This is a genomic window from Paracoccus gahaiensis (assembly GCF_005048225.1).
GTDB classification, from domain to species: Bacteria; Pseudomonadota; Alphaproteobacteria; order Rhodobacterales; family Rhodobacteraceae; genus Paracoccus; species Paracoccus gahaiensis.
Window position 1 is genome coordinate 1 of record NZ_SUNI01000016.1, and the last position, 56,196, is coordinate 56,196.

At 68.3% G+C, this 56,196-nt stretch carries 56 protein-coding genes and 3 tRNA genes (1 of these 59 only partly in view); 27 read left to right on the plus strand and 32 right to left on the minus strand.

Annotated features, from left to right (window positions below; genetic code table 11):
• The 19 genes from FA743_RS14775 to rlmB all read right to left on the minus strand — a co-directional run.
• Positions 1-126 (minus strand): GTP-binding protein (locus tag FA743_RS14775; protein ID WP_246054983.1); only part of this gene is annotated, 126 nt, incomplete at its 3' end.
• 60 nt (positions 127-186) lie between these two features.
• Positions 187-2,310 carry an elongation factor G gene (gene fusA / locus FA743_RS14780; protein WP_136886875.1) on the minus strand — a complete coding sequence of 708 codons (2,124 nt, stop codon included), beginning with the start codon at positions 2,308-2,310 and terminating at the stop codon, positions 187-189.
• An 18-nt stretch (positions 2,311-2,328) separates the two neighbouring features.
• Positions 2,329-2,799: a 30S ribosomal protein S7 gene (rpsG, locus tag FA743_RS14785; protein WP_131574581.1), complete on the minus strand. Its 471-nt coding sequence runs from the start codon at positions 2,797-2,799 to the stop codon at positions 2,329-2,331.
• Between the two features lie 12 nt (positions 2,800-2,811).
• Positions 2,812-3,183, minus strand: coding sequence for a 30S ribosomal protein S12 (gene rpsL / locus FA743_RS14790; protein ID WP_042252808.1), 372 nt, complete (start codon positions 3,181-3,183; stop codon positions 2,812-2,814).
• A gap of 229 nt (positions 3,184-3,412) precedes the next feature.
• Positions 3,413-4,276, minus strand: a complete 864-nt coding sequence (locus FA743_RS14795) for a glycosyltransferase (RefSeq protein ID WP_136886876.1) — start codon at positions 4,274-4,276, stop codon at positions 3,413-3,415.
• A complete protein-coding gene (locus FA743_RS14800; protein ID WP_136886877.1) occupies positions 4,276-5,214 on the minus strand; it encodes a DMT family transporter in 939 nt (312 codons plus the stop codon). The genes FA743_RS14795 and FA743_RS14800 overlap by 1 nt, the downstream gene beginning before the upstream one ends.
• 41 nt (positions 5,215-5,255) lie before the next feature.
• Positions 5,256-6,113 (minus strand): glycosyltransferase, encoded by an 858-nt coding sequence (locus tag FA743_RS14805; RefSeq protein ID WP_136886878.1) that lies wholly within the window; start codon positions 6,111-6,113, stop codon positions 5,256-5,258.
• Positions 6,114-6,225: 112 nt separating this feature from the next.
• Positions 6,226-10,482, minus strand: coding sequence for a DNA-directed RNA polymerase subunit beta' (gene rpoC, locus FA743_RS14810; RefSeq protein WP_136886879.1), 4,257 nt, complete (start codon positions 10,480-10,482; stop codon positions 6,226-6,228).
• A 52-nt stretch (positions 10,483-10,534) separates the two neighbouring features.
• On the minus strand, positions 10,535-14,680 hold the full coding sequence (rpoB, locus tag FA743_RS14815; protein WP_136886880.1) for a DNA-directed RNA polymerase subunit beta: 4,146 nt from the start codon (positions 14,678-14,680) through the stop codon (positions 10,535-10,537).
• A 228-nt stretch (positions 14,681-14,908) separates the two neighbouring features.
• Positions 14,909-15,280: a 50S ribosomal protein L7/L12 gene (gene rplL, locus FA743_RS14820; RefSeq protein ID WP_136886881.1), complete on the minus strand. Its 372-nt coding sequence runs from the start codon at positions 15,278-15,280 to the stop codon at positions 14,909-14,911.
• A gap of 65 nt (positions 15,281-15,345) precedes the next feature.
• The gene (gene rplJ, locus FA743_RS14825) at positions 15,346-15,861 is read right to left on the minus strand and encodes a 50S ribosomal protein L10 (RefSeq protein ID WP_135312065.1); all 516 of its coding nucleotides are present in this window, start codon (positions 15,859-15,861) and stop codon (positions 15,346-15,348) included.
• 256 nt (positions 15,862-16,117) lie between these two features.
• Positions 16,118-16,816 (minus strand): 50S ribosomal protein L1, encoded by a 699-nt coding sequence (gene rplA, locus FA743_RS14830; protein ID WP_136886882.1) that lies wholly within the window; start codon positions 16,814-16,816, stop codon positions 16,118-16,120.
• Between the two features lie 3 nt (positions 16,817-16,819).
• Entirely contained in the window at positions 16,820-17,272 is a 453-nt protein-coding gene (gene rplK / locus FA743_RS14835; protein WP_136886883.1) for a 50S ribosomal protein L11, read from the minus strand.
• A 76-nt stretch (positions 17,273-17,348) separates the two neighbouring features.
• Positions 17,349-17,885, minus strand: coding sequence for a transcription termination/antitermination protein NusG (gene nusG, locus FA743_RS14840; RefSeq protein WP_136886884.1), 537 nt, complete (start codon positions 17,883-17,885; stop codon positions 17,349-17,351).
• 172 nt (positions 17,886-18,057) lie between these two features.
• Positions 18,058-18,252: a preprotein translocase subunit SecE gene (secE, locus tag FA743_RS14845; RefSeq protein WP_136886885.1), complete on the minus strand. Its 195-nt coding sequence runs from the start codon at positions 18,250-18,252 to the stop codon at positions 18,058-18,060.
• A gap of 118 nt (positions 18,253-18,370) precedes the next feature.
• Positions 18,371-18,446, minus strand: a tRNA-Trp gene (locus FA743_RS14850).
• Between the two features lie 62 nt (positions 18,447-18,508).
• Entirely contained in the window at positions 18,509-18,940 is a 432-nt protein-coding gene (locus tag FA743_RS14855; protein ID WP_136886886.1) for a CoA-binding protein, read from the minus strand.
• A gap of 199 nt (positions 18,941-19,139) precedes the next feature.
• Positions 19,140-19,541 (minus strand): YHS domain-containing (seleno)protein, encoded by a 402-nt coding sequence (locus tag FA743_RS14860; protein WP_136886887.1) that lies wholly within the window; start codon positions 19,539-19,541, stop codon positions 19,140-19,142.
• An 89-nt stretch (positions 19,542-19,630) separates the two neighbouring features.
• On the minus strand, positions 19,631-20,428 hold the full coding sequence (gene rlmB / locus FA743_RS14865; RefSeq protein WP_136886888.1) for a 23S rRNA (guanosine(2251)-2'-O)-methyltransferase RlmB: 798 nt from the start codon (positions 20,426-20,428) through the stop codon (positions 19,631-19,633).
• A gap of 124 nt (positions 20,429-20,552) precedes the next feature.
• On the opposite strand from rlmB, the gene FA743_RS14870 reads away from it, so the two are divergent.
• Together FA743_RS14870 and FA743_RS14875 are read left to right on the plus strand one after the other, a co-directional pair.
• Positions 20,553-20,636: transfer RNA gene (locus FA743_RS14870), tRNA-Tyr, on the plus strand.
• Between the two features lie 161 nt (positions 20,637-20,797).
• Positions 20,798-21,799: a hypothetical protein gene (locus FA743_RS14875; RefSeq protein WP_136886889.1), complete on the plus strand. Its 1,002-nt coding sequence runs from the start codon at positions 20,798-20,800 to the stop codon at positions 21,797-21,799.
• A 45-nt stretch (positions 21,800-21,844) separates the two neighbouring features.
• On the opposite strand, the gene FA743_RS14880 is transcribed toward FA743_RS14875, so the two are convergent.
• On the minus strand, positions 21,845-22,108 hold the full coding sequence (locus FA743_RS14880) for a DUF3253 domain-containing protein (RefSeq protein ID WP_136886890.1): 264 nt from the start codon (positions 22,106-22,108) through the stop codon (positions 21,845-21,847).
• A complete protein-coding gene (gene ileS / locus FA743_RS14885) occupies positions 22,105-25,035 on the minus strand; it encodes an isoleucine--tRNA ligase (RefSeq protein ID WP_136886891.1) in 2,931 nt (976 codons plus the stop codon). The genes FA743_RS14880 and ileS overlap by 4 nt, the downstream gene beginning before the upstream one ends.
• Before the next feature lie 205 nt (positions 25,036-25,240).
• On the opposite strand from ileS, the gene FA743_RS14890 reads away from it, so the two are divergent.
• Positions 25,241-26,068 (plus strand): DUF6635 family protein, encoded by an 828-nt coding sequence (locus FA743_RS14890; RefSeq protein ID WP_136886892.1) that lies wholly within the window; start codon positions 25,241-25,243, stop codon positions 26,066-26,068.
• Here FA743_RS14890 and queF read toward each other — a convergent pair.
• Positions 26,065-26,526, minus strand: coding sequence for a preQ(1) synthase (gene queF / locus FA743_RS14895; RefSeq protein ID WP_136886893.1), 462 nt, complete (start codon positions 26,524-26,526; stop codon positions 26,065-26,067). The genes FA743_RS14890 and queF overlap by 4 nt on opposite strands.
• Before the next feature lie 103 nt (positions 26,527-26,629).
• Between queF and FA743_RS14900 the strand changes: the two genes are divergently transcribed.
• Positions 26,630-27,025 (plus strand): group III truncated hemoglobin, encoded by a 396-nt coding sequence (locus FA743_RS14900; protein ID WP_136886894.1) that lies wholly within the window; start codon positions 26,630-26,632, stop codon positions 27,023-27,025.
• Positions 27,026-27,054: 29 nt separating this feature from the next.
• Here FA743_RS14900 and FA743_RS14905 read toward each other — a convergent pair whose 3' ends face one another.
• From FA743_RS14905 to FA743_RS14925, 5 genes are all read right to left on the minus strand, one after another.
• Positions 27,055-27,693, minus strand: a complete 639-nt coding sequence (locus tag FA743_RS14905; protein ID WP_136886895.1) for a trimeric intracellular cation channel family protein — start codon at positions 27,691-27,693, stop codon at positions 27,055-27,057.
• Positions 27,690-28,139, minus strand: a complete 450-nt coding sequence (gene rnhA / locus FA743_RS14910; protein ID WP_136886896.1) for a ribonuclease HI — start codon at positions 28,137-28,139, stop codon at positions 27,690-27,692. Before rnhA ends, FA743_RS14905 begins: the two co-directional genes overlap by 4 nt.
• Positions 28,132-28,737: a glutathione S-transferase family protein gene (locus FA743_RS14915; RefSeq protein ID WP_136886897.1), complete on the minus strand. Its 606-nt coding sequence runs from the start codon at positions 28,735-28,737 to the stop codon at positions 28,132-28,134. Before FA743_RS14915 ends, rnhA begins: the two co-directional genes overlap by 8 nt.
• Positions 28,738-28,835: 98 nt before the next feature.
• Complete coding sequence (gene ispH / locus FA743_RS14920; protein ID WP_136886898.1) at positions 28,836-29,792, minus strand: 4-hydroxy-3-methylbut-2-enyl diphosphate reductase; 957 nt, start codon at positions 29,790-29,792, stop codon at positions 28,836-28,838.
• 105 nt (positions 29,793-29,897) lie between these two features.
• Complete coding sequence (locus tag FA743_RS14925) at positions 29,898-31,328, minus strand: cobyric acid synthase (RefSeq protein ID WP_136886899.1); 1,431 nt, start codon at positions 31,326-31,328, stop codon at positions 29,898-29,900.
• Between the two features lie 72 nt (positions 31,329-31,400).
• Here FA743_RS14925 and secG point away from each other — a divergent pair, with 72 nt between their 5' ends.
• The 6 genes from secG to arsH all read left to right on the plus strand — a co-directional run bounded on the left by secG (position 31,401) and on the right by arsH (position 36,621).
• Positions 31,401-32,021 carry a preprotein translocase subunit SecG gene (gene secG / locus FA743_RS14930; protein ID WP_136886900.1) on the plus strand — a complete coding sequence of 207 codons (621 nt, stop codon included), beginning with the start codon at positions 31,401-31,403 and terminating at the stop codon, positions 32,019-32,021.
• Positions 32,022-32,209: 188 nt separating this feature from the next.
• Positions 32,210-33,853, plus strand: a complete 1,644-nt coding sequence (locus FA743_RS14935; protein ID WP_136886901.1) for a CTP synthase — start codon at positions 32,210-32,212, stop codon at positions 33,851-33,853.
• Positions 33,742-34,449, plus strand: coding sequence for an MrcB family domain-containing protein (locus FA743_RS14940; RefSeq protein ID WP_136886902.1), 708 nt, complete (start codon positions 33,742-33,744; stop codon positions 34,447-34,449). Before FA743_RS14935 ends, FA743_RS14940 begins: the two co-directional genes overlap by 112 nt.
• A gap of 42 nt (positions 34,450-34,491) precedes the next feature.
• The gene (locus FA743_RS14945) at positions 34,492-34,872 is read left to right on the plus strand and encodes an ArsR/SmtB family transcription factor (RefSeq protein WP_136886903.1); all 381 of its coding nucleotides are present in this window, start codon (positions 34,492-34,494) and stop codon (positions 34,870-34,872) included.
• Positions 34,856-35,911 (plus strand): ACR3 family arsenite efflux transporter, encoded by a 1,056-nt coding sequence (arsB, locus tag FA743_RS14950; protein ID WP_136886904.1) that lies wholly within the window; start codon positions 34,856-34,858, stop codon positions 35,909-35,911. The genes FA743_RS14945 and arsB overlap by 17 nt, the downstream gene beginning before the upstream one ends.
• Positions 35,908-36,621, plus strand: coding sequence for an arsenical resistance protein ArsH (arsH, locus tag FA743_RS14955; RefSeq protein WP_136886905.1), 714 nt, complete (start codon positions 35,908-35,910; stop codon positions 36,619-36,621). The genes arsB and arsH overlap by 4 nt, the downstream gene beginning before the upstream one ends.
• A 58-nt stretch (positions 36,622-36,679) precedes the next feature.
• Here arsH and FA743_RS14960 read toward each other — a convergent pair.
• The 4 genes from FA743_RS14960 to FA743_RS14975 all read right to left on the minus strand — a co-directional run bounded on the left by FA743_RS14960 (position 36,680) and on the right by FA743_RS14975 (position 41,277).
• Positions 36,680-36,755: transfer RNA gene (locus FA743_RS14960), tRNA-Thr, on the minus strand.
• Between the two features lie 93 nt (positions 36,756-36,848).
• Entirely contained in the window at positions 36,849-38,702 is a 1,854-nt protein-coding gene (locus tag FA743_RS14965; RefSeq protein WP_136886906.1) for a heme biosynthesis protein HemY, read from the minus strand.
• A 10-nt stretch (positions 38,703-38,712) separates the two neighbouring features.
• A complete protein-coding gene (locus FA743_RS14970) occupies positions 38,713-40,449 on the minus strand; it encodes a COG4223 family protein (protein WP_136886907.1) in 1,737 nt (578 codons plus the stop codon).
• A gap of 135 nt (positions 40,450-40,584) precedes the next feature.
• Positions 40,585-41,277 (minus strand): uroporphyrinogen-III synthase, encoded by a 693-nt coding sequence (locus tag FA743_RS14975; RefSeq protein ID WP_136886908.1) that lies wholly within the window; start codon positions 41,275-41,277, stop codon positions 40,585-40,587.
• A gap of 67 nt (positions 41,278-41,344) precedes the next feature.
• Here FA743_RS14975 and tsaD point away from each other — a divergent pair, with 67 nt between their 5' ends.
• The 9 genes from tsaD (at position 41,345) to truA (ending at position 48,627) form a co-directional block, all read left to right on the plus strand.
• On the plus strand, positions 41,345-42,412 hold the full coding sequence (gene tsaD / locus FA743_RS14980; protein WP_136886909.1) for a tRNA (adenosine(37)-N6)-threonylcarbamoyltransferase complex transferase subunit TsaD: 1,068 nt from the start codon (positions 41,345-41,347) through the stop codon (positions 42,410-42,412).
• Positions 42,409-43,347: an NAD(P)H-dependent glycerol-3-phosphate dehydrogenase gene (locus FA743_RS14985; RefSeq protein ID WP_136886910.1), complete on the plus strand. Its 939-nt coding sequence runs from the start codon at positions 42,409-42,411 to the stop codon at positions 43,345-43,347. The genes tsaD and FA743_RS14985 overlap by 4 nt, the downstream gene beginning before the upstream one ends.
• A complete protein-coding gene (locus FA743_RS14990) occupies positions 43,347-43,619 on the plus strand; it encodes a YciI family protein (RefSeq protein ID WP_136886911.1) in 273 nt (90 codons plus the stop codon). Before FA743_RS14985 ends, FA743_RS14990 begins: the two co-directional genes overlap by 1 nt.
• Positions 43,619-44,038 (plus strand): EVE domain-containing protein, encoded by a 420-nt coding sequence (locus FA743_RS14995; RefSeq protein ID WP_136886912.1) that lies wholly within the window; start codon positions 43,619-43,621, stop codon positions 44,036-44,038. The genes FA743_RS14990 and FA743_RS14995 overlap by 1 nt, the downstream gene beginning before the upstream one ends.
• 178 nt (positions 44,039-44,216) lie before the next feature.
• A complete protein-coding gene (locus FA743_RS15000; protein WP_136886913.1) occupies positions 44,217-44,462 on the plus strand; it encodes a DUF4170 domain-containing protein in 246 nt (81 codons plus the stop codon).
• Positions 44,462-45,691 carry a 3-deoxy-D-manno-octulosonic acid transferase gene (locus FA743_RS15005; protein WP_136886914.1) on the plus strand — a complete coding sequence of 410 codons (1,230 nt, stop codon included), beginning with the start codon at positions 44,462-44,464 and terminating at the stop codon, positions 45,689-45,691. The genes FA743_RS15000 and FA743_RS15005 overlap by 1 nt, the downstream gene beginning before the upstream one ends.
• Positions 45,688-46,677, plus strand: coding sequence for a tetraacyldisaccharide 4'-kinase (lpxK, locus tag FA743_RS15010; protein ID WP_136886915.1), 990 nt, complete (start codon positions 45,688-45,690; stop codon positions 46,675-46,677). Before FA743_RS15005 ends, lpxK begins: the two co-directional genes overlap by 4 nt.
• Before the next feature lie 145 nt (positions 46,678-46,822).
• Complete coding sequence (locus FA743_RS15015; RefSeq protein WP_246054980.1) at positions 46,823-47,821, plus strand: 5-bromo-4-chloroindolyl phosphate hydrolysis family protein; 999 nt, start codon at positions 46,823-46,825, stop codon at positions 47,819-47,821.
• Positions 47,821-48,627 carry a tRNA pseudouridine(38-40) synthase TruA gene (truA, locus tag FA743_RS15020; RefSeq protein WP_136886916.1) on the plus strand — a complete coding sequence of 269 codons (807 nt, stop codon included), beginning with the start codon at positions 47,821-47,823 and terminating at the stop codon, positions 48,625-48,627. The genes FA743_RS15015 and truA overlap by 1 nt, the downstream gene beginning before the upstream one ends.
• Here the strand turns inward: truA and FA743_RS15025 are convergent.
• The gene (locus FA743_RS15025; protein WP_136886917.1) at positions 48,570-49,382 is read right to left on the minus strand and encodes a sugar transferase; all 813 of its coding nucleotides are present in this window, start codon (positions 49,380-49,382) and stop codon (positions 48,570-48,572) included. The two genes, truA and FA743_RS15025, sit on opposite strands and share 58 nt — an antisense overlap.
• A gap of 167 nt (positions 49,383-49,549) precedes the next feature.
• Here FA743_RS15025 and FA743_RS15030 point away from each other — a divergent pair, with 167 nt between their 5' ends.
• From FA743_RS15030 to FA743_RS15065, 8 genes are all read left to right on the plus strand, one after another.
• Positions 49,550-50,005, plus strand: a complete 456-nt coding sequence (locus FA743_RS15030; protein WP_136886918.1) for a universal stress protein — start codon at positions 49,550-49,552, stop codon at positions 50,003-50,005.
• A 63-nt stretch (positions 50,006-50,068) separates the two neighbouring features.
• Positions 50,069-50,632, plus strand: a complete 564-nt coding sequence (locus FA743_RS15035) for a NifU family protein (protein ID WP_136886919.1) — start codon at positions 50,069-50,071, stop codon at positions 50,630-50,632.
• The gene (gene tsaB / locus FA743_RS15040; protein WP_136886920.1) at positions 50,625-51,227 is read left to right on the plus strand and encodes a tRNA (adenosine(37)-N6)-threonylcarbamoyltransferase complex dimerization subunit type 1 TsaB; all 603 of its coding nucleotides are present in this window, start codon (positions 50,625-50,627) and stop codon (positions 51,225-51,227) included. Before FA743_RS15035 ends, tsaB begins: the two co-directional genes overlap by 8 nt.
• 11 nt (positions 51,228-51,238) lie before the next feature.
• Positions 51,239-51,730, plus strand: coding sequence for a GNAT family N-acetyltransferase (locus FA743_RS15045; protein WP_136886921.1), 492 nt, complete (start codon positions 51,239-51,241; stop codon positions 51,728-51,730).
• Positions 51,731-51,811: 81 nt separating this feature from the next.
• Positions 51,812-52,801, plus strand: coding sequence for a BMP family lipoprotein (locus FA743_RS15050; RefSeq protein WP_136886922.1), 990 nt, complete (start codon positions 51,812-51,814; stop codon positions 52,799-52,801).
• Entirely contained in the window at positions 52,801-54,444 is a 1,644-nt protein-coding gene (locus FA743_RS15055) for an ABC transporter ATP-binding protein (RefSeq protein WP_246054981.1), read from the plus strand. Before FA743_RS15050 ends, FA743_RS15055 begins: the two co-directional genes overlap by 1 nt.
• A complete protein-coding gene (locus tag FA743_RS15060) occupies positions 54,444-55,550 on the plus strand; it encodes an ABC transporter permease (protein ID WP_136886923.1) in 1,107 nt (368 codons plus the stop codon). Before FA743_RS15055 ends, FA743_RS15060 begins: the two co-directional genes overlap by 1 nt.
• Positions 55,547-56,196, plus strand: partial view of an ABC transporter permease gene (locus FA743_RS15065; protein WP_136886924.1) — the 5' portion only. It continues 379 nt past the right edge of the window; only the first 650 of its 1,029 coding nucleotides appear in the window; the start codon lies at positions 55,547-55,549; its stop codon lies beyond the right edge, outside the window. Before FA743_RS15060 ends, FA743_RS15065 begins: the two co-directional genes overlap by 4 nt.

The following is a 56,196-nucleotide window of genomic DNA, read 5'->3' on the forward strand; positions in this document are numbered from 1 at the left end:
ATAGGCGCGGAATTCGCCGAAATACTTGGTGATCGCCGCGGTCAGTGTCGTCTTGCCGTGGTCGACATGGCCGATCGTGCCGATGTTGACGTGCGGTTTGTTCCGTTCAAACTTTGCCTTGCCCATGGGATGGCTCCTTGTTCTTCGATGCGTGGTGTGTGGCGGGGCTGGTGCCCCGCCGCAGGATCAGGCGTATTTCTTCTGGATCTCGTCCGAGATGTTCTGCGGCACGGCCTCGTAGTGGTCGAACTGCATCGAGAACACCGCACGACCCGACGACATGGAGCGCAGGTTGTTGATGTAGCCGAACATGTTGGCCAGCGGCACGAAGCAGTCGATGACGTTCGCGTTGCCGCGGCTGTCCTGCCCCCGGACCATGCCACGACGGCTGGTCAGGTCGCCGATGATCGAACCGGTATATTCCTCCGGCGTGACGACCTCGACCTTCATGATCGGTTCCAGCAGCTTCGCACCGGCCTTGCGCAGACCCTCGCGCATCGCGGCGCGGGCCGCGATCTCGAAGGCCAGGACCGACGAGTCGACGTCGTGGAAGGCGCCGTCCGTCAGCGCGACCTTGAAGTCGATCACCGGGAAGCCGGCCAACGGGCCCGAATCCATCACCGACTTGATGCCCTTTTCGACACCGGGGATGTATTCCTTGGGCACCGCGCCGCCCACGATCTTGGATTCGAACGAGTAGCCCTCGCCCGGCTCGGTCGGCGTGATCGTCAGCTTGATGCGGGCGAACTGGCCCGTACCACCGGTCTGCTTCTTGTGCGTGTAGTCGATGTCGGCCTGCTGGCTGATCGTCTCGCGATAGGCAACCTGCGGAGCACCGATATTCGCCTCGACCTTGAACTCGCGCTTCATGCGGTCGACCAGGATGTCGAGGTGAAGTTCGCCCATGCCCTTCATGATCGTCTGGCCCGATTCAAGATCGGTTTCCACACGGAAGGACGGGTCCTCGGCCGACAGGCGCTGAAGGGCCAGGCCCATCTTTTCCTGGTCCGCCTTGGACTTCGGCTCGACGGCGATCTCGATCACCGGCTCGGGGAAGGTCATGGTCTCCAGGACCACCGGCTTGGCCGGGTCGCACAGGGTGTCGCCCGTGGTCGTGTCCTTCAGACCGGCCAGCGCGATGATGTCGCCGGCAAAGGCTTCCTCGATTTCCTCGCGGTTGATCGAGTGCATCATCATCATCCGGCCGACGCGCTCGCGCTTGCCCTTGGTAGCGTTCAGCAGCTGATCGCCCTTCTTCATCGTGCCCGAATAGATGCGCGTGAAGGTCAGCGAGCCGACGAAGGGGTCGTTCATGATCTTGAACGCCAGGCCCGAGAAGGGCATGGAATCGTCCGCACGGCGTTCGATGTCGCGCGTCTCGGTCTCGTCGCCCGGCGTGAAGCCCATATAGGCGGGCACGTCCAGCGGGTTCGGCAGGAAGTCGATGACCGAGTTCAGCAAGGGCTGCACGCCCTTGTTCTTGAACGCGGACCCGGCGGTGACCGGGAAGAAGGACAGCGACAGCGTGCCCTTGCGGATCAGCGCGCGCAGGGTCGCCTCGTCGGGCTCGGTGCCCTCCAGATAGGCTTCCATGGCAGCGTCGTCCATGTCGACGGCCAGCTCGATCAGGTTCTTGCGCCATTCCAGCGCCAGGTCCTGCAGCTCGGCCCGGATCGGACGGCGGAACCAGGATGCGCCAAGGTCTTCACCTTCCCACACCCATTCCTCCATCTTGATCAGGTCGATGATGCCTTCCAGCTTGTCCTCGGCGCCGATCGGCAGGGCGATCGGGCAGGGGGTGCCGCCGGTGCGGTCCTTGATCATCTTCACGCAGTTGAAGAAGTCGGCGCCGATCTTGTCCATCTTGTTGACGAACACGATCCGCGGGACCTTGTAGCGGTCGGCCTGACGCCAGACGGTCTCGGTCTGCGGCTCGACGCCGGCATTGGCGTCCAGCAGGCAGATCGCACCATCCAGCACCGCCAGCGAGCGTTCGACTTCGATGGTGAAGTCGACGTGGCCGGGGGTGTCGATGATGTTGAAACGGTACTTCGTGTCGGACGTCCCCTCGGTGGTGGGGTCCTCCTGACGCTGCCAGAACGTGGTGGTCGCGGCAGACGTGATCGTGATGCCGCGCTCCTGCTCTTGCTCCATCCAGTCCATGGTCGCGGCGCCGTCATGCACTTCGCCGATCTTGTGCGACTTGCCGGTGTAGTAAAGGATGCGTTCCGTCGTCGTCGTCTTGCCGGCATCGATGTGAGCCATGATGCCGAAGTTGCGATAACGCGGAAGCTGATATTCGCGTGCCATGAATTGGATCCTTTCGCCTTACCAGCGGTAGTGGCTGAACGCCTTGTTGGCGTCGGCCATCTTGTGCGTGTCTTCGCGCTTCTTGACAGCGGTTCCGCGGCCGTTGACGGCATCGGACAGCTCGCCCGCAAGGCGCTCTTCCATCGTGTTCTCGTTGCGCTTGGCCGCAGCCGTGATCAGCCAGCGGATGGCCAGCGCCTCGCGACGGATCGGACGGACCTCGACGGGAACCTGGTAGGTGGCACCCCCGACGCGGCGCGAACGCACCTCGACGGACGGTTTCACGTTTTCCAGCGCCTCGTGGAAGACTTCGATGGGCTCGCGCTTGAGGCGGGTCTCGACGCGCTCCAGCGCGTTGTAGACGATCCGCTCGGCAGTCGACTTCTTGCCGTCAACCATCAGGTTGTTCATGAATTTGGTCAGCACGCGATCGCCATATTTGGCGTCGGGCAGGACTTCGCGCTTTTCAGCGGCGTGACGACGGGACATGGGTGCCTCTCCTTATTTCGGACGCTTCGCGCCGTATTTCGAACGACGCTGGCGACGATCCTTGACGCCCTGGGTATCCAGCACACCGCGCAGGATGTGGTAACGGACACCCGGAAGGTCTTTCACGCGGCCGCCGCGGATCAGCACGACGCTGTGCTCCTGCAGGTTGTGCTTTTCGCCCGGAATATAGGAGATGACCTCGAAACCATTCGTCAGGCGCACCTTGGCGACCTTCCGCATGGCGGAGTTCGGTTTCTTCGGCGTCGTGGTGTAGACGCGCGTGCAGACACCGCGTTTCTGCGGGCAGCCCTGAAGGTGCATGGATTTAGACCGCTGCACTCTCGGCTGCCGCGGCTTGCGGATCAGCTGTTGGATCGTCGGCATTCGGTTCCCCGTCTTGCTCTGTCAATACTCGCAACCGATCGGTTGCGCCGCTTCTCGACGGTGCCTCGCGCGAATCGCAAAACACCAAGCCCGACCGGCCCTTACAGGGCTGGCGGGCATCATTCCAGAGGATCGGGGCGTTTCGGCCCGGATCGTGACCTCACAGGTTCTGGTACCCGTTGCGGTTTCCCGCCGGGTCGCGTGGCTATAGGGGGATTTCGCGGCCCTGTCAACCGGCGCCCCCTGCCCCGCCGCCCGTCCCGCCGCCTGCCGGAGCCTCGTGCAGCTGCCGCGCCAGATCGACCAGATCGCCCCGCGCCAGCCCAAAGCGCAGGCGCAGCAGGCGCTTCATCGCGCCCTCCTCGGGATCCCAGGGCAGGCCCGGCCCCATGTCGCCCGAGTCGCTGTCGCCATGGATCGAGCGGATGAACATCAGCGGGCGCGAGATCTGCACCCCGGGCATCCAGCGGGCCAGCTGCGTGTGGTTGTAATGCAGCGCGGTGTCGGGGATCTCGGGTTTCAGGAAGACGGTCAGCGCGACGCCCATGTTGTGGCAGATGCGCGGCGTGATCCTCAACTTGCCGCCGCGGGCCTCGATCATCAGCCCGCGCCCGTAATCCAGAGACAGCCTGCCTTCGGGCCGCCACAACTCCTGCACGCTGGCGAAATCGCGGCGGGTCGCGGCGACATAATCCAAGGCCACGGCATCGTCGTCGTCATGGCGGAAATGCCCGATGACCTCGGCCACTGGGTCGACATGCGGGGCCACGGCGGCGCGGCAGGCCTGCAGGTGATAGTCCATGGGCGGGACCAGCGACAGCTGCAGCTGCGGCACCCGGTCGCACAGCTCCTGCAACCGGCCCAGCCAGGGCTGCGGCAGGTCCGGCCCGGTCATGATCACCAACGTGAAATCCGGGTCGGTCTGCGCCAGCCAGCCCGGCAGGGCGACAGTGGTGAACCACAGCCAGCGCCGCGCCAGACGATCGGGATCATAGAGGTAGGCCCGCCGCGCCGCGATGCTGTCATGCTCGACCTGATAGCCCCGCAGGCCCAGATAGGAAAACCGGCACAGGCCCAGCATCTGCACCCGCATCACCGCCGCCTCCCCAGCTGCGCCTCGCGCCAGATCGTGTAGATCCCCGCGCCGACGACCAGCCCGGACCCGACCCAGGTCCACAGGTCCGGCCAGTCGCCGAAGATCAGCATCCCCAGCACGATCGCCCAAAGAAGCGAGGTATAGCGGAAGGGTGCCACCGCCGAGATCTCTCCGATCCGCATGGCGGAGACGGCCGAGAGATAGCCCACGGTCAGAAACAGGCTGCTCAGCACCAGAAGCAGGATCTGGGACCCCGAGGGCAGGATCCAGCCCTGCCCCAGGCTGAGGACCAGCCCGATCAGGGTGACCGCCACGGCGGCATAGAAGGCGATTGTCGCAGAGCTGATCTCGCGCGAGAAGCGCCGGGTGGACAGGTCGCGCAGCGCCACCATGACCATCGCCCCAAGCGCTGCCAGCGACCAGATGCCGAAGGTGCCGCTGCCGGGCCTGAGGATCACCAGGACCCCCGCCATCCCCACCATCACCGCGACGATGCGCCGCCAGCCCAGGGTCTCGCCGAAGAACAGCGCCGCGCCCAGCATCACCACCAGCGGCAGCGATTGCATCACCGCCGTCAGGTCGCCGATGGCCATGCGCTGCAGCGCATTGAGGAACAGCAGGGTCGAGCCGACCTCTCCGATCAGGCGCAGCGCCATGGGCCAGCGCGCCGAGGGCGCGATGCGCAGGCGCAGCCCGCCGCCGCGTTGGGCCAGCAGCATCAGCGCCAGCATGACGAAGCTGCCGCGCAGGGTGATCGCCTGATACAGCGGCATGTCCTGAGTCACGAACTTGACGATGGCATCGTTGCAGCCGAAGCCCATCATCGACAGGGTCATCAGCCCCGCCCCGCGCAGGTTGTCGCCCGGTTGCAGCGGCTCGGGCCGGACCGAGGCGGGCCGGGTCCGGCGCAGGGGAGAGATCAGGGGCGCTACCATGGGAAAGGGTCCGGGGGGCTTGAGAGCGTCGGGAAGGGCGGTCAGGCAGGCGGGAGGGCGGGGTCGTCGCCCGGCAGGGGCCGGTCCAGCGGCAGGGTCAGCGCCGCGCGCAGATCCGCCAGATCCAGGTTGAAGCGGCGGTCCAGCAGGCGGGGCAGCGCCTCGGAATCGGCCGGGACGCGGTGCTTGCCGATCAGGTGCCCGCGGCTGTCGTTCACGTCGTGATGGCCGCGGATCCACATGACCGGGCCGGGCAGCGTCACGGTCGGCACCTTGGCCCAGACCTTGTCATGGCGATAGTTCATCAGCGACCGCACCTCTCCGCCCGGGAAATAGAAGGTCTGCGCCAGGCCCCAGTTCTGCGCCATCTCGGCATGCAGGCTCAGATCGCCATCCTCCAGCCGGGCGACGAGGCCGCTGGTATAGTTCACCACGACCGGATGGTGCTTGTGGGTCATGTGGATCGTCAGGCGGTGGTCGGCCCGGATATGGGCGACATAGTCGATGGCCACCGCGTCGTCGTCATCCATGCGGAACTGCGCCACCACATCGGCTGTCGGATCGACATGGCGGGACAGGGCCTCGCGGCACAGCGGCGCGTGGCGACCGGCGGGCAGGCATTCGATGCGGATCTGCGGAACGATCTCGGCCAGGGCCAGCAGGCGCCCGGCCCAGGGCTCGGGCAGGTCCTCTCCGGTGACGACGATGAGGGTGAAATCGGGATCGGTCTGCGCCATCAGCGGTGGCACGCAGAGCGTCTCGAACCAGCGCATCCGGCGTTCCAGCCGGGCGGGGTCATAGAGAATGGCTCGGTTGTCGTCCAGATCCTCGCCGGTGGTCTGGAAATCGCCCTGCACCAGCAGCGAAAATCGACACAGGCCCAGGACTTGGATGCGCATCTTGGTTCCTTGAACGACTGGCGCAGTATGTGCGCCGGGCAAGGGCGGTCAACCCGAAAGACGAAGGCCCGGCACTGGGTGCCGGGCCTTCGCGGTGGTCAGGGGCTAAGGATCACTCCTCGCCGTTGGTCTCGGGCAGATCGGCGATGGCGCTGTCGGTCATCGTCTCGGGCGCGGTCGTGCCCGTGGTGGGCTCGGGCGCGGCCAGGGCGGCAGCCGCCTCGGCCTCGGCGCGACGTGCCTCGATCACCTCGGCATCGCGCTCCGTGGCGATGCGACGGACCCGCGAGGTCGCGCCACCGGTGCCCGCCGGGATCAGGCGGCCCACGATGACGTTCTCCTTGAGGCCCACAAGCTTGTCGCGCTTGCCCTGCACGGCCGCCTCGGTCAGCACCCGGGTCGTCTCCTGGAAGGACGCCGCCGAGATGAAGCTGCGGGTCTGCAGCGACGCCTTGGTGATGCCCAGCAGGACCGGCTCGCCCGTGGCGGGACGTCCGCCGCGTGCCTCGATCTTGGCGTTCTCCTCGTCGAACTCGTCGCGCTCGACGTGCTCGCCCTTCAGCAGCGTAGTCTCGCCGCTGTCGAGGATCTCGATCTTCTGCAGCATCTGGCGGACGATCACCTCGATATGCTTGTCGTTGATCTTCACGCCCTGCAGTCGATAGACGTCCTGCACCTCATCGATGAGATAGTCGGCCAAGGCCTCGATCCCCATGATGCGCAGGATGTCATGCGGCGCCGGGTTGCCGTCCATGATGTAGTCGCCCTTCTGTACGAAGTCGCCTTCCTGCACCGGGATGTGCTTGCCTTTCGGCACCATGTATTCGACCGGAGCGACGCCTTCCTCGGCGGCCTCGATGCTAATGCGGCGCTTGTTTTTGTAGTCCTTGCCGAACCGCACATAGCCGTCGATTTCCGCGATGATCGCGTGATCCTTGGGACGACGGGCCTCGAACAGTTCCGCCACGCGGGGAAGACCCCCGGTGATGTCTTTGGTCCGGGCACCCTCGCGCGGGATCCGTGCCACCACGTCGCCCGGCTGGATCTCCTGGCCTTCCTCGATCGACAGGATGGCATCCACCGACATCGGATAGCTGACCGGGTTGCCCTGGTCGTTGCGCACCGGTTCGCCGCTGGCGTCCATGATGATGATCTCGGGCTTCAGCTCGTTGCCTTTGGGCGCCGAGCGCCAGTCGGTCACGATCTTCTGCGTCATGCCGGTCGCATCGTCCGTCTCGTCGCGGACCGAGATCCCCGACATCAGGTCGACGAACTTCGCCGTGCCGCCCTTTTCCGCGATGATCGGCAGGGTATAGGGATCCCATTCGAACAGCTTGGCGCCGCGGATGACCTTGTCACCGTTCTTCACGAACAGCTTCGAGCCGTAGAACAGCTTGTGGCTGGCGCGTTCCTGCCCGTGCTCGTCGACGACGATCAGCTGCATGTTGCGCGACATGACCACGTTGTCGCCGCTGGCATTGCCCAGCAGGTTCTCGTTGCGGAACTGCACGAAGCCTTCATGCGAGGCCGCCTGGAACGACTGCTGGCCACCCTGCGCGATGCCGCCGATGTGGAAGGTCCGCATCGTCAGCTGCGTGCCGGGTTCGCCGATCGACTGCGCGGCGATGATGCCCACCGCCTCGCCGATATTGACCAGCGTGCCGCGCGCCAGATCGCGGCCATAGCACAGCGCGCAGATCCCGTCTTCGGATTCGCAGGTCAGCGCCGAGCGGATGCGCACGGTCTGCACGCCCGCCGCCTCGATGGCGTCGGCCTTGCGTTCGTCGATCACCTCGTTGGCACGGATGATGATCTCGTCGCCGCCCGGAACCAGCACATCCTCGGCCACGGTGCGACCCAGAACCCGCTCGGACAGCGGCGAGATGACCTCGCCGTCGTTCACGGCGGCAGAGGCCGTGATCGCGCGTTCGGTGCCGCAATCATGCTCGCGGATGATGCAGTCCTGCGCCACATCCACCAGACGCCGCGTCAGATAGCCCGAGTTCGCCGTCTTCAACGCGGTGTCCGACAGACCCTTCCGGGCGCCGTGGGTCGAGTTGAAATATTCAAGAACGGTCAGACCTTCCTTGAAGTTCGAGATGATCGGCGTCTCGATGATCTCGCCCGAGGGCTTGGCCATCAGGCCGCGCATGCCGCCCAGCTGCTTCATCTGGTTGACCGAACCCCGGGCACCCGAGTGGGCCATCATGTAGACCGAGTTCGGCTCCTTCTCGGCGCCGTTCTCGTCGAACTTCTTGGACGAGATCGTGGTCATCATGGCCTCGGTCACGCGGTCGTTGCACTTCGACCAGGCGTCCACGACCTTGTTGTACTTCTCGCCCTGGGTGATCAGGCCGTCCAGATACTGCTGCTCGAACTCTTTGACCTGCTCCTGGACCTCGCCCACGATCGGCCACTTGCTTTCGGGAACGACCATGTCGTCCTTGCCGAAGCTGATGCCGGCCTTGAACGCCTCGCGGAAGCCGAGCGTCATGATCTGGTCGCAGAAGATCACCGATTCCTTCTGGCCGCAGTAGCGGTAGACGGTGTCGATGACGACCTGAACGTCCTTCTTGCGCAGCAGCTGGTTGACCAGCTCGAACGGTGCCTTGGCGTTCAGCGGCAGGATCGCCCCCACGCGGATGCGGCCCGGCGTGGTCTCGTAGCGCTTGAGGACCTCGTTGCCGTTCTCGTCGATCTGCTTGATGCGGGCCTGGATCTTGGCGTGCAGATGCACCTCTCCGGCGGCGAGGGCGTGTTCGACCTCGTCCACGTTCGAGAAGATCATCCCCTCGCCCTTCATGCCTTCGCGCATCATCGTGACATAGTAGATGCCCAGGACCATGTCCTGCGACGGCACGATGATCGGCGCGCCGTTGGCGGGCGACAGCACGTTGTTCGTCGACATCATCAGGACGCGCGCTTCCAGCTGCGCCTCAAGCGACAGCGGGACGTGCACGGCCATCTGGTCGCCGTCGAAGTCGGCGTTGAAGGCCGAGCAGACCAGCGGGTGCAGCTGGATCGCCTTGCCCTCGATCAGGATCGGCTCGAACGCCTGGATGCCGAGACGGTGCAGCGTGGGCGCGCGGTTCAGAAGAACCGGGTGCTCGCGGATGACCTCGTCCAGGATGTCCCAGACCTCGGGGCGTTCCTTTTCGACCAGCTTCTTGGCCTGCTTGACGGTCGAGGACAGACCCTTCGCCTCGAGCCGCGAATAGATGAACGGCTTGAACAGCTCGAGCGCCATCTTCTTGGGCAGGCCGCACTGGTGCAGCTTGAGTTCCGGGCCGGTCACGATGACCGAACGACCCGAGAAGTCGACGCGCTTGCCCAGAAGGTTCTGGCGGAAGCGGCCCTGCTTGCCTTTCAGCATGTCCGACAGCGACTTCAGCGGGCGACGGTTGTTGCCCGTGATGACGCGGCCGCGACGGCCGTTGTCGAACAGCGCATCGACCGATTCCTGCAACATCCGCTTTTCGTTGCGCACGATGATGTCGGGCGCGCGCAGCTCGATCAGCCGCTTGAGGCGGTTGTTGCGGTTGATGACGCGACGATAGAGGTCGTTCAGGTCGGACGTGGCGAAGCGGCCGCCGTCCAAGGGGACCAGCGGGCGCAGTTCCGGCGGAATGACCGGGATGACGGTCAGGACCATCCATTCGGGACGGTTGCCCGATTCCAGGAAGCTCTCGACGATCTTCAGGCGCTTGATGATCTTCTTGGGCTTCAGCTCGCCGGTGGCGGCCTTGAGGTCCTCGCGCAGCTGGTCGGCAGTGCCGGCCAGGTCGATATTGGCCAGCATGGCCCGGATCGCCTCGGCGCCGATATCGGCCTGGAACGCGTCGGCGCCATAATTGTCCTGCGCGTCGAGGAATTCCTCTTCGCTCAGCAACTGGCCATAGCTGAGGTCGGTCAGACCCGGCTCGATGACGACATAGTTCTCGAAATAGAGGATCCGCTCCAGATCGCGCAGCGTCATGTCCAGCATCAGGCCGATGCGCGAGGGCAGCGACTTGAGGAACCAGATATGGGCGACGGGGGCGGCCAATTCGATATGGCCCATCCGCTCGCGGCGGACCTTCTGCAGGGTCACTTCCACGCCGCATTTCTCGCAGACGAGGCCGCGATACTTCATGCGCTTGTACTTGCCGCAGAGGCATTCGTAGTCCTTGATCGGACCAAAGATGCGCGCGCAGAACAGGCCGTCACGTTCCGGCTTGAACGTGCGGTAGTTGATCGTCTCGGGCTTCTTCACCTCGCCGAAGGACCAGGCGAGGATCTCCTCGGGCGAGGCCAGCGAGATCTTGATCTCGCTGAACTGCCGCGGCGTGGCCAGCGGGTTCAGGTGATTGGTGGCGAGTTCCTGGTTCATTTTCAATTCCTAATGAAGGGCACGGGATGGGGCGAAGTGAAGGCTTGCGCCCTCACTCCTCCTCTTCCGCATCCAGGAGTTCCATGTTGAGGCCCAGACCCCGGACCTCCTTGACCAGCACGTTGAACGATTCCGGGACGCCGGCCTCGAAGTTGTCCTCGCCCTTGACGATGGACTCGTAGACCTTGGTCCGTCCGGCGACGTCGTCCGACTTGACGGTCAGCATCTCCTGCAGCGTGTAGGCGGCGCCATAGGCTTCCAGAGCCCAGACCTCCATCTCGCCGAGGCGCTGGCCACCGAACTGCGCCTTGCCGCCCAAGGGCTGCTGCGTGACCAGGCTGTACGGACCGGTGGACCGGGCGTGCATCTTGTCATCGACCAGGTGGTGCAGCTTGAGGACGTACTTCATCCCCACGGTGACCTGACGCGCGAACTGCTCGCCCGTGCGGCCATCGAACACCACCGACTGCCCCGAGGTGTCGAACCCGGCACGCGTCAGCGCGTCGTTCACGTCAGCCTCTTTCGCGCCGTCGAAGACCGGCGTGGCGATCGGCACACCCGTGCGCACCGTGTCGGCGTGCTCGCGCAGCGTCTCGTCATCCATGCCGTCGAAGGTGTCGGCATACAGGTCGTCGCCATAGCCGATGCGCATCGCCTCGCGGACCGGGGTCATGTCGCCATTGCGGCGATAATCCTCCAGCGCCTCGTCGATCTTGAGGCCCAGGGCACGGCTGGCCCAACCCATGTGGGTCTCCAGGATCTGGCCCACGTTCATGCGCGACGGCACGCCCAGGGGGTTCAGAACCAGGTCGACGGGGGTGCCGTCCGCCAGGAACGGCATGTCCTCCATCGGGACGACCTTGGATACGACGCCCTTGTTGCCGTGACGGCCGGCCATCTTGTCGCCGGCCTGCAGCTTGCGCTTCACGGCGACGAAGACCTTGACCATCTTCATCACGCCCGGCGGCAGGTCGTCGCCCTGGCGGACCTTCTCGACCTTGTCCTCGAAGCGCGCGTCCAGCAGCTTCTTCTGGGTGTCGTACTGACCGTTCAGCGCCTCGACGTCCTTGGCGACGTCCTCTTCGCTGACCGCCAGCTGCCACCACTGGCCGCGGGACATGGTGCCCAGCAGGTCCTCGGTGATCTCGGTGCCCGAGCGAATGCCCTTGGGGCCCTTGAGCGCCGTCTTGCCCAGAACCAGCGTCTTCAGACGCGCATAGATGTTGCGGTCCAGGATCGCCTGCTCGTCGTCTCGGTCGCGCGACAGACGCTCGACTTCCTCGCGCTCGATCTGCAGCGCGCGCTCGTCCTTGTCGACGCCGTGGCGGTTGAAGACCCGCACCTCGACGATCGTCCCATAGGCACCCGGCGGCAGACGCAGGGACGTGTCGCGCACGTCGCTGGCCTTTTCGCCGAAGATGGCGCGCAGCAGCTTCTCTTCCGGCGTCATCGGGCTTTCGCCCTTGGGGGTGATCTTGCCCACCAGGATGTCGCCCGGTTGGCATTCCGCACCGATATAGACGATGCCGGCTTCATCCAGATTGCGAAGCGCCTCTTCGCCCACGTTCGGAATGTCGCGCGTGATCTCTTCCGGGCCCAGCTTGGTGTCGCGGGCCGCCACTTCGTATTCGTCGATATGGATCGAGGTGAACACGTCGTCGCGGTGGATCCGCTCGCTGATCAGGATCGAGTCCTCGTAGTTGTAGCCGTTCCAGGGCATGAACGCGACGACCACGTTGCGGCCGATGGCCAGCTCGCCCCGGTCGGTCGAGGGACCGTCCGCGATGACCTGGTTGGCCACGACCTTCTCGCCCACCTTGACCAGCGGACGCTGGTTGATGGTCGAGGACTGGTTCGAGCGCTTGAACTTGCGCAGACGATAGATGTCCACGCCCGCGTCGCCCGCACCCATATGCTCGGTCGCCCGGACCACGATGCGCTGCGCATCGACCTGGTCGATGATGCCGCTGCGACGGGCCATGATGGCCGCACCCGAGTCGCGGGCCACGGTCGCTTCCATGCCGGTGCCGACGAAGGGCGCCTCGGCCCGCAGCAGCGGAACCGCCTGACGCTGCATGTTCGAGCCCATCAGGGCGCGGTTGGCGTCGTCGTTTTCCAGGAACGGGATCAGCGCCGCCGCGACCGAGACCAGCTGCTTGGGCGACACGTCGATCAGGTCGATCGCATCCACCGGGTTCAGCATGAAGTCGCCCGACTGGCGGGTGCTGATCAGCTCGTCGACGAACTTGCCGTCGGCGTCCAGCGTCGCGTTGGCCTGCGCCACGGTGTGGCGCATTTCCTCGGTCGCGGACATGTAGACGACGTCGTCGGTCACATGGCCGTCGACCACCTTGCGGTAGGGGGTCTCGATGAAGCCGTACTTGTTGACCCGCGCAAAGGTCGCGAGACTGTTGATCAAGCCGATGTTCTGGCCTTCCGGCGTCTCGATCGGGCACATCCGGCCATAATGGGTCGGGTGGACGTCGCGCACCTCGAAGCCAGCACGCTCGCGCGTCAGACCGCCCGGCCCCAAGGCCGACAGGCGGCGCTTGTGCGTCACTTCGGACAGCGGGTTGGTCTGGTCCATGAACTGCGACAGCTGCGAGCTGCCGAAGAATTCACGCACCGCCGCCGCCGCGGGTTTCGCATTGATCAGGTCCTGCGGCATGACGGTGTCGATCTCGACACCGGACATGCGCTCGCGGATGGCACGCTCCATGCGCAGCAGGCCGACTCGATACTGGTTCTCCATCAGCTCGCCGACGGAGCGCACGCGACGGTTGCCCAGGTGGTCGATGTCGTCGATCTCGCCCTTGCCGTCGCGCAGTTCCACCAGCCCGCGGATGCAGGACACGATATCCTCGTGGCGCAGCGTGCGTTGGGTGTCGGGCGCGTCCAGGTTCAGACGCATGTTCATCTTGACCCGGCCCACGGCGGACAGGTCATAGCGCTCGCTGTCGAAGAACAGCGAGTTGAACAGGTTCGAGGCGGCCTCGACGGTGGGCGGCTCGCCCGGGCGCATGACGCGGTAGATGTCCATCAGCGCGCCTTCGCGGCCGAGGTTCTTGTCCGCCGCCATGGTGTTGCGGATGTAGGGACCGACGTTGACATGGTCGATGTCCAGCACCGGCACGTCGGTGATGTCGTTGTCCAGCAGCACCTTCAGAAGGCCGCCCGACAGGTCGCCTTCCTTGTTGTAGTCGGCGGTGATCTCGTCGCCCGCCTCGGCATAGATGAAGCCGGTCTCGTCGTTGACGATGTCCTTGGCCACGAAGCGGCCCACGATCCGCTCGAACGGAACGTAGAGGTTCAGCTGCTCTTCGGATTCCTGCAGCTTCTTGACCAGGCGCGGGGTGACCTTCTCGCCGGCCTTGGTGATGACTTCGCCGGTCTCGGCGTTCACCAGGTCGAAGGCCGGACGGGTGCCGCGCACGCGCTCGGGGAAGAAGCGCGTGACCCAGCCCTGCTCGCGGCCCGAACGGCGCAGGGTATAGGTAACGGTCTCGTAGAAGGCGTCCATGATCGCCTCCTGATCCATGCCCAAGGCATAGAGGAGCGTCGTCACGGGCAGCTTGCGGCGGCGGTCGATGCGCGCGAACACAAGGTCCTTGGCGTCGAATTCGAAGTCCAGCCACGAGCCGCGATAGGGAATGATGCGGCAGGCGAACAGCAGCTTGCCCGAGGAATGGGTCTTGCCCCGGTCATGGTCGAAGAACACGCCGGGCGAGCGGTGCATCTGGGACACGACCACGCGCTCGGTGCCGTTCACGATGAACGTGCCGTTCGTCGTCATCAGGGGCATGTCGCCCATGAAGACGTCCTGTTCCTTGATGTCCTTGACGGATTTCGCCCCGGTATTCTCGTCCAGATCGAAGACGATCAGGCGCAGGGTGACCTTCAGCGGCGCGGCATAGGTCATGTCGCGCTGCTGGCACTCGTCCACGTCGTATTTCGGGCGTTCCAGCTCGTACTTCACGAATTCCAGCGTCGCGGTCTCGTTGAAGTCCTTGATCGGGAACACCGACTGGAACACGCCCTGGATGCCGTCGCCATCGTTATGACCGCTTCCCTCGCCCGAGTTCAGGAACAGGTCATAGGAGGATTTCTGAACCTCGATCAGGTTCGGCATCTCCAGAACTTCACGGATGTTGCCATAATAGCGGCGGATCCGCTTCTGGCCGACATAAGCTTGCGCCATGGGGTCTTGTCACCTTTCGTCTTCGCGCGCGTCCGGGTCGGGGGCCCCCGGGACGCGCCTACGAATGCAGGGGTGAGGTTCCATTCGTGCCACGCGTCCCACCGCGCGGCTCCCGAACCTCGAACATGCCCTGAGGGGAGGTCTGACACCCAGACCGACCTTCAAGACAGGTTCGGCAGGGACCGGGAAACCCCGGACCCTGCCTGATCGTCATGGCCTGTCGGCCAATTACTTCAGCTCGACCTTGGCGCCAGCCGCTTCGAGCTTCTTCTTCACTTCCTCGGCATCAGCCTTGGACGCGCCTTCTTTGACTTTGCCACCGGCTTCGACCAGGTCCTTGGCTTCTTTCAGGCCCAGACCGGTGATGCCGCGAACTTCCTTGATCACGTTGATCTTGTTCGCGCCGGCTTCCAGCAGGACGACGTCGAACTCGGTCTTCTCTTCGACGGCTTCGGCGGCAGCAGCCGGGCCAGCCATCATGACGGCGCCGCCAGCGGCGGGCTCGATGCCGTACTCATCCTTCAGGATGGTCTTCAGTTCCTGAGCCTGCAGCAGGGTCAGGCCCACGATTTGTTCTGCGAGTTGTTTCAGATCAGCCATTTTTCCGTTCTTTCCAGTTAATGTTCCAACGTCGGGTCTTCAACCACCAGACGGGATCAGGTTGCTTACGCAGCCTCACGTTCCTCGAGGGTCGTGAGGATGCTCGCGATGTTCGAAGCAGGCGCGCCAATGGCACCGGCGATGTTGGAAGCAGGCGCTCCGAGGCAGGACACGATCTGAGCGATCAGCTCTTCACGCGACGGCATCGAGGCGACGGCTTTCACACCGGCCGGATCCAGGGCCGCATCACCCATTGCACCGCCCAAGATCACGAAACGCTCGTTATCCTTGGCGTATTTGTCGGCGATCCGCGCGGCAGCGGTCGGATCCTCCGAATAGGTGAGCACGGTCATGCCCGTCAGATAGTCGGCGATGCTTGCGCAAGGCTTTCCCTCCAGGGCGATCTTGGCGAGCTTGTTCTTGGCAACGCGAACGGAACCCCCGGCTTCGCGCATGCGCGAGCGAAGGTCCTGCATATGTGCAACCGTCATCCCCTCGTAGTGGGCAACCACCACGACGCCAGAGCTTTCAAAGATCTGGCCGAGTTCGTCGACCAGCTGTTCTTTTTGTGCTCTATCCACGGTTTCACTCCAAGTTGGGGGTTTCCCCCCGGCTCTCACTTTCCCGGTCTCGAATGGGACCGGGTCGGGTCCGTTCAGGGCAAGATCACCCGAAGGTCAGAACCTTCGGAAAAACGCTTCCCCATCTCAGGAAGGCAATTAAGCGGGGTTTCCCCCACACCCTCCGTCTCGGACAGGACAGGGCCTTGCGGCCCCGCCATCCCCGGCCCGAAGACCGGGGAATTTCGCGGGATGGGGTCGACCCCCACCCCTGGCCTCAGCTGGCGGTTGCCGACACGACATCCACCGACACGCCCGGACCCATGGTCGAGCTGATCGAGACCTTCTTCATGTAGGTGCCCTTGGCACCCGTCGGCTTGGCGCGGCTCACCGCGTCCACGAAGGCGCGCAGGTTCTGGGCCAGCTTGTCCTCGTCGAACGAGACCTTGCCGATGCCCGCATGGACCACGCCGGCCTTCTCGGCCTTGAACTGGACTTCACCGCCCTTGGCCGCGTTGACCGCAGTCGTCACGTCCATGGTCACGGTGCCGACCTTGGGGTTCGGCATCAGGTTGCGCGGGCCCAGGATCTTGCCCAGACGACCGACCAGCGGCATCATGTCCGGCGTCGCGATGCAGCGATCGAAGTCGATCTTGCCCGACTGGATGCTCTCCATCAGGTCCTCGGCGCCGACGATGTCGGCCCCTGCGGCCTTCGCCTCGTCAGCCTTGGGACCGCGAGCGAAGACGGCGACGCGCACATCCTTGCCGGTGCCGGCGGGCAGCGTGACCACGCCACGGACCATCTGGTCCGCGTGGCGGGGATCGACGCCCAGGTTCAGCGCGATCTCGATGGTCTCGTCGAACTTGGCCGAGGCCTGCGACTTGACCAGCTTGACGGCGTCCTCGACGGTCAGGTTGGTCTTGCCTTCGAAGGCGGCGCGGGCGGCGACTTTTTTCTTTGACGTGTTTGCCATGACTTAGCCCCTCACCTCGATACCGATCGACCGCGCCGAGCCCAGGATGATCTTCATCGCGGCTTCGACGTCGTTCGCGGACAGATCCGCCATCTTGGATTCGGCGATCTCGCGCACCTGCTTGACGGTCACCGACCCGGTCGGGTTGCGGCCAGGCTTGTCCGAGCCCTTGGCGCGGTTGCGTTTGCCCACGGGCTTCAGGCCGGCAGCCTTCTTCAGCAGGAAGGACGCGGGCGGCGTCTTCGTCTCGAAGCTGAACGACTTGTCGGCGTAATAGGTGATCACGACGGGCACGGGCGAACCCTGCTCCATCTCCTGCGTGCGAGCATTGAACTCTTTGCAGAAGGCCATGATATTGATGCCGCGCTGACCCAGAGCGGGGCCGACGGGGGGCGACGGGTTCGCTTGGCCCGCCTTGATCTGCAGCTTCAGGCTGCCAACAACTTTCTTGGCCATCTGGCCTTCTCCTTCATCATCACGCCCCGCAGGGGGGCCGATTTAGCGGTACGGCCTTCCGGCCTCCCGCAACGTCTCACGAGGTCTTGGAGACCTGCGTGAATTCCAGTTCGACCGGCGTCGGCCGGCCAAAGATCGACACGGTGACCTTCACGCGCGACGAGATCTCGTCCACTTCCTCGACCATGCCCGAGAATCCCTCGAACGGGCCGTCGGTGACGCTGACGCGCTCGCCCACGTCGAAACGGATCAGATTGCGCGGGGCGGCGGGAACGCCGTCGCCCGAGCGGTTCAGCATCGTGTTCACCTCGTCGTCGCGCATCGGCATCGGCTTGCCCTGCGCGCCCAGGAACCCGGTGACCCGGTTGATCGAGTTGACCAGGTGATAGGTCCGGTCCGACATGTCCATGTGGACGAGGACGTAGCCGGGCATGAAGCGCCGCTCGGACGTGACCTTCTTGCCGCGACGGATCTCGATCACTTCCTCGGTCGGGACCAGCACCTCGTCGATCTGCTCTTCCAGCCCCTTCTCGGCGACGGACTGGCGAATCGCCTCGGCGACCTTCTTTTCGAAGTTCGACAGGACGCTGACCGAATACCACCGTTTTGCCATGTCTGGATCGATCCCTGCTCTTCTGTCGGGAATCACGCGGATGCCGCGCCAACCCCTTGAATTCCATCATGTCCGAAAAAATCGAAATCGGCGCGCACGAGAATCCGTTGCACGCCGTCTTCCGGACAGTCGGGGGCAAATACCGCCCCTGACCGCCAATTGCAAGCCCCGATCAGCCGCTGATCAGGCGCAGCCCCTGGGTCAGGCCCGTCCGGATGGCCAGATCGACCAGGAAGAAGAACAGGCTGGTGATCGAGGCAAAGATCAGGACCATGATGGTCGTGGTGATCACCTCGCGGCGCGTCGGCCAGGAGATCTTGGCCGCTTCGGCGCGAACCTGGTTGATGAACTGGACGGGGTTGGCCACGGGCAGGCTCCTTGGACGAGTGCAGACGCGGGTCTAGCCGGGCAAGCGGGGCTTTTCAACCCGGAACGCGTCACGCCCCGAGGGGCACTGCGGCGCGATCAGGTCTGATGGAAGGACCTGGCAGGGGCAGGGGGACTCGAACCCACGACCCTCGGTTTTGGAGACCGATGCTCTACCAACTGAGCTATACCCCTGAGGTCGGGCCTGATTAGAACCGCCCCGCCCGCCCGTCAAGCAGATAACCTGCAGGGGGCCCTCACAGCACGCGCGGGAATTCGATCTTGGGGCAGCGGTCCTGGATCACCGTCACTCCGGCGGCCCGACCACGCGCGGCGGCCGCGTCGTCGCGGACCCCCAGTTGCGTCCAGATGACCTGCAGATCGCGCAGGTGGGTCAGCGCCTGATCGACGATGCCGCCCACTGCCTCGGACCGGCGGAAGATGTCGACCATCTGCACCCCCGCCTCGGGCGGGATGGACGCCAGGTCCGCATGGACCTTCTCGCCCAGGATGGTGCTGCCGGTATGACCCGGATTGACCGGGATCACCCGGATGCCGCAGGACTGCAGATAGCGGGCGACGCCCCAGCTGGGACGCGCCTCGTTGGGGGACAGGCCCACTATCGCCACGACCTTGACGGTCCGCGCGATCCTGGCAATATCGTCGTCCACGGTGGTCTGGATGGTCATCGTCTTCCCCCTGTCGCATGGCGCGCCCGGCCACAGGCTTGCACAAAAAAAGCGCCCGGTCCACAAGATGGCCGGGCGCAAGTCACGGAACGAGGGACAGTGATCTGAACATGACCGTTCCGGGGTCATGTCCTCCAAGGTAAATGGGCATCAGTCGGGAAAGTTCCACCCCCATCGCGCATTCGTGATTTTTGGGATCTCAGCGGTACAGCGCGCGGGCCTCGTCGGTGATCCCGCGCGGATTTTCCTGCAGCTGCCGTTCCGCCGCATCCGAGCGCAGCAGGTACAGCCGCCCGCCCACCACCGCGAAATGGCGCGGATCGCCCGGCTGCGGGCGGCCCTCGAGGATCGAGATCGGGCACATCCCGTCCAGCGCGGGGGCATAGGCGCGGGGATCGGCCTCGAAGCGGGAGCGGTTTTCCTCGGTCGCGAAATGCCACAGCTGGCCCTTCCACATGGTCGAGATGTCGCTGCGCCCCGGCAGGGCCCGGCCCGAGGCGGCATAGCCCACCGGGTCGAAGCCGCCCACCGCCCAATCCTGCGCCACCGCCGGAAGGGCGGATGTCACGGACAGCAGCAGGGCAAGGCACAGGGGGCGCATGGGGATCCAGGGGTCAGGGTCCGGTCTACTTGACAGCAGGCGGGACGAATCTCAACGCGGCAGAGGGAAACGTCGCAGGGATGTGATCTTCATGCCCGCCCTGCCGCATAGAGCGCCACCGCTGCCGCGTTGGACACGTTGAGCGATCCGAAATCGGCAGCGAAGGGCACCCGGGCGACATGGTCGCAGGTCTTCATGGTCAGCTCGCGCATCCCCGGCCCCTCGGCGCCCAGCACCAGGCAGATCGCCCGGCCCGACAGGCGCTCCATCAGGTCGGGCAGCGGCACGTCGCCGGTGCCGTCCAGGCCCACCAGGATGAATCCCATGTTCTTCAGCTGCGTCAGCGCCTCGGCCAGGTTCGGCACCCGCAGATAGGGCTGGCGTTCCAGCGCGCCCGAGGCGGTCTTTGCCAGCGCGCCGGTCTCGGGGGCGGAATGGCGGGCGGGGGCGATGACCGCGCGGGCGCCGAAGACCTCGGCCGAGCGCAGGATCGCGCCGACGTTATGCGGGTCCGTCACCCGGTCGAGCGCGACCAGCAGCGGACGCGTCGCGCCCGGCGCCTCGCGCAGCGCCACCTCGGACAGGCTGCCCCATTTCAGCGGCTTGACCTCCAGCGCGGCACCCTGATGGACGCTCTCGGCGGCCAGCCCCACGGTCTTGTCGAAGATGCGCGGGTCGGTGATCTCGGGCTCCATCCCGTGCAGGTCGCCAAGCCGGGTGACGGCGTTCTGCGTCACGACCAGGCGCATCTTCTCGCGCGCGGGGTTGGCCAGCGCGTCGCGCACGGCATGCAGGCCGAACAGCCACACCGTCTCGGCGGCCGAGGCGCGGCGGGCACGTTCCTTGTCGATGACCCAGGTGGGCTTTTTGGGGGTCCTCTCGGCCATGCGCGGTCTCCTGTCCTGTCGGGGTCTTCTCTGCGCGGGATGGGCCGTTGGTGCAAGCCCCGGAAATCCGCTTGACGCCCCCCGGCAGGGCCGCTAATCACCCCCCACGCCGAAAGCGATCGGCGGGCGACGTGCTGCAAGGTGCGGCAGCGGACTGTAACTCCGCCGGGGAGACCCACGCCTGGTTCGATTCCAGGGTCGCCCACCATTCCCCCCCCACTTACCTAAACCGTTCATATCTAAATGAGACTTTCCTGCCTCGGCAGCGCTCTCAAATGCATAAAATGCGCCCCGCTTCTGCTCGAAGGGGTTTTGCTGAACCCGTTGCAGGTCTAGGCTGAGGACCAAGTTGGAAAAACGGGGGTCCCGGTGGCTGCGCTCAAGAACAAGCAACCCAATCTGCTGATCGTCGCCCAGTCCGGACGGTTGGAATACGAGGCGGTCATCTTCATGGCCAGCCTGCGCGCGCACGCCCCCGACTGGACCGGCAAGGTGATCGTCGCGGAACCGCTTCCCGAAGGCGCCTGGAGCGAGACGAACACCCGCATCTCGGACCCCTGCCGCGCGCTCCTGACCGAGCTTGGGGCCGAGATCACCCCCTTCGTCGCGCATCATTTCGGCGCCGCCTATCCGCAGGGCAACAAGATCGAGGCGCTGGCCCTGCTGCCCCCGGACGAGCCCTTCGTCTTCTTCGACACGGACACCGTGATCACCGGCCCGCTGGACCGCGTGGCCTTCGATTTCGACCACCCCTCGGCCTCGATGCGACGCGAGGGCACCTGGCCGCTGCCGCCCCTCTACGGGCCCGGCTATGGCGAGATCTGGAAGTCGATCTATGACCGGTTCGGCGTTCCCTTCGAGGATACGCTGGACCCCACGCAGCCCGACGAGCATTGGGAACGCTACCTCTATTTCAACGCGGGCTGGTTCTTCGGGGCCGATCCGGCGGAATTCGGGCAGCGGTTCCTGGACTGGGCCCGCGCGCTGCGCGACAATCCCCATGACGCCTTGGCCTGCCAGGTGATGGAGCCCTGGCTGGATCAGGCGGTCCTGCCGGTGGTCATCCGCTCCTTTGGCGGAGGTCGCCCCGGCCCCGAACTGGCGGGCCTCGACGGCGAGGTGACCTGCCATTATCGCAAGCTGCCGCTGCTCTATGCACTCCAATCGGACCATGCGATCACCGCGCTGGAGGCCGCCGTGGCCCCCAACAAGATCAAGCGCGTGCTGCGCGAATGGGAGCCGGTCCGCAAGCTGGTCTATCAGGAAAAGGGCCGCGACAAGGTCCGCCCGGTCTTTGCCGACCGCACCGGACCCAAGCCCGAGCGCATGATCCGCAACCAGCTGAAGGCCAAGGGCTGGTGGCTGGTCTGACCTAGGCCCCCTGCCCGTCTTTGGACAGGGCCCGGATGGCAGGCCCTAGCGCCCCTCCCCCGGAGGCACGTCATCGACCGCCGCCAGCCGGATCGGCCCGCGCGGCGCAGGTCCGGCCGGCTGGCCCTTCTGCATGACGCGGATACGGCCCTCGCCGGCCAGATCCAGCGCCGCCTGACGCAGGGGCGCCATCAGCGGGCGCCAGTCCGTCGCCAGATCGCGAGCAATCTGGCTGGGGCAGCAGGTCGTGCCGGGCCGCAGCCGTCCGACCTGCGCAAGGATGGCCTCACGCAGGCCGGCATCGCTCACCCCAGCACCGAATCGCAGCGGGCGCAGACGCCCGGATGGCTGTGCGTGCCGACATCGGGCAGGATCTTCCAGCAGCGCAGGCACTTGTCGCCCTCGGCGGTCTCGAAGACCACGCCGATGCCGGGCGCCTCGGCCATGCGGAACGCCTCGCTCGGCGCCGGATCGCGCGTCAGCGACAGGTCCGAGGTGATGCAGACATCCGCGAAGGCCACCGAGGTCAGCGCTGCCAGCATGTCCGCATCCTCGACATGCACGACCGGCGCGGCCTCCAGGCTGGCGCCGATGGTCTTGTCGGTCCGCTTGACCTCCAGCGCCGCCGTGACGACGCGGCGGGCGCGGCGCACATGCTCCCATTTCACCGCCAGGGGCTCGTTCAGCCAGTCGGCCGGCGTCGTGGGGAAGTCGTGCAGATGCACGCTGTCATCCTCGGAGGGGAAGCGCGACAGCCAGACATCCTCCATCGTGAAGGGCAGGATCGGCGCCAGCCAGGTGACCAGCCGGTGATAGAGGATGTCCAGCACCGTCCGCGACGCGCGCCGGCGAGGGCTGTCCGCCGCGTCGCAATAGAGCGCATCCTTGCGCACGTCGAAATAGAAGGCCGACAGATCCACCGTGCAGAACTGGAACAGCGTCTGGAACACCCCCTGAAAGTCGAACTGGTCATAGCCCCTGCGGACTTGGTGATCCAGCTGCGCCAGCCGGTGCAGCACCCACTGCTCCAGCTCGGGCATGTCCGCGGGCGCCACGCGCTCGGCCTCGTCGAAGCCGTGCAGCGCGCCCAGCAGGAAGCGCAGCGTGTTGCGCAGCCGGCGATAGCTGTCGGCGGTGCCCTTGAGGATCTCGGGACCGATCCGCTGGTCGGCGGTGTAGTCGGCCTGTGCGACCCAGAGGCGCAGGATATCGGCGCCGTATTGCTCGATCACCTTGGCGGGCACGATGGTGTTGCCGAGCGACTTGGACATCTTCATGCCCTTCTCGTCCAGCGTGAAGCCGTGGGTGACGACATTGCGATAGGGCGCGCGGCCCTTGGTGGCGCTGGCCTGCAGCAGCGAGGACTGGAACCAGCCGCGATGCTGGTCGGTGCCCTCCATGTAGACATCGGCGATGCCGTCGGGGGCGCCATCCTCGCGGTCGCGCAGCACGAAGGCATGGGTCGAGCCGGAATCGAACCACACGTCCAGCACGTCCGTCACCTTGTCATAGGCCTCGGGGTCAGCGATGCCGTCCAGCATCCGCGGTTTGAAGTCGTCGCGATACCAGACATCCGCGCCCTCGGCCTCGAAGGCCGCCACGATGCGCGCGTTCACGCGGTCATCGCGCAGCAGGAAGTCGGGATCGGTCGGGCGGGCGCCCGCCTTCACGAAGCAGGTCAGCGGCACGCCCCAGGCCCGCTGGCGCGACAGGACCCAATCGGGCCGGTTCTCGACCATCGACTGGATGCGGTTGCGCCCCGAGCGCGGCCACCAGGTCACCAGCTTGTCGATCGAGGTCAGCGCCCGGGCCCGGATCGAGGCGCCGTATTGCCCCATCCCGTCCTCCAGCGGCACGTCGATGGCGGCGAACCATTGCGGCGTGTTGCGATAGATCAGCGGCGCCTTGGACCGCCAGCTATGCGGGTAGGAATGCTTGATCTTGCCCTTGGCCAGCAGCGCGCCCGCCCAGGCCAGCTGCTTGATGACGCTGACATTGGCCGGGCCGTCCTTGCCATCGGGCTGGATGATCGCCTCGCCCCCGAAGATCGGCAGGTCGCGGCGATAGCTGCCGTCGGGCTCGACGTTATAGGTCATCGGCAGCCGGAAGCGCAGCCCCAGCTGGTAATCGTCGTCGCCATGGCTGGGCGCGGTATGCACGAAGCCGGTGCCCGCCTCGTCGGTCACATGATCGCCGGGCAGCATGGGGACGTCGTAATCCCATTCGCCCGCGCCCCCCTCGACCCCGCGCAGGGGATGGGCCAGCACCAGCCCCTCCAGATCGGAGGCGGTCACGTCTGCGACGCGGCTGAAATCCGTCACCTTGGCCTGTGCCATCACGCCCTCGGCCAGCGCATCGGCCAGCACCAGACGCTCGCCCAGCTGCGCGGTCGAACCCTCGGCCACCGCGCCGACCTCGTACATCCCATAGGCGATCGCCGGGTTGAAGGCGACGGCCCGGTTCTGCGGAATGGTCCAGGGCGTCGTGGTCCAGATGACCACCCGAGCGTCATTCTCCTTTGAAAAAATACCCGACCCGCTCACCACCCCGAACCGCACCCAGATCGTGTGGCTGGTATGGTCGTGATACTCGACCTCGGCCTCGGCCAGGGCGGTCTTCTCGACCGGGGACCACATCACCGGCTTGGATCCCTGATAGAGCGCGCCGTTCATCACCAGCTTCATGAATTCGGCCGCGATCACCGCCTCGGCGTGGAAATCCATCGTCAGATAGGGCCGGTCCCAGGCCCCGGTGATGCCCATGCGCTCGAATTCCGCGCGCTGGATCTGAACCCAGCCCTCGGCAAAGCGGCGGCATTCCTGGCGGAACTCGACCACGTCGACGGCATCCTTGTCGCGGCCCTCGGTGCGGTACTTCTCCTCGATCTTCCATTCGATCGGCAGGCCGTGGCAATCCCAGCCCGGCACATAGCGCGCATCGCGGCCCATCATCTGATGGCTGCGCACGATGATGTCCTTGATCGTCTTGTTCAGCGCGTGGCCGATATGCAGATGCCCGTTGGCATAGGGGGGGCCGTCATGCAGCACGAAGGGCGCGCGGGTCCCGTCCGCCGCGGCGGCCTTCTCGCGCAGCCGGTCGTAGATGCCGATCCGCGCCCACCGGGCCAGCCAGTCCGGCTCGCGCGCGGGCAGTCCGGCGCGCATGGGAAACTCGGTCTGGGGCAGGAAGACGGTGTCGCGGTAATCGGGGGCGTCGGTCGGCATGTCGGCAGCCATCGGGGCGTTCCTTTGAAAGATGTTCGGACAAGGCTGACCCGGCGGCGCGAAACCTCACGCCGCCGGGCTGCTAATTCGAGATCCGAACGCCGGAAATTTCATGCGCCCTCTATAGAAAGCGCCGCTTGGGGCTGCAAGCGCCGAACCTTTGTGTCGGGCCGCGTCCCGGGTTAGGCTGTTCCCGACTCCCTGCCGCAGGATCGCCATGCCCCCCGCCCCCCTCCGCACGCGCCAGTCCCGCCGAGATGCCGCGCTTGGCCGCTTTGCCGCCCGCCGCTACGGGCTGCGCGGCACCTGGTCGCTGCACCGCCACGCGCTTGGCGCCGACCTGCTGCGCGCGCCGCTGAACGTCATGCTGGCCCCGGTGGCGCTGCTGATGCAGCTCATGGCCTGGGTGCTGGGGCGGCTTGGCGCGGCCCGCGCGGGGGCCTGGCTGCGGTCGCGGCGGGTATTCCTGCGCTCGGACGTGTCGCGGCAGATCGAGGACGACCTTAGCGCGCTGATCACCCAGCTGCAGGCCGAGGGGCTGGGCCCCGACGCCGCACCCGCGCAGATCGAGACCGCCCTGCGCCGCCATGCCGAGACGCGCAATGCCGTGGCCGAGATCACCACCTCGCTGATCGTGCTGGGGCTGGGGCTGGCGCTGTTCCACCGCGCCACGCCGGGGATGATCTCGCTGGCCGGGCCCATGGCCCAGATGCGCGCGCACGGCGCGGCGGTGCGCGACTTCGCCCTGGGGGACACGCTTGGCCGCGCCTGGTACTGGGCCTTTCCGGTCGAGATCTCTCCGCTGGCCATCGTCGCCACAGGGCTGGCGCTGGCGGTGGCGGGGTCGCTGATCACCACCTTCGCGGGGCTGATCGCGGATCCGGTGCAGCTGTGGACCGGCATCCATCGCCGCCGCCTGTCCCGCCTGATGGCCGGGCTGGACCGCGGCACCGACAGCACCGCCCCCGAGCCCGAGCATCTGATGGCGCGCGCCGGCGATCTGGCCGACACGCTGTCGATCATCTGGCGGTCCTGGCGCGGCTAGCCGCGACCGCGATAGCCCGGCACCCCCTGGTCGGGCAGCCACAGCCCCGCGGGCGGCGCCCCCGTCTGCCAGAAGACGTCGATCGGCATGCCGCCGCGCGGATACCAGTAGCCGCCGATCCGCAGCCAGGCGGGATCCAGCAACTCCGCGATGCGGCGCCCGATGCCCACCGTGCAATCCTCGTGGAAGGCGCCGTGGTTGCGGAAGCTGCCCAGATACAGCTTCAGCGACTTCGATTCGACCAGCCAGTCGCCGGGCACATAGTCGATCACCAGATGCGCGAAATCGGGCTGGCCGGTCAGCGGGCAGAGGCTGGTGAACTCCGGTTGCGTGAAACGCACCACATAGGTCTGGCCGGGCTGCGGATTGGGCACCCGTTCCAGCACGGCCTCTTCGGGACTGGCGGGCAGGCGGGTCTCGGCGCCAAGCTGGGTCAGCGCGTCGGTGTAATGGCTCATCGGGGGCTCCTGTTTTGACCGGGTGGGCTGCGACCGGTGCGCCTGCCATAGCACCGCCGCAAAACCCCTTGCAACCACGCAGCCCCTGCCCCAGATGCGGGTCATGGACCCCCGCTTCGACATCACCGAGCCCGAGATCGCGCGCGCGATCGCGACCTTCTACGCCGCCGTGCGCCGCCACGAGGTGCTGGGCCCGATCTTTGCCGAACATGTCGGCGACTGGCCCTCGCACGAGGCCCGCATCACCGCCTTCTGGGCGAACGCGATCCTGCACAAGGGAGGCTATGCCGGCAGCCCGATGCGCGCGCATCTGCAGGCGGGCAATGTCCGCCCCGAGCATTTCGCGATCTGGCTGGCGCTGTTCGACGAGTCCCTGCGCCGCACCCTGCCCCCTTGGTCTGCGCGCGCATGGTCGCAGATGGCCCATCGCATCGGCCAGGGCCTGAAGGCGGGCGTGCAGAACATCGCGGCCAGCGACGGCCCCCCGATTTTGCGATAGGGAGGGCCTGCGGTGATCCTGGGCCCGCGCTAGCCGCGCGTCCGGGGCGGGCGGGGGCGATAGACGGGCAGCCGCCAGCCGAACCACAGGCTGCCCGCCCGCAGCCCCCAGACCACCAGCGCCCCGGCGATCAGCGCCTGCGGCCGCGCCAGCCCCATCCAGTCCAGCGTCACCGCGACCAGCGCGCCGCCGAAGGCCGCCGTCAGGTACAGCTGCCCCTGTTTCAGGACCAGCGGCACCTCGTTGCCCACCACGTCGCGCATCAGCCCGCCGAAGGTGCCGGTCACGACCCCCATGATGATGACGATGACGGCGCCGAACCCGCCCTCCATCGCCACGCCCGCGCCGGCGGCGACCGCCACGGCCAGCGCGACGCTGTCCAGCCAGACCAGCCAGTCATAGCGGCTTTCGAACAGATGGGCGGTCCAAAAGACGACCAGCGCCGCCCCCGCCGCCAGCACCACATAGGCCGGCTGCGCCACCCAGAAGACCATCTCGCGCCCCAGGATCAGGTCGCGCAGCGTGCCGCCGCCCACCGCCGTCAGCGCCGCCATGAAGATGAAGCCCACCGGGTCCAGCTGCGCCCGGCTGGCCACCAGCGCCCCGGTCAGCGCGAAGATCAGCACCGATCCGTAATCCAGCGCCGCGACCAGCGCGTCCGGGCTCATTTGAAGGGCGCCATGCCGGCGCGGGCCAGCTCGTCGGCGCGCTCGTTCTCGGCATGGCCCGCATGGCCCTTGATCCAGCGCCACTCGACGGTATGCGTGGCCTGCGCCGCATCCAGCCGCTGCCACAGCTCGACATTCTTGACGGGCTTCCTGTCGGCGGTCTTCCAGCCGTTGCGCTTCCAGCCGTGGATCCACTGGGTGACGCCGTTCTTCACATAGGCGCTGTCGGTGACGATCACGATCCGGGTCGGACGCGTCAGCACCTCCAGCGCGCTGATCGCGGCCATCAGCTCCATCCGGTTGTTGGTGGTGGCGGCCTCGCCCCCCGCCAGTTCGCGCTCCTTGACGACGGTGGCGCCGTCCAGCGCGCGCATGAGCACGCCCCAGCCCCCGGGCCCGGGATTGCCGCTGCAGGCGCCGTCGGTCCAGGCGAACAGGTCAGTCATCGATCCTCACATGCCCCGGCAGGGCCGCAACCCGGTCCAGCCAGGCCTGCAGGGCGGGAAAGCGATCCATCTCGAACCCGCCGCGAGGTCCGGCGCTGTGCGTATAGGCATAAAGGCAGATGTCCGCCAGACTGGCCGCATCCCCCGCCAGCCAGTCCCGGCCCGCCAGCGCCGCCTCCATCACGCCCAGCAGGGCATGGCCGCGCTCCAGCAGATCCGCCAGCCGCGCGGGCGTCGCATCGGCGGCGCGATGGGGATAGGTGACCAACGCCTGCCGCACCGCGATGACCGGCTCGTGGTTGTACTGCTCCCAGAACATCCAGCCCAGCATCTGCGCGCGGTTCACCGCATCCGCAGGCCAGAACGCGGTCCCCTCGCCCAGATGGCACAGGATCGCATTGGATTCGGCCAGCACGACGCCACCCTCGACCTGCAAGGCCGGCACCTTGCCAAAGGGCAGCGCCCCTCGGGCCTTCGCCGCCTCCAGCGCCGCCGAGCGAAATTCGCAATGGACCGTCTCCAGCCGCAACCCGACCATCGCCGCCAACAACCTGACCTTGTAGCTGTTGCCCGACGAAGGCATCGAATAAAGCCGCATGCCCAGCCCTTTCATCTTGGCGCAAATATCCCGGGGGTCGCCGGATGGTGCGCCACTGGTCCGAGGACCAGCCGGCGACGGGCAGGCCCCCGGCGCGCTCAGACAGCCTCGCGCAACACCCGGGGCACCTTGAACTCGACCCGCTCGACCGCCGTCTCGACGATCTCGACGGTCACGTCATAGCGGGCGCGGAAGGCGTCGACGACCTCGTTGACCAGCACCTCGGGGGCGCTGGCGCCGGCGGTGACCCCGACCGAGCGGATGCCCTCCAGCGCCCTCCAGTCGATCTCAGCCGCGCGCATCACCAGCTGCGCATAGGCACATCCGGCGGCCCGGCCGACCTCGACCAGTCGCTTGGAATTGCTGGAGTTCTCCGCCCCGATCACCAGCAGCGCATCGATATGCGGGGCGACCGCCTTGACCGAGGCCTGGCGGTTGGTGGTGGCATAGCAGATGTCTTCCTTGGCGGGGCCGATGATCGCGGGGAAGCGGGCCTGCAGGGCGGCGACGATTCCGGCGGTGTCGTCGACCGACAGGGTCGTCTGGGTGATGTAGGCCAGGCGGGCGGGATCGCGGACCTGGACGGTCGCCACATCCGCCGCCGTCTCGACCAGGACCACCTCGCCCTCGGGCAATTGTCCCATGGTTCCAAGGACTTCGGGGTGGCCTTCGTGGCCGATCATGACCATCTGCAGGCCTGCCGCGTGGTGGCGCTCGGCCTCCAGGTGGACCTTGCTGACCAGCGGGCAGGTGGCGTCGACATAGACCATCTCGCGGCGGGCGGCCTCGGCGGGAACGGCCTTGGGGACGCCATGGGCCGAGAAGATCACGGGGCGGTCACCGGGCACCTCGTCCAGTTCCTCGACGAAGACGGCGCCTTTTTCGCGAAGCGTATCAACGACATACTTGTTGTGCACGATCTCGTGGCGGACATAGACCGGGGCGCCCCACTTGGACAGCGCCAGCTCGACGATCTTGATGGCGCGGTCCACGCCCGCGCAGAAGCCGCGCGGGGCGGCCAGATACAGGGTCAGGGGGGCTTTGATCTGTTCCATGTCCCTCAGGTAGCGCGAAGACCCGGTTTCGTCCAGCACCCGAAGGTCACATCCGCAGCACAACCCGTGCACAGGGCGTACACCGACAACGCGCGGCCCGTTAACCTATCGCGCAACGGCCAGAAGGGCCGCGACATCCAGATGCGCCTCCAGATGGTCGGCCAGATCATCCAGCGCGGCATCGACCCCCGCCTCGAATCCCGGACGCGAGGTCGCGCCCAGACGCGCCAGAAAGGCCGCGCGGAAGGCGTCGTCGGAAAAGAGCCCGTGCAGGTAGCTGCCCGTCACCCGGCCATCGGCGCTGGTGGCGCCGTCCGCCTCGGGGACATGGGCAAAGGGGCGCGCGCAATCGGGACCGGTGGTGCGGCCCATGTGGATCTCGTAGCCCGAGACGGGCTGGCCCAAAGCGGTGCCCGTCACCCGCTCCAGCCGTTTGTCGGGCGACATCACCGTGGCCACGTCCAGCAGGCCCAGCCCCGCGACCTGCCCCGCCACGCCATCGGCGCCCGAGGGGTCGTCGATCACCCGGCCCAGCATCTGATAGCCGCCGCAGATGCCCAGCACATGCCCGCCGCGCCGGTGATGGGCCGCAAGGTCGATGTCCCAGCCCTGGGCGCGCAGGAAGGCCAGATCGCCCAGCGTCGATTTCGACCCCGGCAGGATGACTAGATCCGCGTCGCCCGGCACCGCCTGACCGGCGGCCAGCATGGTCAGGCGGATGCCCGGTTCCGCCGCCAGCGGGTCCAGATCGTCGAAATTGGCGATGCGCGACAGGGTCAGGCAGACGACATGCAGCCCCTCGCCCCGGCTGTGGCGCAGATCGACCGCATCCTCGGCGGGCAGGCGGTGGGCGCCCGCGAACCACGGCACCACGCCGAAGCCGGGCCAGCCGGTGCGGGCCTCGATCATCCGGTAGCCATCGTCGAAGAGGCGCGGATCGCCCCGGAACTTGTTGATCAGGAATCCCCGGATCATCGCCGCGTCGCCCGCGTCGATCACCGCCTGGGTGCCGACGATCTGGGCGATGACCCCGCCCCGGTCGATATCGCCTGCCAGCACCACCGGCACCCCCGCCGCCCGGGCGAATCCCATATTGGCGATGTCGCGGGGGCGCAGGTTGACCTCGGCGGGACTGCCCGCCCCCTCGACGATGATCAGGTCATGGGCGGCAGAGAGCCGCGCGAAGCTGTCCAGCACGCCGGTCAGCAGGCGCGGCTTCAGCGCCTGATAATCGCGGGCCTGCGCGCGGCCGATGGCGCGGCCCTGCAGGATCACCTGCGATCCGGTGTCGGTCTCGGGCTTGAGCAGGACCGGGTTCATGTCGGTCAGAGGCTCCAGCCCGCAGGCGCGGGCCTGCAGGGCCTGGGCGCGGCCGATCTCTCCGCCGTCCAGCGTCACGGCGGCATTGTTGGACATGTTCTGCGGCTTGAAGGGGGCGACCGACAGGCCCCGGCGCAGGGCCGCGCGGCACAATCCCGCGACCAGAAGCGACTTTCCGACATTCGAGCCGGTGCCCTGGATCATCACCGCCGTCATGGGACCATCTCGCTTGCCATCACCTCTTGTGGTGACTAGATAGGCCCGTCCGCAAATGAAAGGCCGAAAGCCGTGGAAAACGTCATTCTGACCGTCCATCTGATCCTGGCAGCGACGCTGGTCGGGATCGTCCTGCTGCAGCGTTCCGAAGGGGGCGGGCTGGGCATGGGCGGCGGCGGTGGCGGCGCAGGGGGTGGCGTGATGTCGGGACGGGCCGCCGCGAATGCGCTGAGCCGCCTGACCTGGATCCTGGGCGTGGCCATCTTTGCGACCTCGATCACGCTGACGATCCTGGCGGCGCGTCAGGCGTCCAACAGCTCGATCATGGACCAGTTCGGCGGCACGGCCGGCCAGCAGCAGCCCGCAGGCAGCCTGCCGGGTCTGCCCGCCTACACGCCCCCGCCGACGACCTCGGGCAATCCGCTGGTGCCGCCCTCGCCCGACGCACCCGATGCGGGCGCGGTCGAGACGGCGCCGGCAGGTTCCGGGGCGGCAGATCCCGTGACCCCGCCCGCGACCGAGGCGGCACCCGTGACGGAAACCCCGGCTGTGGAGGCCCCGGCGACGGCGGCCCCGGAAGCGGCGGCCCCCGAAGCGGTTGCGCCCCCGGCCCCCGAGGCCGAGGCGGTGACGCCGCCGGCCGCATCACCCCCGGCCCCGGCAGAGCCCGCAGCCCCCGCCGCCACCAACTAAACCGGCGGCTACCAGAATTTGGGGCGATCGCGCGATCGCCCCACATCAACTTGCGGTCGGTTGTGACCACGGGGCGAATCGGTTATTCTGCTACTCCCGTGATGCTGGTCGTTCCAAGACGACCCGCACGCCGACTGGTTTTGCATTTCAGGACGTGGCATCCACGGCCTGCACATCACGGGGGCCTCATGGCGCGATACATCTTCATCACCGGCGGCGTGGTCTCGTCGCTTGGCAAGGGGCTGGCCTCGGCGGCACTGGGCGCGCTGCTGCAGGCGCGGGGCTTCACCGTCAGGCTGCGCAAGCTGGACCCCTATCTGAACGTCGATCCCGGCACGATGAGCCCCTTCGAGCATGGCGAGGTCTTCGTCACCGATGACGGCGCCGAGACGGATCTGGACCTGGGCCATTACGAGCGCTTCACCGGGGTGGCCGCGCGGCGCACCGACAGCATCAGCAGCGGCCGGGTCTATTCCAACGTGCTGGAAAAGGAACGGCGCGGCGAATATCTGGGCAAGACCATCCAGGTGATCCCGCATGTCACCAACGAGATCAAGGACTTCCTGGCGATCGGGGATGACGAGGTCGATTTCATGCTCTGCGAGATCGGCGGCACGGTGGGCGACATCGAGGGCCTGCCCTTCTTCGAGGCGATCCGCCAGTTCACCCACGAGCGCCCGCGCGGCGAGTGCATCCTGATGCACCTGACGCTGCTGCCCTATCTGGCGGCCAGCGGCGAGCTGAAGACCAAGCCCACGCAGCACTCGGTCAAGGAACTGCAGTCCATCGGCCTGGCCCCCGACGTGCTGGTCTGCCGGTCGGAACATCCGATCCCGGAAAAGGAGCGCGCCAAGATCGCGCTGTTCTGCAACGTGCGGCCCGACAGCGTGATCCCGGCCTATGACCTGAAGACGATCTACGAGGCGCCGATGGCCTATCACCGTGCCGGTCTGGACCGCGCCGTGCTGGACGCCTTCGCGATCAGCCCCGCGCCGCGCCCGGATCTGTCGCGGTGGGAGGACGTGATGGACCGCCTCTACAATGCCGAGGGGCAGGTCAACATCGCCATCGTCGGCAAGTACACGCAGCTGGAGGACGCCTACAAGTCGATCTCGGAGGCGCTGACCCATGGCGGCATGGCCAACAAGGTCCGTGTGAAGGCCGATTGGGTGGACAGCGAGCAGCTGGAGGGCGAGGGCGCGCATCTGCTGGACGGCTATCACGGCATCATCGTGCCCGGCGGTTTCGGCGAGCGCGGGACCGAGGGGATGGTGACCGCCGCCCGCTATGCGCGCGAGAAGAAGGTGCCCTATCTGGGCATCTGCCTGGGCATGCAGATGGCGGTGATCGAGGCGGCGCGCAACCTGGCCCAGATGCCGGATGCTGGGTCCGAGGAGTTCGACCACGAGGCGGGCAAGACGCGCTTCACGCCGGTCGTCTATCACCTGAAGGAATGGGTGCAGGGCAACTATACCGTGCAGCGCAAGGTCGGCGACGACAAGGGCGGCACGATGCGGCTTGGCGCCTATACGGCGGTGCTGGCGGAAGGCTCGCGCATCTCGGACGTCTATGGCGGTGCGCTGGAGATCGAGGACCGCCACCGCCACCGCTATGAGGTCGACGGCACCTATCGCGTGCAACTGGAGGAGGCCGGGCTGCGGTTCTCGGGCATGTCGCCGGATGGCAAGCTGCCCGAGGTGGTCGAATATCCCGACCACCCGTGGTTCATCGGCGTGCAGTCCCATCCCGAGCTGAAGTCCAAGCCCTTCGCGCCGGCGCCGCTGTTCGCGGGCTTCGTGCGCGCCGCGATGGAGGAAGGGCGGCTGGTCTGACCGACGCCCCCATCCTGTCGCCGCTGGCCGCCGCGCTGTCCCTGACGGCGCGGCGCTATGCGTTCGAGCGGCAGCGTCCCGTGGCGGGCAGCGCCTTCGCGTCGTTCTTTCGCCGCGATGTGGCGGCCGTGGCGCGGGCGCTGACGGACCGGCGGCCCGAGCGGCTGCTGGTGCGCGCCAGCACTGGGGCGCCGGGCTGGGCCAGCATTCCCTGGCTGGCCTGCTTTGCCCCGCATGTGACGCGCAGCATGCGGCACGGCCTTTATGTCGTGATCTTCATCGACCCGGTGGGCGAGCGGATCGTGCTGTCGCTGCAGCATGGCGCCGCCGATGCCCTGACCCGCCATGGCGCGACCGAGGGGCGGCGGATCCTGCGCGAGGCCGCCGCCACCACCCACGCGGCGCTGGCCGGTCGCGGGCACGGGTTCTCCGACGCGCCGATCACGCTGAATTCGACCGCCGCCCTGCCCTTGGGCTATGAGGCCGGATGCGCCCTGTCGCGGGTCTGGCAGGCCGATGCGCTCGACCCAGCCGGGCTGGAGGACGCGCTGTCGCGGATGCTGGATCTGTATCGCGATCTGGTCGGGGGCGGCTGAGGGGGCTTGCCGCGGCCATGTCGTTTCGATAGTTCCAGAAGGATGGAAGACAAGGCCGCCCTCGATACCCTCTCTGCCCTTGCGCAGGAGACCCGCCTGTCGGTGTTCCGCCTGCTGGTCGTGGCGGGCCCCGAGGGGATGCGCGCCGGAGAGATCGCCACGGCGCTCGGCGCCCATGCCAATACCATGTCCACCAACCTGTCGATCCTCGCCGCCGCCGGGCTGGTCCGGTCGCAGCGCGAGGGCCGCGCGATCCGCTATGTCGCGCGGATGGAGGGGATGGCCGCGCTTGTGGATTTTCTGCTGAAGGATTGCTGCGGCGGTCATCCCGACCTCTGCGACCCGCTGGCCTTGCGACTGACCCGCCCCGCCTGCCCCCCGCCCCCGACTTCGAAGGCCGATCCCGATGACCGACGCCCCTGATCCCGACCCCGCCGCCCTCGGGCCGTTCGAGCGCTGGCTGACCCTGTGGGTGGCGCTGGCCATGCTGGCGGGGCTGGTCGTCGGCAACCTGGCCCCGGGGCTGGTGGGCGCGGTGGCGGGGGCCGAGGTCGCGTCGATCAACCTGGTCGTGGCGGTGCTGATCTGGGCAATGGTCTATCCGATGATGATCGCCGTCGATCTGGGGGCGGTGGCGGGGGTGTGGAAGCAGCCCCGGGGCCTGCTGATCACGCTGGCGGTCAACTGGCTGGTCAAGCCCTTCACCATGGCCCTGCTGGCGGTGCTGTTCTTCGAGCATGTCTTCGCGGCCTGGATCGACCCCGAGGATGCGCAGCAATACATCGCCGGGCTGATCCTGCTGGGGGCTGCGCCCTGCACGGCGATGGTCTTCGTCTGGTCGCAGCTGACGCGGGGCGATGCGACCTACACGCTGGTGCAGGTGTCGGTGAACGACCTGATCATGGTCGTGGCCTTCACCCCCATTGTTGCGCTGCTGCTGGGGGTCACCGACATCGTGGTGCCGTGGCAGACGCTGATCCTGGCCACGGTGCTTTACGTCGTGCTGCCGCTGGCGGCAGGGCTGCTGACGCGGCGGATGCTGGGATCGCCGGCCGCCATCGACGCCTTCGGGCGGCGGGTCAAGCCCTGGTCGGTGACGGGGCTGATCGCCACCGTGGCGATCCTGTTCGGCCTGCAGGGCGAGGTCATCCTGGACCGGCCCCTGATCATCGCGCTGATCGCCGTGCCGATCATCATCCAGAGCTATGGCATCTTCGCCCTGGCCTATGGCGCGGCCTGGGTGATGAAGGTGCCGCACCGGATCGCCGCCCCCTGCGCGATGATCGGTACCTCGAACTTCTTCGAACTGGCGGTGGCGGTGGCGATCAGCCTGTTCGGCCTGAACTCCGGCGCGGCGCTGGCCACGGTGGTGGGCGTGCTGGTCGAGGTGCCGGTGATGCTGACGCTCGTGGCCTTTGCCAACCGCACCCGCGCCCGCTTTCCCGAAAGGCCCCAGCCATGACCGACCTGCCCAACATCGCCCCCGGGCTCCTGCACCCCATCGAGGCCGCCTCGCTGCGCCCCGCCCTGCCCGCCACCCACAGGCCGCGCATCCTGATCCTCTACGGATCCCTGCGCGCCCGCAGCTTTTCGCGCCTGACCGCCGAGGAGGCGGCGCGCATCCTGCAGGCCCTGGGGGCCGAGACGCGGATCTATGACCCGCGCGAGCTGCCTTTGCCCGATGCGGTCGAGGCCGATCACCCCAAGGTGGCCGAGCTGCGCGACCTGGTCGGCTGGTGCGAGGGGATGGTCTGGTCCAGCCCCGAACGGCATGGCGCGATGACCGGGGTGATGAAGGCGCAGATCGACTGGATCCCGCTATCCCTGGGCGGCGTGCGGCCCACGCAGGGCAAGACGCTGGCGGTCATGCAGGTCTGCGGCGGCAGCCAGAGCTTCAACACCGTGAACCAGCTGCGCATCCTGGGGCGCTGGATGCGGCTGTTGACGATCCCCAACCAGTCCTCGGTCGCGAAGGCCTGGGACGAGTTCGACGACGATGATCGCATGAAGCCCTCGCCCTATTACGACCGGATCGTGGACGTGATGGAGGAGCTGGTGCGCTTCACCGTCCTGACCCGCGACATCCGCAACCAGCTGGTCGACCGCTATTCCGAGCGTGTCGAGGATCACGCCGCCCTGTCGGCCCGGGTGAACCAGACGAAGGCGGTCTGAGGGGACATGCAAAAGGCCGCCCCGGGGGCGGCCTTTTTGGTCGATCCCGGGGGACCTTTGGTGCCGGTGAAGGGACTCGAACCCCCGACCCCATCATTACGAATGATGTGCTCTACCAGCTGAGCTACACCGGCATCAGATGGTGACGGGGCGATAGCATCTTCCCTTGCCCGGGGGAAGAGGGCGCGGGCGATTTTTTCGCCGCGCGCCGAGGGGTCGGTTTCGGGTCAGGGGCGCGTGCGGTCCTTGTCGGGATCGCTGCCATCGCTCGGTTCCACATCGGGCCGGACCATCACCGGCTCGGCCTCGGTGATCGGGCGCGCGGCCTCGTCGAACCGGCCATCGACCTTGCCCTGGGGCCGCGCGCTGGCCTCGAGCTGGCGCGGCGTGATGACCAGCGGCTCGGACGGCGTGGGCGGTGCGGGCTCGGGCGTGGTGACGGTCGCCGAGGGGTCGTCCATGCGGCGATAGTCGCTTTCACGCGGCACGATTCCCGGCGGGACGGCGGGCAGGTCCAGATCTCGCGCCGAGCGCGCCGGGGCAGCCGGGGCGCCGGTCGACAGCGGGGCCGTCTTCGCACCGGGCGTGGCGGGGCCCGACGGTTCCGGTTCGGCGGGCCCGGGGGGATGCGGGACGACCGGATCGGTCAGGTCGGGCACCTCCTCGGTGCGGTCCGCCTTTGGCTCGGCAGGGGCAGGCTTCGGGGCGCCGACCAGCAGCGGCAGCATCTCGGCGCCGGTGGCCGAGGGGGTGGTGCGGACATTGTCCGGCTCGCGCCAGGTCAGGGTGTCGAAGCCGCCGCAGCTGTCGCAGACCGGCGCCCATTCGTGCATCACATTGTGGCACTTGTCGCAGACCCATTGCGGCCCGCGCGAGGCGGTCAGCGCGCGGGTCAGCCAGCCGCGCACGACGCTGTCATCGGCGCCCTCGCCGCGTTCGATGGCGGCCATGATCGACAGGGTGCGCACGGTGGGTTGCGTCTCGGCCAGATCACCCAAGGCGCGCCGGGCGCCGGGGAAATCCTCGACCGACAGCAGCAGCTCGGCCTTCAGCAGGCGCGTCTCCAGATGGTCGGGATTCTTGCGGATCAGGTTGTCGAAGCGCTTGAGACGGGTGTCGGGCTTTTCATCCGGCACGATCTCGGCATAGGCGGCGGCGACATCGGGATGCGGGCGCACCGACCAGGTCTTTTCCAGGATGCGCGAGGCGTTGCGGTAATCCTTCTGCGCGGCATAGCTGCGCGCGGCCAGCACGGCGGCGGGGATCAGGTCGGGCGAGGCCTTGGCGGCCGAGATCGCCGCCTCGCGGGCGCTGATCGAATTGCCCTGCGCCAGCACGTCGCTGGCCTCCTGCAGGGCCAGGACGGCATCGCGGCGCAGCGCCACGTCCTTGGGCAGATCGCCCTGGGCGCGCTTGTCCTTGAGCGTCTGGCGGGCGCCCTTCCAGTCATGTTCCCTGGTCTGCAGCTCCAGAAGCGTGTCCTGGACCTCCTTGTGGCGCGGCTTGAGCGCATAGGCCTTCTGCGCCAGCAGCAGAGCCTTGTGCGTCTCGCCCTCGGCCAGCTTCTGGCGCATGAGGCCGCGGATGCCGACAAAGCGGGTGCGGTCGTCTGACAGCAGGTCGCGATAGATCTCGATCGCGCGGGTCCGGTCGCCTGCCGTCTCGGCGGCCTGCGCCGCCAGCAGGTTGGTCAGATGCGGCTGGTTGAGATATTTCGCGGCCTTGGTGGCCTTGTCCTGGGCCAGCTTGCCCTCGCCCGAGGCGACGGCCAGCATGCCCTCGCCGAAGGCCGCATAGCCGCGCTTCTCGCGCGAGCGGGCGAAATGGCGGTTGATCGCGGTCTCGTCGCCCACCAGGAAGCGCAGGACCGCCAGCAGCAGGCCCAAGAGCTTGAAGATCAGCCAGGCCACGACCATCAGCACCAGCAGCGCGACCAGCGCCTTGACCGGGGTCAGCGCGATCTCGGTCCCGCCATATTCCAGGCGCAGCATCTGGCCGGTCTCGGACAGCTGCACCGCACCCAGGGCCAGGGCCAGGACGATCGCGAAGAACAGAAGGATTTTCAGCAGGGATAGCAGCATCTGGCGGCCCTCAATTCGTGCCCGAGGACAGGTCGGTCAAAGCCGCCCGTGCCTGGGAATAAGCGGTTGCGCGGGACAGCCAGTCGGCCATGGCGGGGGCGGCAAGGGCAGGCTCGGACAGGGTCTGCACCTCGGCCAGGGCGGCATCGATCTGGCCCGCCTGCACCTCGGCATCGGCCCGCGACAGGACGGCATCGGGGTCGTCGCCCTCGCGCGGCTCGACCGAGCGGGCGCCGGTCTGGGCGCGCAGGAAGTTGGTCAGCACGTTGCCCTGACCGCTGGCGCTGGTCTCGCGCAGGCTGGCGCGCAGGGCGGCACGGGCGGCTTCGGGAAAGTCCGTCTGCAACTCGGTCAGGCTGGGCACCTGCGCCTGCAGGGCCTCGGGCGTGTCGATCCCGGCGCCCTCCAGGGCGGCGCGGGCCTCTTCGGGGGTCACCCCCTCGTCCAGCGCGGTCTGCAGCGCGGCGATGGCGGCGACGGCCTCGGCGCGGCGGGTGCCTTCGGCGGCGGCGTCCTGAAGCTGCTGCGCCTCGGTCCGGGCGGCGTCCAAGCTGGCCTGCGCCTCGGCGGCGGCGGTCTGGATGCGCTCCTGCGTCTGCTGGACCTCATCGGCGTCGAATTCGGGGCGGGCGGCCAGCTCGTCCAAGCGGGCCTGTTGTTCTTCGAGGCGGGCCTGCTGGTCCTCCAGCCGTTGCTGCAGATCGGCCAGAAGCGCCGGGTCGATGGCGGGGGCGGCATCCTCCTGAGGCTGGGCCTCTTCGGCGGGGGCGTCCGGGGTGCCGTCCTGCGGTTGAGCATCCTCGGACGGCGCGGCGTCGGTCGGCGCGGCATCCTCGGCAGGGGCGGGCTGTGCCGGTTCATCCTGAGCCGCTTCGCCCTGCGCCGGTTCCTCTTCGGCGGGGGCCGCCTCGGGGGCTGCCTCCTGCGCGGGGGCTTCCGAGAGGGCGGCGGTCTGCTGCTCCAGCGCCTCGATGCGCGGCGTCAGATCCTCGGGCAGCGCATCCAGCGCGGCCATGCGCCCGGCCTCTTCGGCGGCGGCGATCAGCTCCTCGCGGTCGGGGGCCTCTTCGGTAACGGCCGCCGTGTCCTGCGGCACCCAGCCTTCGGGCAGGTTCGGCAGGGCATAGATCGTGGCCGCAGCCCCCAGACCTGCCGCAACGGCGCCGCCCAGAGCCAGGGGCCAGAAGCCGCCTTTCCGGACAGGGGCCGGGGCCGGACGCGATCCGCCGGTGCCGCCTGACCCGCCCGTGCCACCACTCCCCGACTTGGACGGAGGTGCGGACGACGGGAAGGCAGAGGACGAGCTTGCAGCGGCAGGCGTCGCGGATGCCGGGATTCCGGACCCGGCAGCGGCGGGCTTGGCCGGGCTGTCGGATCCCTTGGCCGGGGTTTTCGACCCCGAGGACGTCGAATCGGGGGATTTCGAGCTGGCGGATTTCGGGGCGGCGGATTTCGGGCTGGCCGCCGGGGCGCCGCCGCTGCCCTGCCCGACCAGGGTCGAGTCGGCAGGCGTGACGGTGCCCGGCTGACCGGCCTGCGCTGGACGGCCCGCGTCCACGGGAGTCGAGGCAATGACCCCGGCATCGGCCGGGATCTTGCGGATCTCGGGCTGGGGCATGTCGGGCTTGGCCGACGCCGGGCCGGTCCCGGTGACGGGTCCGCTCACCTCGGGTCCGGTCGCGTCGGAGGCGGCGGTGTCGGTCTTGCGGCCATCCGGGCCGCCGGTCTTGCTTTTCGGTGTTTTCACGTCCCTGTCCCCGTCTCGGTGCCTGCTCTGGTGTCCCTGGTCCCGGACGGTCGCGCGCGCGTCGTCCCGGTGGCCGCCCGCAGGCGCATCTTCCCCAGCCTACTCAGGCCGGGCGCGACGCTCAACCCGTCGTCGTCAGCTTTGTTCCGCAAGCATGATCTGCGTGATCGCCGCCTCCATCGCCGCCGTCGTGGGCTGCGCGGCCAGCAGGCAGCGGGCGGGCGCGGGACCGGCCCAGGCGGCGGCGGCGGCGGGGCTGATCGCCACCAGCCAGAGGGGGGCCGGCGCGGACGGGGGGTGCGGCGCCTGGTCCGCCCCGACCGCCTGCCCCAGAAGCCGGGCCGAGCGGGGCGAGAAGACCGGGACGATCACCGGCGCCCCGCCCGCCAGCAGGTCGCGCGCCTGCCGGGTCAGCGGCAGCGGCTGCTGGTCATAGACGACGATCCCCGGCACCGGCAGCGGATGGGCCAGGTGGCGGCCATGGGGATGGATCAGCGGCACCGGGCTGGCGGCGATCAGCGGCCCCAGCCCTGCCGCGTTTCCCGGGCCCTCGGTCACCGCGAATCCCGCCGCCCGCGCCGCATGGGCCGTCCGCCCGCCCACGCAGAGCGCCGGGCGCCCCCGCCCCGGCCCCGCCGCGCCCACCGCATGGGCCGAGGTGAAGACCAGCCCCGGCGCCTCGTGCAGGGGCGCGGGGTCGTGATCCACCGCCACGATGCGCAGGATCGGAGAGATGACCGCGGGCCATCCGTCCATCCGCGCCGCGAAACGCTGCGAATCGGGCAGGGGCCGGGTCAGCAGCAAGGGCGGGCGGGGATCGGGTGGCATTGGCATCCTCGGCGGCGGGTGCTAGGCCCCTCAGGGGTAAGCGTCCCCCTCTATCCGGGCAAGAGCGATGACCGACATGATTTTCTTGGGGATCGAAAGCAGCTGCGACGATACGGCGGCGGCGGTGGTCACCGGCAACCGGCGCATCCTGTCCAGCGTGGTCAGCAGCCAGACCGCGCTGCATGCCGATTTCGGCGGCGTCGTTCCCGAGATCGCCGCCCGCGCCCATGCCGAGCGGCTGGATCTGGCCGTCGAGCAGGCGCTGGCCGAGGCCGGGCTGGGGCTGGGTGCGCTAAGCGGCATCGCGGTGACGGCAGGCCCGGGGCTGATCGGCGGGGTCATGGCGGGGGTGATGTGCGCCAAGGGGATCGCGGCGGGCACCGGGTTGCCGCTGGTCGGCGTGAACCATCTGGCGGGCCACGCCCTGACCCCGCGCCTGACCGACGGGGTCGACTTTCCCTATCTGATGCTGCTGGTCTCGGGCGGGCATTGCCAGTTCCTGCGGGTGGACGGGCCCGACGCCTTCACCCGGCTTGGCGGCACCATCGACGATGCGCCCGGCGAGGCCTTCGACAAGCTGGCCAAGCTGCTGGCCCTGCCCCAGCCCGGCGGCCCCCATGTCGAGGCCGAGGCGGCGCAGGGCGATCCGAAGCGATTTCCCCTGCCCCGCCCGCTTCTGGACCGCCCCGGCTGCGACATGTCCTTCTCGGGCCTCAAGACCGCCGCCCTGCGCCAGCGCGATGCCTTGATCGCCGAACACGGCGGGCTGCAGGCGCAGGACCGCCGCGATCTCTGCGCCGCCTTCCAGAGTGCCGTGGCCGAGGTCCTGGCCGAGAAATCGCGCCGCGCCTTGGCGGCCAGCCCGGTGCCCCTGCTGGCCGTGGCGGGGGGCGTGGCCGCGAACGGCCTGATCCGCGCCGCGCTGGAACAAGTGGCGGCCGAGGCCGGCGCCCGCTTCCTGGCGCCGCCGCTGCGGCTCTGTACCGACAATGGCGCGATGATTGCCTGGGCGGGGATCGAGCGGTTCCGCCTGGGCCATCGCGACGGGATGGAGCTGGCCGCACGGCCCCGCTGGCCGCTGGACGGCCATGCGGCGCCGATGCTGGGACATGGCAAGCGGGGGGCCAAGGCATGATCGGAATTCTGGGCGCGGGCGCCTTCGGCACGGCCCTGGCGGTGGCACTGACCGCCAACGGGCCGGTGACCCTCTGGGGCCGCCGCATCGACTGGACGGACGAGAACCCCCGCCTGCCCGGCGTGACCCTGCCCGAGGGGCTGACCGTCACGCAGGATCTGGACCGCGCGCTGCAGGCCGACACGATCCTGCTGGCGCTCCCCGCGCAGGTGCTGGGCGCCTTTCTGGATGACCATGCCGGGCGGCTGGACGGCAAGTGCCTGGTCAGCACCGCCAAGGGGATCGACCTGCGCCACCTGACCGGCCCCTCGGCCCTGATCGCCCAAGGCTGCCCCAGGGCCACGGTGGCGGTGCTGACCGGCCCCTCCTTCGCCGCCGACATCGCGCGGGGCCTGCCCACCGCGCTGACGCTGGCCTGCGCCGATCCTGATGCCGCCGAGGCGCTGCAGCAGCGGCTGTCCACGCCGGTGCTGCGACTCTACCGGACCACGGATGTCATCGGCGCCGAACTGGGCGGCGCGCTGAAGAACGTCATCGCCATCGCGGCGGGCACGGTGATCGGCGCGGGCCTGGGCGACAGCGCCCGCGCCGCCCTGATCACCCGCGGCTTTGCCGAGATGACGCGGCTGGCCGGCCATCTGGGCGCCCGCCCCGAGACGCTGACCGGCCTCTCGGGCCTGGGCGATCTGACGCTGACCTGCACCTCGGGCCAGTCGCGCAACTTCCGCTATGGCTGCGCGCTTGGATCGGGCAAGGATTTCGACAGCGCCACCACGGTCGAGGGCGCGGCCACCGCCCGGGCGCTGGACCGCATGGCGCAGCGCGACGGGCTGGACCTGCCCATCGCCGCGATGGTCGCGCGCCTTGCCGAGGGCGGGCTTTCGGTGGAAAAGGCCATGGACCGACTGCTCAGCCGACCCCTGAAGGAGGAATGATGCCGCTTTTCGCCGTGATCTGCCGGGACAAGCCCGGCGCGCTGCAGACCCGCCTGGACACCCGCGACGCCCATCTGGCCCATATCCGCGACAGCGGCATCGTGGCCATGGCCGGCCCGCTGATCGAGGAGGGCGAGATGGCCGGTTCGCTGGTGATCCTCGACGCACCCGATCTGGCCGCAGCCCAGGCCTGGGCCACAGCCGACCCCTACAAGGCCGCGGGCCTCTTCGCGACCACCCAGATCACCGAATGGAAGAAGGTGATCGGCTGATGGCCCTCTGGCTCTTCAAATCCGAACCCGATGTCTTCGGATGGGACGATCTGGTCGCCAAGGGCGCGGCCGGCGAGGAATGGGACGGCGTGCGCAGCTATCAGGCCCGCAACAACATGCGCGCCATGCAGATCGGCGACCGGGGCCTCTTCTACCACTCCAACATCGGCAAGGAGGCCATGGGCATCGTCGAGGTGATCGCGCTGGCCCATCCCGACAGCACCACGGACGATCCGAAATGGGAGTGCGTCGACATCCGCGCGGTCCGCAAGCTGCCCCGCCCCATCTCGCTCGACGAGGCCAAGGCCGAGCCCCGGCTCAAGGACATGGTGCTGGTCACCAACAGCCGCCTCTCGGTCCAGCCGGTCACCGAGGCCGAATGGTCCGTCATCATGTCGCTCTCCGGCGCCGGGGACTGACGCCCCCTTTCATCTTGGCAAAAATATCCACGGGGGTCCGGGGGCAGTCGGCCCCCGGTCCTTGCCCCCCTCCCTGCCCGGATCGCCGGCAGGGGCGCGGCCCCGCCCCCGAATCCGCTTCACGCCCGCCCCCCGCCGCGCTAGGTTTCCGCGCGTCCCGCACCCCTCAGGAGGTCCCATGAGCCAACGCCTGCATCTCGTCTTCGGCGGCGAACTCGTCGATCCGCAAAGCACCAAGTTCCGCGACACCAAGAACATCCACATGGTCGGCATCTTCCCCGATTACGACAGCGCCTATGCCGCCTGGAAGACCGAGGCGCAGCGCACCGTCGACAGCGCCCAGACCCGCTATTTCATCGCGCATCTGCACCGCCTGCGCGACGAGGAGCGCGAGGTCAGCCCGACCGAGGAACTGGGCGGCTGATGAGCGGCCCGGGGCTGGGGCAACTGGGGCTGGGGCAGCTGGGGCTGTGGCTGCATCTGCGCAACCGCCGCGGCCAGACCCCGGGCCTTCCGCCCCTGCCGCCGGGCAATGGCCCGGTGCTGATCCTCCATGTCGCCGCCGATGCGCTGGCCGCCGCGCCGCAGATCCTGCACCGTCTGACCCGGGCGCGGCCGCTGCTGCGCCTGGTGCGCCTCGGCGCCGAGGAGGCCGGGGGCGACGATCCCGCCGACGATCCGGTCCTGGTGGCCCAGCTTCTGGACCAGGCAAAACCCGGGGCGGTGCTGCTTCTGGGCGCGACCCTGCCCGCCGCGCTGATCGCCGCCGCCACAGCCCGGCGCATCCCCGTCCTTCTGGCCGAGTTCCGCATGAGCGCGCGCGATCTGGCTTGGGGCCTACAGGGGGGCATGCGCCGCCAGCTTCTGACGCAGTTGGCCTCCGTCATGGTGACCGACGCGGACAGCCTTGCGCAGGCCCGCCGCATCTCGCTGCCCGCCGCGCGGATGGCGATGACCGGCCCCGTCTCGGAGATCCGCGAGCCGCTGCACTGTTCGGAAACCGAGCGCGTCTCGATGGCCCAGCAGATGAACGGCCGCCATGCCTGGTTCGCCGCCAGCCTGCCCGCCCCCGAAGAGGCCGTGGTGCTGGACGCCCATCAAGCCGCGCTGCGCCGGTCGCATCGCGCGCTGCTGATCCTGGCGCCCCGCGATCCGGCCCGCATCGACGGGCTTGCCCGCGACATCGAGGCAGGCGGGCTCAGCGTCGCGCGCCGCAGCGAGGACGAGGATTTCGGCGACGAGATCCAGGTCCTCTTGACCGACGGCCCGACCGAGATGGGGCTGTGGTACCGCCTGGCCCCGGTCAGCTTCATGGGCGGCACGCTTTGCGGCGACGAGGCCGCGATGCGCCATCCGTTCGAGCCGGCGGCCTTAGGCTCGGCCATCGTCCATGGCCCCGAGGCGGGGGCCTTCCGCACCGAATGGCAGCAGCTGGACGGTGCCCAGGCCGCCCGGCAGGTGCGCGGCCCCGAGGACCTGTGCCAAGCCATCGCCGATCTGACCCAGCCCGTTCCCATCGCCACGCTGGCCAGCAATGCCTGGACGGTCAGCACCGGCGGGGCGGATGTGGCGATCCGCATCGCCGAGAGGGTCCTGGCCGCGATCGACGCGCCCCGCCCCGCAGGTCCGGCCCGCGAAAGCCTGCCCGCATGACCCGCGCCCCCGGCTTCTGGTTCCTGCGCCCGCCCAGCCTGCGGGCGCGCCTGCTGGCGCCTCTGGGCGCCGTCTATGCCCGCGCCACCGCCCGCCGCCTGGCGCAAGGCGCTTGGGCGCGGGTCGGCGTGCCGGTGATCTGCGTGGGCAACCTGAATGCGGGCGGCACCGGCAAGACGCCGACGGTCATCCACCTGCAGATGGCGCTGGCCGCGCGCGGGGTGGCGGTGCATGTCGTCTCGCGCGGCTATGGCGGTTCGGCCAAGGGGCCGCTGCGGGTCGAGGAACGCACCCATGACGCTGCCCTGACCGGGGACGAACCCTTGCTGATGGCGGCCTTCGGCCCGGTCTGGGTCTCGGACGACCGGCTGGCCGGCGCCCGGGCGGCGGTTGCCGAAGGCGCGCAGGCGATCCTTCTGGATGACGGGTTCCAGGATCCGGCGCTGACCCATGATCTGTCGCTGGTCGTGGTCGATGCCGCCAAGGGCTTCGGCAACGGGCTGTGCCTGCCCGCGGGCCCCCTGCGCGAACCGGTGGTCCCGGGGCTGGCGCGCGCCGACCTGCTGCTGTCCATCGGCCCGCCCACGGCACAGGCGGGCTTCGCCCCGCCCCCGGGCGCGACGCCGCATCTGCGCGGCCATCTGGCGCCCCTGCAGATGGGCTTCGATTGGCGCGGCCACCGGGTGCTGGCCTTCGCGGGCATCGGCCATCCCGAGAAGTTCTTCGCCACGCTCCAGTCCCTGGGCGCCGAGATCGTGCGTGCCGAGGGGCTGGAGGATCACCAGCCCTTCACCCCCGCCCTGCTGACCCGGCTGGAGACCGAGGCCCGCCGTGCGCGCGCCCAGCTGGTCACCACCGAAAAGGACGCCGCCCGCCTGCCCCGCGCCTTCCGGTCCAAGGTCATGGCCCTGCCCGTGCGGCTGGCTCTGGACGATGACGGGCCGCTGGCGGCGGCGCTGGACCGGCTCTTTCCGCCGCCCGTTTGAAATCGCCGCCGGGATGCCGATATAAGGGCCTGCACGCCCCGCGAAAGGATGCCCATGTCACGCAATGCCGGAAGTCGGCTGAGCTTTTACCTGCTGCTGCTGCTGACGCTCTATGCCTCGATGGCGGGCGCGGGCTGAGGGCATCATGGCAAAGCGCATCACGGGGCGGTTCTCGCCCGAGAACCTGCTGAAGAACAACCTGCCGGGGTCACCGCCCCGCCCGGCCCTGCCGCCGACGCCGCGCCATCCCCATGAGGGGCGGCCGAAATGGATCACGCTGGCGGCCTCGCCCTTCCTGCTGGGGGCGTTCTTCCAGGGGGCCACCGGCATGGTCACCGATCTGGCGGCCTTCGGGCTGGTGGCCAGCGGCATGTACATGACCCGCGAGGGGCTGGTGGCGCAGGCGGCCTATCAGGCCCGCCGCGTGGCCAAGCGCCCGGCCATCCCCAGGAAGCTGTTCGGCGGGGTCACGGCCGCCCTGGGCATTGGCTTGGGCGCCGCCGAGCCGGGGGTCTGGGCCGAAGCCGGGCTGATCGGCGCGGCGGGGCTGGCGCTGCACCAGCTGTCCTTCGGGCTGGACCCCTGGCGCGACAAGGGCCGCGAGAACGTCGACAGCTTCCAGCAGGGCCGCGCCGAGACGATGATCGACGAGGCCGAGGGCCATCTGGAGCAGATGCGCGAGGCCATCGCGCGCAGCGGCGACCGGCGGCTGGAGGCGCGGGTGGCCGAGTTCGACGCCAGCGTGCGGCATCTCTTTGACCGGGTGCGCGAGAATCCCGGCGGGTTGGCCTCGGCCCGGCGCTATCTGGGGGTCTATCTGTCGGGCGCCCGCGATGCGACGATCCGCTTTGCCGACCTGTATGCGCAGACCCAGGACCGGCAGACCCGCGCCGCCTACGAGACCTTTCTGGACGATCTGGAAAAGGATTTCATCGCGGTCGCGGACCGGCTGCTGGATGGCGACCGCGATGCGCTGGACATCGAGATGTCGGTCTTGCGCGACCGTCTGGCCCGCGAGGGGCTGACGGGCGCCGCGACCCGCGTCGCCCCCGAGGATCGCCCCGCCTTGCAGAGCCAAGAGGCGCAGACGCTGGACGAGCTATTGCGCATGCCCATCCCCGCGCCGAAGGTTCCGCGCGACTGATGCCGCGCTTTGCCCTGCAGGTCGAATATGACGGCGCCCCCTTCGCCGGGTGGCAGGCGCAGGCCGACCAGCCCTCGGTGCAGGGCGCGCTGGAGGCGGCGCTGGCGCGGCTGGACCCGAACTTTGCCGGGCGCCGCATCGCCGCCGCCGGGCGCACCGATGCGGGCGTGCATGCGACGGGACAGGTGGCCCATGCCGATCTGGACCGGGACTGGGATCCGTTCCGCCTGTCCGAGGCGCTGAACTGGCACCTGAAGCCCGCCCCCGTGGCGATCCTGCAGGCGGCGCGGGTGGACGATGACTTTCACGCCCGGTTTTCGGCGCAGGAGCGGCGCTATCTGTTCCGGCTGGTGGCGCGGCGGGCGCCGGTGACGCATCTGAAGGGCCGGGTCTGGCAGGTGCTGAACCCGCTGGACGTGGACGCGATGCGCGCGGGCGCGGCGCATCTGATCGGGCGGCACGATTTCACCACCTTCCGGTCCTCGCTGTGCCAAGCGGCGAGCCCGGTCAAGTCGCTGGACGAGATCCGGATCGAGACGGCCGAGGTCCCGCAGGGGGTGGAATACCGCTTCTCGCTGCGGGCGCGGTCCTTCCTGCACAATCAGGTGCGCTCGATCGTGGGCACATTGGAGCGGGTGGGCGCGGGGTCATGGCCGCCCGCGCGGGTGGCCGAGGCCTTGGCGGCGCGCGACCGCGCGGCCTGCGGTCCGGTCTGCCCGCCGCAGGGGCTGTACCTGACCGGGGTGGGTTACCCGCGCGATCCGTTCGACTTGCGGGCGCGCGGCGAGGGGCCGACGGGCAGATAGGTCTGCGCGCCCCGGCGGCGGCGCGGGCGTTCGTCCTTGCGCGAGATCACGATCTTGAGCGTGCTCCACAGGATCCACAGGTCCAGCCGCATGCTGCGATGGCGCTGATAGATCAGGTCGATCTTGAGCTTGGCGGGCAGGCAGCGGCGGTAATAGGCGGCCTCGGTCGCGGCGGCGGACTTGCAGCGCGCCAGGATCCGGTCCTCGTGGCGGTGATAGATCAGCGTGGCGAGGCCGGTGACGCCGGGGCGCGAATGCAGCACCTGCGCATAGACGGCGGGGAAACGCTCGACATATTCGCGCAGCGGCGGGCGGGGGCCGACAAAGCTCATGTCGCCGAAGAGGATGTTGAACAACTGCGGCAGCTCGTCGATGCGCGAGCGGCGCAGGAAGCGGCCCATCGGCGTGATACGCCAGTGCTTGTGCGCGCCGGTGGCGCCGAAATCGTCCTCCTCGCACAGCATGGTGCGGAACTTCCACTGGGTGAAGGGCTGGTTCGGCGCGCGCATCCGGTGGGCGGCATAGAGGATCGGGCGGCCCTGCAGGATCAGCAGCAGCCCCGCCACGCTCAGCATCACCAGCGACAGGGGCATCAGCAGCAGCAGCGCGAGGGCGATGTCGAAAGCGCGCTTGGAGCGGGGCATCGGATTGATGCCGGGCGCCTTCGCCTCGCCGATGAACCACGCCATCTTGGGTGAGGTCAGCGCCCGCAGCTGCGTCGCGTCCGTATTGTCCCAATCATGGTGGATCGTCACGACTTCTGCCCGCCTTGCTGCTTGGAGTGGCCCTTGGGGCCTTCCCGGCGCTAGCACAGCTTGGCTGGATTGGAAACCGCCCCGGCGGAAAGGCGCGCACTCCCTTGCGCGGGCATGGCACATCGGCCACTGTCCCAAGGTACAGACAAGGGACGGCGCCGAGAGCAATGCGGAAATTTCTGGTCCTTCTGGACGACAGCCGGGAATGCCTGAACGCGATGCGCTTCGCCGCGATGCGGGCAGCGAAATCCGAGGGCGCGGTGGTGATCCTGTCGGTCATCCCGACCGAGGAGATCCAGCATGGCTTCGGTGTGGCCGACGTGATGCGGGCCGAGGCGCGCGAGCGGATCGAGGCGCATTTCGAGGTCTTCGCCAAGTGGATGCGCTCGCGCCCCAAGATCGAGCCCGAGCTGATCATCCGCGAGGGAGACACCGCCGAGGCGCTGCTGGCGCAGATCACCGAGGATGGCGAGATCGGCGTCGTGGTGCTGGGGCTGTCTGCCGATAAAAGCAGCACCAATCCGGTGCTGACCCGGCTGATGCGCGATCCCGCAAGCCTGCCCTGCGCGATCACCCTGGTCCCGGGCGACCTGTCCAAGGACCGGCTGGAAGCGATCACCTGAGGGGCGGCGCGGCTTGACCCGAGGGCCCCCGATGGCCATATCAGGGATCAAAGGAGCGCCCCCATGTTCATCCAGACCGAGACGACGCCGAACCCCGCGACCCTGAAATTCCTGCCCGGTGAATCGGTGCTGGGCAGCGGCACCGCCGATTTCCCCTCGCCCGACACCGGAGCCTCCTCGCCCCTGGCGCGGCGGATCTTCGCCGTCGAGGGCGTGACCGGGGTGTTCCTGGGCCGCGACTTCGTGACCGTGACCAAGGCGGACGGCGCGGCCTGGGATCATCTGAAGCCCTCGGTCCTGGGCGCGATCATGGAGCATTTCCAGTCGGGCGCCCCCGCCATCGAGGGCGCGGCCCCCGAAAGCGCCGGGCACGCCTCGCATGAGGCCGGACCCGATGCCGAGATCGTTGTGCAGATCAAGGAATTGCTGGACACCCGCGTGCGGCCCGCCGTGGCGCAGGATGGCGGCGACATCACCTTCCACGGCTTCGACCGGGGCATCGTCTATCTGCACATGCAGGGCGCCTGTGCGGGCTGCCCCTCCTCGACCCTGACGCTGAAGATGGGGATCGAGAACCTCTTGCGCCATTACATCCCCGAGGTGGTCGAGGTCCGGCCCGTTGCCTGACCGGATCGTTCTGGGCTTTGACACATCGGCCGCGCATTGCGCGGCCGCTTTGCTGCGGGGCGACGTGCTGATCGCCACCCGCCACGAGGACATGGCCAAGGGGCAGGCCGAACGGCTGATGCCGCTCATGGAGGAGATGCTGGCCGGTGCGGGTCTGGGCTGGCGCGATCTGGACGCGATCGGGGTCGGCACCGGGCCGGGCAATTTCACCGGCATCCGGATCGGCGTCGCGGCGGCCCGCGGGCTGGCGCTGGCGCTGCGCATCCCGTCCATCGGGGTGGGCGCCCCCGAGGCGCTGGCCTGGGGTCTGGCGCGGCCCTGCCGGGTGGTGATCCCCGGTCGGGGCGGCGAGGTGATCTGGCAGGATTTCACCGGCCCGCAGGAGGGCGAGGCGGAGGGCCGGCCGCAGCAGGCTGCGACCGGCGCGCTGCCGCCCGGCCCCGCGCCGGCGGAGCCGGTGGTGGGCATCGCCGAGGGCGTGGCGCGCCTGGCGGCCCTGCGCTGCGACCGGCCGCAGCCGCGCCCCGCGCCTCGCTATCTGCGCCCGGCGGACGCAGCCCCCGCCCGCGAGGCGCCTCCGGTCATCCTGCCGTGAGGCCGCCCGACATGCGCCCGGACACGGACGGGCAAGACCTTCCGCCAGCGGCGCCGACCTCTCAGGCCCCCCTCGGCCCTGACCCCTCTGCGCAGGCGCTGGCCCTGCTGCATGCGCGCTGCTTCACGCGGCCCCGGCCCTGGTCGGCGGCGGAGTTCGACAGCCTCATCGCCCTGCCCGGCTGCTTCCTGCTGACACTGCCCCAGGGCTTCCTGCTAGGCCGCACCGTCGCGGACGAGGCGGAACTGCTGACGCTTGCGGTCGCGCCCGAGGCTCGGCGCGCGGGGCTGGGGCGGCGGCTGATTGCCTCGTTCGCAGGCAGGGCGCGGCAGATGGGGGCAGCGACGGCCTTTCTGGAGGTGGCGGCGGACAATCCGGCGGCCCGGGGCCTCTATGCGGGCACGGGCTGGGTGGAAGCCGGCACGCGGAGGCGATATTACGGCCCTGCGACGGATGCGATCGTGATGCGCCTGACGCTGCGTGCCACCCAAGAAGGCGGTTGACCGACCCCGACCGATGCGCCCTAATCGGGCCATCGGCGGGCCCGTTGAATCGCCCGTGAAAAAACAGGATGAGGTTCCTTGATGTCCCTGATGAAATCGCTTCTGGCGGGTGCGGCCCTGACCGGTCTGACGGCGGGCGCGGCCCTGGCCGACCCGGCCCTGATCTATGATCTGGGCGGCAAGTTCGACAAGTCCTTCAACGAGGCGGCCTATACCGGCGCCGCCCGGTGGGTCGAGGAAACCGGCGGCACCTATCGCGAGCTGGAGATGCAGTCCGAGGCGCAGCGCGAGCAGGCCCTGCGCCGTCTGGCGGAATCGGGATCGAACCCGATCGTCATGACCGGCTTTGCCTTCGGCGACGTGCTGACCCAGGTGGCGGGCGATTACCCGGATACGAAATTCGCGATCATCGACATGGTGGTCGAGGCGCCGAACGTGCAGTCGGTCGTCTTCACCGAGGAACAGGGCAGCTATCTGGCGGGCATCATGGCCGGCATGGCCTCGGACAGCGGCACCGTGGGCTTCATCGGCGGCATGGACATCCCGCTGATCCACAAGTTCGAATGCGGCTTTGCCCAAGGCTTCAAGTCGGTCCAGCCCGAGGGCAGCGTGCTGATCAACTATACCGGCACGACGCCCGCCGCCTGGAACGACCCGGTGCGGGGCGGAGAGCTGACCCGCGCCCAGATCTCGCAGGGCGCGGACGTCATCTATGCGGCGGCCGGCGGCACCGGCATCGGCATCCTGCAGACCGCCGCCGACGAGGGCATCCTGTCCATCGGCGTGGACAGCAACCAGAACGCGCTGCATCCGGGGCAGGTGCTGACCTCGATGGTCAAGCGCGTGGACAATGCCGTCTACGAGGCCTTCGTGGCGGGCGCCGATCTGGAGCCGGGCATCCGGGTCATGGATCTGGCCGCCGAAGGCGTGGATGTGGCGGTGGACGAGTCCAATGCCGATCTGGTGACGGCCGAGATGCAGGCCGCCGTGGACGAGGCCAAGGCGGGCATCGCCTCGGGCGAGGTCGCGGTCCATGACTACATGACCGACAACACCTGCCCGGCGTCCTGATGACCACAGCAGGCGATGCGATGGGGGGGCGGCCCGCTGCGGCCGCCCCCGCTGCCATCGAGCTGCGCGGCATCTCGAAGGCATTCGGTGCGGTTCAGGCGAACCGCGACATCAATCTGACCGTGCCCAAGGGCACCATCCACGGCATCATCGGCGAGAACGGCGCGGGCAAGTCGACGCTGATGTCGATCCTCTACGGCTTCTACAAGCCCGATGCGGGCGAGATCCTGGTGGGCGGTCGGGCGATCACCATCGCCGACAGCCAGACCGCGATCCGCGCGGGCATCGGCATGGTTTTCCAGCATTTCAAGCTGGTGCAGAACTTCACCGTGCTAGAAAACGTCATTCTGGGGGTCGAGGACGGCGCCCTGCTGCGCCCGTCTTTGTCCAAGGCGCGCGGCGTGCTGAAGCAGCTGGCCGCCGACTATCAGCTGAGCGTGGACCCCGACGAGACGGTCGAGAACCTCTCCGTGGGTCACCAGCAGCGGGTCGAGATCCTCAAGGCGCTGTACCGGCAGGCCGACATCCTGATCCTGGACGAGCCCACGGGCGTGCTGACGCCGGCCGAGGCCGATCACCTGTTCCGCATCCTGGAAGGGCTGAAGGCCGAGGGCAAGACGATCATCCTGATCACCCACAAGCTGCGCGAGATCATGGAGATCACCGACAACGTCTCGGTCATGCGGCGGGGCGAGATGGTGGCCTCGGTCAAGACGTCCGAGACCAGCCCCGAGCAGCTGGCCGAGCTGATGGTGGGCCGCAAGGTCCTGCTGAACGTGGACAAGACCCCGGCGCGGCCCCAGGCCCCGGTGCTCGAGGTCCGCGACCTGACAATGCGCGATGCCGAGGGCGTCGAGCGCCTGCGCGGCATCAGCCTGGACATCCGCGCCGGAGAGATCCTGGGCATCGCGGGGGTCAGCGGCAACGGCCAGACGCAGCTGCTGGAGATCCTGGGCGGGTATCCCGAAAAGGGCGCCAAGGTCGGGGGCGATGTGCGCATGAACGGCGCCCCCCTGCCCCTGTCGGGATCGGGCTGCGACGCGGGCCAGCGGCGCCGCGACGGCGTGGGCCATATCCCCGAGGACCGTCAGGTCGAGGGGCTGATCATGGATTTCACCGCATGGGAGAACGTGGCCTTCGGCTGGCATGACGCGCCCGAGTTCAACAAGGGCTGGCTGATGGACAATGACGCCATCCGCCGCGACGCGCAGGCCAAGATGGAGCGCTTCGACGTGCGACCCCGCGACTGCCATCTGGCGGCGCGCAACTTCTCGGGCGGGAACCAGCAGAAGATCGTCGTGGCGCGCGAGATCGAGCGCAATCCCGACCTGCTGCTGATCGGCCAGCCCACGCGCGGCGTCGATATCGGCGCGATCGAGTTCATCCACAAGCAGATCGTGGCGCTGCGCGATGCGGGCAAGGCGATCCTTCTGGTCTCGGTCGAGCTGGACGAGATTTTGGCGCTGTCCGACCGCGTGGCGGTGATGTTCGACGGCCGCATCATGGGCGAGCGCCTGCCCGGCCAGACCACCACGGGCGAGTTGGGCCTGCTGATGGCGGGCATCACCGACACCGACCACACCCCTGCCGAGGCCGGCATTCCGCCCGAGGTCGCCCATGACCTGCCACAAGGACGCGCCTGATGGACAAGATGCCGAAATGGGCCGACGTGATCCTGACGCCGCTGATCTCTTTGATCCTGGCCATGGGGATCTCGGCGCTGGTGATCCTGGCCATCGGGGAAAGCCCCTGGATGGCGCTGACCACGATGGTCGAGGGCGCCTTGGGCTCCAGCTATGGCTGGGGATTCACGCTCTATTACGCGACGAACTTTGTCTTCACCGGGCTGGCCGTGATGGTCGCCTATCACGCCAGTCTCTTCAATATCGGCGGCGAGGGTCAGGCGGCGATGGGGGGCCTGGGCGTCGCGCTGGTGCTTTTGTACCTGCCGCTGCCGCATTGGGCGATCGCCCTGCCGGTGGCGATGGTGGGGGCTGCGGCCTTCGGCGCGGCCTGGGCCTTCCTGCCCGCCTTCCTGCAGGCCAAGCGCGGCAGCCATATCGTGATCACGACGATCATGTTCAACTTCATCGCCGCCGCCCTGCTGAACTATGTGCTGGTCAACCAGCTGCGCCCGGTGGGCAGCATGGACCCGGCCTCGGCCCGCTTTCCCGAGGCGACCAACCTGCCCGCCCTGACCGACATCGCCGCCGCGATGGGGTTTGACTGGGGCCGCAATTCGCCCGTCAACGTGACCTTCCTGGTGGCGCTGGCGGCCTGCTTCCTGATCTGGGTGCTGATCTGGCGCACGCGGCTTGGCTATCAGATCCGCGCCTTCGGGCGGTCCGAGCCGGGCGCCGTCTATGCCGGCATCAACCCGGTCACCATCACCGTCATCGCCATGCTGATCTCGGGCGGGCTGGCGGGCATGATGGCCATCAACAACGTCATGGGCGAGGCGGAACGTCTGGTCCTGAACGCGGTCGAGGGCGCGGGCTTCATCGGCATCGCGGTGGCCCTGATGGGCCGCAACCACCCGCTTGGCATCCTGCTAGCGGCGCTCTTGTTCGGGTTCCTCTATCAGGGCGGCGGAGAGCTGGCCCTGTGGACCTCGATCCCGCGCGAGCTGATCATCGTCATCCAGGCGCTGGTGATCCTCTTCACCGGAGCCTTGGACAACATGGTGCGGATGCCGCTGGAGCGGCTGTTCCTGACCATGCGCCGCACCAGCCGGGGGGCGGTGAAATGAACATCCGCGAATCGCTGATCGCGATCCTGGTGCTGGGGATCTGCGTTTTCTGGGCACTGGCCGATGGCGCCGCCGCCCAGCAGGGCATCGGCAGCGCGCTGCGCCTGATGACGCCGCTGCTGCTGGCCTGCCTGGCGGGGCTCTATTCGGAACGCGCGGGCGTCTTCGACATCGGGCTGGAGGGCAAGATGCTGATGGCGGCCTTCACCGCCGCCTCGGTCGCCTACATCACCGGCAGCGCTTGGCTGGGGCTGGCGGCGGGCATCGGCGGGTCGCTGGCCCTGTCGCTGATCCACGGGCTGGCCTCGATCACCTTCATGGGCAACCAGCTGATCTCGGGCGTGGCGATCAACTTCCTGGCCTCGGGGCTGACGGTGCTGATCGGGCAGAACGCCTTCGGCCTCGGCGGCCGCACGCCCGCCCTGACCGGCGACGGCCGGTTTGGCCCGATCACCCTGCCCGGGGCCGAGGCCGTGGCGGACGTGCCGCTGCTGGGACCGATCTATTCGGGCCTGATCTCGGGCCAGACGATCCTGGTCTATGTGGCCTTCGCGATGGTGCCGATCACCTGGTGGGTGCTCTACCGCACGCGCTTCGGGCTGCGGCTGCGGGCGGTGGGTGAAAACCCGGCCTCGGTCGACACGGC

Coding starts and splice junctions, on each gene's coding strand:
- FA743_RS14905 (WP_136886895.1), bottom strand. CDS start 27,693: ATGAGCCCGGACGCGCTGGTCGCGGCGCTGGATTACGGATCGGTGCTG.
- FA743_RS14990 (WP_136886911.1), top strand. CDS start 43,347: ATGCCGCTTTTCGCCGTGATCTGCCGGGACAAGCCCGGCGCGCTGCAG.
- FA743_RS14800 (WP_136886877.1), bottom strand. CDS start 5,214: ATGGTAGCGCCCCTGATCTCTCCCCTGCGCCGGACCCGGCCCGCCTCG.
- FA743_RS14900 (WP_136886894.1), top strand. CDS start 26,630: ATGGACCCCCGCTTCGACATCACCGAGCCCGAGATCGCGCGCGCGATC.
- FA743_RS14975 (WP_136886908.1), bottom strand. CDS start 41,277: ATGCCACCCGATCCCCGCCCGCCCTTGCTGCTGACCCGGCCCCTGCCC.
- queF (WP_136886893.1), bottom strand. CDS start 26,526: ATGAGCCATTACACCGACGCGCTGACCCAGCTTGGCGCCGAGACCCGC.
- FA743_RS15055 (WP_246054981.1), top strand. CDS start 52,801: ATGACCACAGCAGGCGATGCGATGGGGGGGCGGCCCGCTGCGGCCGCC.
- FA743_RS15015 (WP_246054980.1), top strand. CDS start 46,823: ATGGCAAAGCGCATCACGGGGCGGTTCTCGCCCGAGAACCTGCTGAAG.
- FA743_RS14995 (WP_136886912.1), top strand. CDS start 43,619: ATGGCCCTCTGGCTCTTCAAATCCGAACCCGATGTCTTCGGATGGGAC.
- FA743_RS14985 (WP_136886910.1), top strand. CDS start 42,409: ATGATCGGAATTCTGGGCGCGGGCGCCTTCGGCACGGCCCTGGCGGTG.
- ileS (WP_136886891.1), bottom strand. CDS start 25,035: ATGGCTGCCGACATGCCGACCGACGCCCCCGATTACCGCGACACCGTC.
- FA743_RS15060 (WP_136886923.1), top strand. CDS start 54,444: ATGGACAAGATGCCGAAATGGGCCGACGTGATCCTGACGCCGCTGATC.
- FA743_RS14795 (WP_136886876.1), bottom strand. CDS start 4,276: ATGCGGGTGCAGATGCTGGGCCTGTGCCGGTTTTCCTATCTGGGCCTG.
- FA743_RS14860 (WP_136886887.1), bottom strand. CDS start 19,541: ATGCGCCCCCTGTGCCTTGCCCTGCTGCTGTCCGTGACATCCGCCCTT.
- rpsG (WP_131574581.1), bottom strand. CDS start 2,799: ATGTCCCGTCGTCACGCCGCTGAAAAGCGCGAAGTCCTGCCCGACGCC.
- FA743_RS14890 (WP_136886892.1), top strand. CDS start 25,241: ATGCCCCCCGCCCCCCTCCGCACGCGCCAGTCCCGCCGAGATGCCGCG.
- rplL (WP_136886881.1), bottom strand. CDS start 15,280: ATGGCTGATCTGAAACAACTCGCAGAACAAATCGTGGGCCTGACCCTG.
- rpsL (WP_042252808.1), bottom strand. CDS start 3,183: ATGCCGACGATCCAACAGCTGATCCGCAAGCCGCGGCAGCCGAGAGTG.
- FA743_RS14915 (WP_136886897.1), bottom strand. CDS start 28,737: ATGCGGCTTTATTCGATGCCTTCGTCGGGCAACAGCTACAAGGTCAGG.
- rpoC (WP_136886879.1), bottom strand. CDS start 10,482: ATGAACCAGGAACTCGCCACCAATCACCTGAACCCGCTGGCCACGCCG.
- FA743_RS14945 (WP_136886903.1), top strand. CDS start 34,492: ATGGAAGACAAGGCCGCCCTCGATACCCTCTCTGCCCTTGCGCAGGAG.
- rpoB (WP_136886880.1), bottom strand. CDS start 14,680: ATGGCGCAAGCTTATGTCGGCCAGAAGCGGATCCGCCGCTATTATGGC.
- FA743_RS15030 (WP_136886918.1), top strand. CDS start 49,550: ATGCGGAAATTTCTGGTCCTTCTGGACGACAGCCGGGAATGCCTGAAC.
- rnhA (WP_136886896.1), bottom strand. CDS start 28,139: ATGACTGACCTGTTCGCCTGGACCGACGGCGCCTGCAGCGGCAATCCC.
- lpxK (WP_136886915.1), top strand. CDS start 45,688: ATGACCCGCGCCCCCGGCTTCTGGTTCCTGCGCCCGCCCAGCCTGCGG.
- FA743_RS14935 (WP_136886901.1), top strand. CDS start 32,210: ATGGCGCGATACATCTTCATCACCGGCGGCGTGGTCTCGTCGCTTGGC.
- FA743_RS15005 (WP_136886914.1), top strand. CDS start 44,462: ATGAGCGGCCCGGGGCTGGGGCAACTGGGGCTGGGGCAGCTGGGGCTG.
- arsB (WP_136886904.1), top strand. CDS start 34,856: ATGACCGACGCCCCTGATCCCGACCCCGCCGCCCTCGGGCCGTTCGAG.
- arsH (WP_136886905.1), top strand. CDS start 35,908: ATGACCGACCTGCCCAACATCGCCCCCGGGCTCCTGCACCCCATCGAG.
- rplA (WP_136886882.1), bottom strand. CDS start 16,816: ATGGCAAACACGTCAAAGAAAAAAGTCGCCGCCCGCGCCGCCTTCGAA.
- FA743_RS15000 (WP_136886913.1), top strand. CDS start 44,217: ATGAGCCAACGCCTGCATCTCGTCTTCGGCGGCGAACTCGTCGATCCG.
- FA743_RS15050 (WP_136886922.1), top strand. CDS start 51,812: ATGTCCCTGATGAAATCGCTTCTGGCGGGTGCGGCCCTGACCGGTCTG.
- FA743_RS14855 (WP_136886886.1), bottom strand. CDS start 18,940: ATGACCATCCAGACCACCGTGGACGACGATATTGCCAGGATCGCGCGG.
- tsaD (WP_136886909.1), top strand. CDS start 41,345: ATGACCGACATGATTTTCTTGGGGATCGAAAGCAGCTGCGACGATACG.
- rplK (WP_136886883.1), bottom strand. CDS start 17,272: ATGGCCAAGAAAGTTGTTGGCAGCCTGAAGCTGCAGATCAAGGCGGGC.
- fusA (WP_136886875.1), bottom strand. CDS start 2,310: ATGGCACGCGAATATCAGCTTCCGCGTTATCGCAACTTCGGCATCATG.
- FA743_RS14925 (WP_136886899.1), bottom strand. CDS start 31,328: ATGACGGCGGTGATGATCCAGGGCACCGGCTCGAATGTCGGAAAGTCG.
- ispH (WP_136886898.1), bottom strand. CDS start 29,792: ATGGAACAGATCAAAGCCCCCCTGACCCTGTATCTGGCCGCCCCGCGC.
- FA743_RS14965 (WP_136886906.1), bottom strand. CDS start 38,702: ATGCTGCTATCCCTGCTGAAAATCCTTCTGTTCTTCGCGATCGTCCTG.
- FA743_RS15035 (WP_136886919.1), top strand. CDS start 50,069: ATGTTCATCCAGACCGAGACGACGCCGAACCCCGCGACCCTGAAATTC.
- nusG (WP_136886884.1), bottom strand. CDS start 17,885: ATGGCAAAACGGTGGTATTCGGTCAGCGTCCTGTCGAACTTCGAAAAG.
- rlmB (WP_136886888.1), bottom strand. CDS start 20,428: ATGGCCGAGAGGACCCCCAAAAAGCCCACCTGGGTCATCGACAAGGAA.
- FA743_RS14805 (WP_136886878.1), bottom strand. CDS start 6,113: ATGCGCATCCAAGTCCTGGGCCTGTGTCGATTTTCGCTGCTGGTGCAG.
- FA743_RS15045 (WP_136886921.1), top strand. CDS start 51,239: ATGCGCCCGGACACGGACGGGCAAGACCTTCCGCCAGCGGCGCCGACC.
- truA (WP_136886916.1), top strand. CDS start 47,821: ATGCCGCGCTTTGCCCTGCAGGTCGAATATGACGGCGCCCCCTTCGCC.